The sequence below is a fragment of the Ensifer sp. LBL genome, assembly GCF_050435225.1.
GTDB lineage: Bacteria > Pseudomonadota > Alphaproteobacteria > Rhizobiales > Rhizobiaceae > Ensifer.
On record NZ_JBNDJY010000003.1, the window covers coordinates 615076 to 672746 of the forward strand.

49 protein-coding genes and 5 tRNA genes (2 of these 54 only partly in view) are annotated in these 57671 nt (G+C 62.1%); 20 read left to right on the top strand and 34 right to left on the bottom strand.

Translation table 11 applies throughout. The features are described 5' to 3' along the window. From OKW20_RS14615 to OKW20_RS14645, 7 genes are all read left to right on the top strand, one after another. On the top strand, nucleotides 1-411 hold the 3' portion of the coding sequence (locus OKW20_RS14615) for a VOC family protein (RefSeq protein ID WP_043623639.1). 30 nt of this gene lie to the left of the window's left edge; 411 of the gene's 441 nt are visible here — the last part of the coding sequence; its start codon lies beyond the left edge, outside the window; its stop codon occupies nucleotides 409-411. A 398-nt stretch (nucleotides 412-809) separates the two neighbouring features. Then, nucleotides 810-2150, top strand: a complete 1341-nt coding sequence (locus OKW20_RS14620) for a D-Ala-D-Ala carboxypeptidase family metallohydrolase (protein WP_429173163.1) — start codon at nucleotides 810-812, stop codon at nucleotides 2148-2150. Between the two features lie 135 nt (nucleotides 2151-2285). Next, nucleotides 2286-2360 (top strand) — tRNA-Glu (locus OKW20_RS14625). 199 nt (nucleotides 2361-2559) lie between these two features. Further along, nucleotides 2560-2634 (top strand) — tRNA-Glu (locus tag OKW20_RS14630). A gap of 200 nt (nucleotides 2635-2834) precedes the next feature. Beyond that, nucleotides 2835-2909: transfer RNA gene (locus OKW20_RS14635), tRNA-Glu, on the top strand. 180 nt (nucleotides 2910-3089) lie between these two features. Next, nucleotides 3090-3164 (top strand) — tRNA-Glu (locus OKW20_RS14640). 230 nt (nucleotides 3165-3394) lie between these two features. After that, entirely contained in the window at nucleotides 3395-4174 is a 780-nt protein-coding gene (locus OKW20_RS14645; RefSeq protein WP_429173165.1) for a hypothetical protein, read from the top strand. Between the two features lie 43 nt (nucleotides 4175-4217). Here the strand turns inward: OKW20_RS14645 and recJ are convergent, their stop codons facing one another. The 4 genes from recJ to OKW20_RS14665 all read right to left on the bottom strand — a co-directional run bounded on the left by recJ (nucleotide 4218) and on the right by OKW20_RS14665 (nucleotide 9377). After that, entirely contained in the window at nucleotides 4218-6020 is a 1803-nt protein-coding gene (recJ, locus tag OKW20_RS14650) for a single-stranded-DNA-specific exonuclease RecJ (RefSeq protein WP_429173168.1), read from the bottom strand. Between the two features lie 235 nt (nucleotides 6021-6255). Beyond that, nucleotides 6256-7578: a homoserine dehydrogenase gene (locus OKW20_RS14655; protein ID WP_043611645.1), complete on the bottom strand. Its 1323-nt coding sequence runs from the start codon at nucleotides 7576-7578 to the stop codon at nucleotides 6256-6258. A gap of 146 nt (nucleotides 7579-7724) precedes the next feature. Continuing rightward, entirely contained in the window at nucleotides 7725-8942 is a 1218-nt protein-coding gene (locus tag OKW20_RS14660; RefSeq protein ID WP_034796568.1) for an LL-diaminopimelate aminotransferase, read from the bottom strand. Between the two features lie 126 nt (nucleotides 8943-9068). Further along, nucleotides 9069-9377, bottom strand: a complete 309-nt coding sequence (locus tag OKW20_RS14665; RefSeq protein ID WP_043611643.1) for a hypothetical protein — start codon at nucleotides 9375-9377, stop codon at nucleotides 9069-9071. Nucleotides 9378-9486: 109 nt separating this feature from the next. Between OKW20_RS14665 and phaC the strand changes: the two genes are divergently transcribed. The 4 genes from phaC to radC are packed head-to-tail and all read left to right on the top strand — an operon-like array spanning nucleotide 9487 to nucleotide 13720. Continuing rightward, nucleotides 9487-11325, top strand: coding sequence for a poly(3-hydroxyalkanoate) polymerase subunit PhaC (gene phaC / locus OKW20_RS14670; RefSeq protein WP_429173171.1), 1839 nt, complete (start codon nucleotides 9487-9489; stop codon nucleotides 11323-11325). A gap of 20 nt (nucleotides 11326-11345) precedes the next feature. Then, a complete protein-coding gene (gene sfsA / locus OKW20_RS14675; protein WP_429173173.1) occupies nucleotides 11346-12065 on the top strand; it encodes a DNA/RNA nuclease SfsA in 720 nt (239 codons plus the stop codon). A 30-nt stretch (nucleotides 12066-12095) separates the two neighbouring features. After that, a complete protein-coding gene (gene map / locus OKW20_RS14680) occupies nucleotides 12096-12935 on the top strand; it encodes a type I methionyl aminopeptidase (protein ID WP_192446079.1) in 840 nt (279 codons plus the stop codon). Further along, nucleotides 12932-13720: a RadC family protein gene (radC, locus tag OKW20_RS14685; protein ID WP_429173176.1), complete on the top strand. Its 789-nt coding sequence runs from the start codon at nucleotides 12932-12934 to the stop codon at nucleotides 13718-13720. Before map ends, radC begins: the two co-directional genes overlap by 4 nt. 84 nt (nucleotides 13721-13804) lie before the next feature. On the opposite strand, the gene OKW20_RS14690 is transcribed toward radC, so the two are convergent. Continuing rightward, nucleotides 13805-14983, bottom strand: a complete 1179-nt coding sequence (locus tag OKW20_RS14690; protein WP_429173178.1) for a zinc-binding metallopeptidase family protein — start codon at nucleotides 14981-14983, stop codon at nucleotides 13805-13807. Between the two features lie 51 nt (nucleotides 14984-15034). Then, nucleotides 15035-16024, bottom strand: a complete 990-nt coding sequence (locus OKW20_RS14695; protein WP_052201550.1) for a magnesium and cobalt transport protein CorA — start codon at nucleotides 16022-16024, stop codon at nucleotides 15035-15037. 257 nt (nucleotides 16025-16281) lie between these two features. On the opposite strand from OKW20_RS14695, the gene sthA reads away from it, so the two are divergent. Then, entirely contained in the window at nucleotides 16282-17697 is a 1416-nt protein-coding gene (gene sthA, locus OKW20_RS14700; RefSeq protein ID WP_043611633.1) for a Si-specific NAD(P)(+) transhydrogenase, read from the top strand. Between the two features lie 185 nt (nucleotides 17698-17882). Beyond that, entirely contained in the window at nucleotides 17883-18686 is an 804-nt protein-coding gene (locus OKW20_RS14705; protein ID WP_429173181.1) for an endonuclease/exonuclease/phosphatase family protein, read from the top strand. 178 nt (nucleotides 18687-18864) lie between these two features. On the opposite strand, the gene tig is transcribed toward OKW20_RS14705, so the two are convergent. The 4 genes from tig to OKW20_RS14725 all read right to left on the bottom strand — a co-directional run bounded on the left by tig (nucleotide 18865) and on the right by OKW20_RS14725 (nucleotide 22477). Continuing rightward, entirely contained in the window at nucleotides 18865-20343 is a 1479-nt protein-coding gene (gene tig / locus OKW20_RS14710) for a trigger factor (protein ID WP_429173184.1), read from the bottom strand. Nucleotides 20344-20521: 178 nt separating this feature from the next. Further along, nucleotides 20522-20606: transfer RNA gene (locus OKW20_RS14715), tRNA-Leu, on the bottom strand. Between the two features lie 183 nt (nucleotides 20607-20789). Next, nucleotides 20790-21371 carry a GDYXXLXY domain-containing protein gene (locus tag OKW20_RS14720; protein ID WP_429173186.1) on the bottom strand — a complete coding sequence of 194 codons (582 nt, stop codon included), beginning with the start codon at nucleotides 21369-21371 and terminating at the stop codon, nucleotides 20790-20792. After that, entirely contained in the window at nucleotides 21368-22477 is a 1110-nt protein-coding gene (locus tag OKW20_RS14725) for a DUF2157 domain-containing protein (protein WP_429173188.1), read from the bottom strand. The genes OKW20_RS14720 and OKW20_RS14725 overlap by 4 nt, the downstream gene beginning before the upstream one ends. 935 nt (nucleotides 22478-23412) lie before the next feature. Here OKW20_RS14725 and OKW20_RS14730 point away from each other — a divergent pair. The 3 genes from OKW20_RS14730 (at nucleotide 23413) to trmFO (ending at nucleotide 25650) form a co-directional block, all read left to right on the top strand. Further along, nucleotides 23413-23556 carry a DUF1127 domain-containing protein gene (locus OKW20_RS14730; protein ID WP_064816990.1) on the top strand — a complete coding sequence of 48 codons (144 nt, stop codon included), beginning with the start codon at nucleotides 23413-23415 and terminating at the stop codon, nucleotides 23554-23556. Between the two features lie 431 nt (nucleotides 23557-23987). Then, nucleotides 23988-24131: a DUF1127 domain-containing protein gene (locus tag OKW20_RS14735; RefSeq protein ID WP_064816989.1), complete on the top strand. Its 144-nt coding sequence runs from the start codon at nucleotides 23988-23990 to the stop codon at nucleotides 24129-24131. Between the two features lie 100 nt (nucleotides 24132-24231). Next, the gene (gene trmFO / locus OKW20_RS14740; RefSeq protein ID WP_429173190.1) at nucleotides 24232-25650 is read left to right on the top strand and encodes a methylenetetrahydrofolate--tRNA-(uracil(54)-C(5))-methyltransferase (FADH(2)-oxidizing) TrmFO; all 1419 of its coding nucleotides are present in this window, start codon (nucleotides 24232-24234) and stop codon (nucleotides 25648-25650) included. 88 nt (nucleotides 25651-25738) lie between these two features. Here trmFO and OKW20_RS14745 read toward each other — a convergent pair whose 3' ends face one another. From OKW20_RS14745 to yajC, 5 genes are all read right to left on the bottom strand, one after another. Then, a complete protein-coding gene (locus tag OKW20_RS14745; protein WP_429173192.1) occupies nucleotides 25739-26206 on the bottom strand; it encodes a hypothetical protein in 468 nt (155 codons plus the stop codon). Between the two features lie 140 nt (nucleotides 26207-26346). Continuing rightward, nucleotides 26347-27189 carry a phytoene/squalene synthase family protein gene (locus tag OKW20_RS14750; RefSeq protein ID WP_429173195.1) on the bottom strand — a complete coding sequence of 281 codons (843 nt, stop codon included), beginning with the start codon at nucleotides 27187-27189 and terminating at the stop codon, nucleotides 26347-26349. A 20-nt stretch (nucleotides 27190-27209) separates the two neighbouring features. Further along, a complete protein-coding gene (locus OKW20_RS14755) occupies nucleotides 27210-27596 on the bottom strand; it encodes an Mth938-like domain-containing protein (RefSeq protein ID WP_429118367.1) in 387 nt (128 codons plus the stop codon). A 1-nt stretch (nucleotide 27597) separates the two neighbouring features. After that, nucleotides 27598-30168 carry a protein translocase subunit SecDF gene (secDF, locus tag OKW20_RS14760; protein WP_429173198.1) on the bottom strand — a complete coding sequence of 857 codons (2571 nt, stop codon included), beginning with the start codon at nucleotides 30166-30168 and terminating at the stop codon, nucleotides 27598-27600. 45 nt (nucleotides 30169-30213) lie between these two features. Next, a complete protein-coding gene (gene yajC, locus OKW20_RS14765) occupies nucleotides 30214-30549 on the bottom strand; it encodes a preprotein translocase subunit YajC (protein ID WP_034796611.1) in 336 nt (111 codons plus the stop codon). Between the two features lie 302 nt (nucleotides 30550-30851). On the opposite strand from yajC, the gene OKW20_RS14770 reads away from it, so the two are divergent. Next, nucleotides 30852-31721, top strand: a complete 870-nt coding sequence (locus OKW20_RS14770) for an ATP-binding protein (RefSeq protein WP_192446066.1) — start codon at nucleotides 30852-30854, stop codon at nucleotides 31719-31721. 118 nt (nucleotides 31722-31839) lie between these two features. Here the strand turns inward: OKW20_RS14770 and OKW20_RS14775 are convergent, their stop codons facing one another. From OKW20_RS14775 to OKW20_RS14835, 13 genes are all read right to left on the bottom strand, one after another. Next, entirely contained in the window at nucleotides 31840-33393 is a 1554-nt protein-coding gene (locus tag OKW20_RS14775) for a peptidoglycan DD-metalloendopeptidase family protein (RefSeq protein ID WP_429173200.1), read from the bottom strand. A gap of 187 nt (nucleotides 33394-33580) precedes the next feature. Then, nucleotides 33581-34225: a biotin biosynthesis protein BioC gene (locus OKW20_RS14780; RefSeq protein WP_429173203.1), complete on the bottom strand. Its 645-nt coding sequence runs from the start codon at nucleotides 34223-34225 to the stop codon at nucleotides 33581-33583. A gap of 196 nt (nucleotides 34226-34421) precedes the next feature. Continuing rightward, nucleotides 34422-35075: a protein-L-isoaspartate(D-aspartate) O-methyltransferase gene (locus OKW20_RS14785; protein WP_043611598.1), complete on the bottom strand. Its 654-nt coding sequence runs from the start codon at nucleotides 35073-35075 to the stop codon at nucleotides 34422-34424. Further along, complete coding sequence (surE, locus tag OKW20_RS14790; RefSeq protein ID WP_192446062.1) at nucleotides 35072-35842, bottom strand: 5'/3'-nucleotidase SurE; 771 nt, start codon at nucleotides 35840-35842, stop codon at nucleotides 35072-35074. Before surE ends, OKW20_RS14785 begins: the two co-directional genes overlap by 4 nt. A 26-nt stretch (nucleotides 35843-35868) precedes the next feature. Then, nucleotides 35869-37152, bottom strand: coding sequence for a serine--tRNA ligase (gene serS / locus OKW20_RS14795; protein WP_429173206.1), 1284 nt, complete (start codon nucleotides 37150-37152; stop codon nucleotides 35869-35871). A gap of 46 nt (nucleotides 37153-37198) precedes the next feature. Then, nucleotides 37199-38041 (bottom strand): twin-arginine translocase subunit TatC, encoded by an 843-nt coding sequence (gene tatC, locus OKW20_RS14800; protein ID WP_429118382.1) that lies wholly within the window; start codon nucleotides 38039-38041, stop codon nucleotides 37199-37201. After that, nucleotides 38038-38733 (bottom strand): Sec-independent protein translocase protein TatB, encoded by a 696-nt coding sequence (gene tatB, locus OKW20_RS14805; protein WP_429173209.1) that lies wholly within the window; start codon nucleotides 38731-38733, stop codon nucleotides 38038-38040. The genes tatC and tatB overlap by 4 nt, the downstream gene beginning before the upstream one ends. A 74-nt stretch (nucleotides 38734-38807) precedes the next feature. Beyond that, complete coding sequence (locus OKW20_RS14810; protein WP_043611585.1) at nucleotides 38808-39014, bottom strand: twin-arginine translocase TatA/TatE family subunit; 207 nt, start codon at nucleotides 39012-39014, stop codon at nucleotides 38808-38810. A 91-nt stretch (nucleotides 39015-39105) separates the two neighbouring features. After that, the gene (locus OKW20_RS14815) at nucleotides 39106-40218 is read right to left on the bottom strand and encodes an ABC transporter ATP-binding protein (protein WP_043611584.1); all 1113 of its coding nucleotides are present in this window, start codon (nucleotides 40216-40218) and stop codon (nucleotides 39106-39108) included. A gap of 82 nt (nucleotides 40219-40300) precedes the next feature. Next, nucleotides 40301-41029 carry an SMC-Scp complex subunit ScpB gene (scpB, locus tag OKW20_RS14820; RefSeq protein ID WP_043611581.1) on the bottom strand — a complete coding sequence of 243 codons (729 nt, stop codon included), beginning with the start codon at nucleotides 41027-41029 and terminating at the stop codon, nucleotides 40301-40303. Continuing rightward, nucleotides 41022-41840 carry a segregation and condensation protein A gene (locus OKW20_RS14825; protein WP_429173212.1) on the bottom strand — a complete coding sequence of 273 codons (819 nt, stop codon included), beginning with the start codon at nucleotides 41838-41840 and terminating at the stop codon, nucleotides 41022-41024. The genes scpB and OKW20_RS14825 overlap by 8 nt, the downstream gene beginning before the upstream one ends. A gap of 99 nt (nucleotides 41841-41939) precedes the next feature. Continuing rightward, nucleotides 41940-42956 (bottom strand): beta-N-acetylhexosaminidase, encoded by a 1017-nt coding sequence (gene nagZ / locus OKW20_RS14830; protein WP_043611577.1) that lies wholly within the window; start codon nucleotides 42954-42956, stop codon nucleotides 41940-41942. 154 nt (nucleotides 42957-43110) lie between these two features. After that, nucleotides 43111-45102 carry an SPOR domain-containing protein gene (locus OKW20_RS14835; RefSeq protein ID WP_245281559.1) on the bottom strand — a complete coding sequence of 664 codons (1992 nt, stop codon included), beginning with the start codon at nucleotides 45100-45102 and terminating at the stop codon, nucleotides 43111-43113. 30 nt (nucleotides 45103-45132) lie between these two features. On the opposite strand from OKW20_RS14835, the gene OKW20_RS14840 reads away from it, so the two are divergent. Then, nucleotides 45133-46110, top strand: a complete 978-nt coding sequence (locus OKW20_RS14840; RefSeq protein WP_245281558.1) for a hypothetical protein — start codon at nucleotides 45133-45135, stop codon at nucleotides 46108-46110. 6 nt (nucleotides 46111-46116) lie between these two features. On the opposite strand, the gene argS is transcribed toward OKW20_RS14840, so the two are convergent. Both argS and OKW20_RS14850 read right to left on the bottom strand, forming a co-directional pair. After that, a complete protein-coding gene (argS, locus tag OKW20_RS14845; RefSeq protein WP_043611573.1) occupies nucleotides 46117-47877 on the bottom strand; it encodes an arginine--tRNA ligase in 1761 nt (586 codons plus the stop codon). Between the two features lie 96 nt (nucleotides 47878-47973). After that, a complete protein-coding gene (locus OKW20_RS14850; RefSeq protein ID WP_043611571.1) occupies nucleotides 47974-49191 on the bottom strand; it encodes a deoxyguanosinetriphosphate triphosphohydrolase in 1218 nt (405 codons plus the stop codon). Nucleotides 49192-49403: 212 nt separating this feature from the next. Between OKW20_RS14850 and erpA the strand changes: the two genes are divergently transcribed. Beyond that, nucleotides 49404-49736, top strand: a complete 333-nt coding sequence (gene erpA / locus OKW20_RS14855) for an iron-sulfur cluster insertion protein ErpA (protein ID WP_043611569.1) — start codon at nucleotides 49404-49406, stop codon at nucleotides 49734-49736. Between the two features lie 60 nt (nucleotides 49737-49796). Here erpA and OKW20_RS14860 read toward each other — a convergent pair whose 3' ends face one another. Next, nucleotides 49797-51260, bottom strand: coding sequence for a phospholipase D-like domain-containing protein (locus tag OKW20_RS14860; RefSeq protein ID WP_043611566.1), 1464 nt, complete (start codon nucleotides 51258-51260; stop codon nucleotides 49797-49799). A 207-nt stretch (nucleotides 51261-51467) separates the two neighbouring features. On the opposite strand from OKW20_RS14860, the gene xth reads away from it, so the two are divergent. Continuing rightward, complete coding sequence (gene xth, locus OKW20_RS14865; protein WP_429173217.1) at nucleotides 51468-52265, top strand: exodeoxyribonuclease III; 798 nt, start codon at nucleotides 51468-51470, stop codon at nucleotides 52263-52265. A gap of 77 nt (nucleotides 52266-52342) precedes the next feature. On the opposite strand, the gene exoR is transcribed toward xth, so the two are convergent. The 3 genes from exoR to OKW20_RS14880 form a co-directional block, all read right to left on the bottom strand. After that, a complete protein-coding gene (exoR, locus tag OKW20_RS14870; RefSeq protein WP_429173219.1) occupies nucleotides 52343-53149 on the bottom strand; it encodes an exopolysaccharide production regulator ExoR in 807 nt (268 codons plus the stop codon). A 469-nt stretch (nucleotides 53150-53618) separates the two neighbouring features. Continuing rightward, nucleotides 53619-54893: an OmpP1/FadL family transporter gene (locus OKW20_RS14875; protein ID WP_429173221.1), complete on the bottom strand. Its 1275-nt coding sequence runs from the start codon at nucleotides 54891-54893 to the stop codon at nucleotides 53619-53621. A gap of 496 nt (nucleotides 54894-55389) precedes the next feature. After that, nucleotides 55390-57671 carry the 3' portion of a valine--tRNA ligase gene (locus OKW20_RS14880; RefSeq protein ID WP_192446049.1) on the bottom strand. Its footprint extends 559 nt past the window's final position, so 2282 of the gene's 2841 nt are visible here — the last part of the coding sequence; its start codon lies beyond the right edge, outside the window; it ends in the stop codon at nucleotides 55390-55392.

The following is a 57671-nucleotide window of genomic DNA, read 5'->3' on the forward strand; positions in this document are numbered from 1 at the left end:
AAGAATCTGGACGAGGCCTTGAACTTCTACGGCAAGATTTTCGGCCTGACGGAAATCCGCCGCTACGAAAATGAAAAGGGCCGGTTCACGCTGGTGTTTCTGGCCGCTCCCGGCGACATCGATCGAGCCCGCGCCGAACTCTCGCCCTGCCTCGAACTCACCTACAACTGGGATACGGAAGACTATACCGGCGGACGGAATTTTGGCCACCTCGCCTACGAAGTCGACGACATCTACGGCTTCTGCCAGCACCTGATGGAAAACGGCGTGACCATCAACCGGCCACCGCGCGATGGCCATATGGCGTTCGTTCGCTCTCCAGACGGCATTTCGATCGAGATCCTGCAGAAAGGCGAAAACCGTCCGCCGCAGGAACCTTGGGCATCGATGGCCAATACGGGCGTCTGGTAAGCTCCGCACAATTCTCGCGAACGAAGATGGCCCCGTGCTGTCGGTGAAATCCGGCAAGCATGGCCGAGCCGTCGATCAGCAGCAGCTATGAATGATCCAGGGCCCGGTCTATCCGGGCCTTTGCATGTTGGAAACATGCGGGCTCAAGGTTAGCGCCGGTTTACAAATCGCGTATCGTTGAGTACTTTTTCGCGCGAAACGTTGATGCCGGGTCCTATCCGCGATGTCTCGTGGCGGCGACCCCCTTTTGTACTTGGCCTGATCTTTTCCCGTGGCGCTCATTCCGGTCGCCGCGAGAAGCATGAGTTTGTTTGTTCTGAGCGATGTTTCGGAGCTGAGACTTAATGCATGACAAGGCGAGGCTTCGCCGGTCATGCACGGAGAGCGGGGATAGGACGTTGCAACATCCGGAAACGAAGAGCGCGGTGCTCGTCACCATTGCGCGGGCTGCAGCTTTATCCGTTTCGCTGCTGGCCTTGAGCGGCTGCATGTCGGCGGTCGGGGAAAACGATGCCGCGACCGCGCTGAAGGCCGAGGGGCAGGCAGCCCCGGCGCAAACCGCCGAATCGGAGGCCACGGTCCAGGACGGACAGGTGGTCGCGCTCGGCAGCGATCCGCAGGCGCAACAGGCAGCGGGCAATGCCATGGTTCCCCAGGATGCCGGACAGCCGCAATCGCTGACGATGCAGGGAACCGGCCTGCGCGCCGCCTCATCCAGCATCTATGGCCAGGCGCCTGCCGCACAGGAAACGACGACCGGCCAGCCGCAGACGACGGGAACTGTTCCGCTCCCCGCCGGGCAACCCGGCATGAACGCAACCAACAACAGTCTTTTCAGCGGCACCCAGCGACAGCCGCTGCCTGTTATCGCGCCGCAACAGGGGGCCGCCAACATGGCCACCGACGTCGTGTCGGACACCGCCGTCGCCGCCTATGCTCCGTCCGCGGCGCAGGACGCAACCCTCCCCGTTGCCGTTCCGGTGCCGCTGAGCGCCGAGGCTGCAGCCAGCGGCCAGACCTCGTCGACGCCACAGGCCGTGGCCAATGCAGAAGCCGCACCGGCAGCGACCGAGGTCGCGGCCGCGCAACAGGCAGCAGAAGCCACGCCAGCCGACGATAACAACGACACGTCGAAAACCTGGACGCTCGCGGCCCTTTTTGCCGGCAAGCGCAAGGAGAAGCCGCAGCAGGTGGCACTCCGCTCGGCCCCGCCGGCGGAAAAGAAGACGATTACCACCAGCAATGCGAGCCAGCCGAAAACGGCCTCCCTCGCCTACACGCTTCCGGGCGTCAAACTGAACTCGCTCTACAACTACGAGCACGAAGAGCATCTCGGCGATGACGACGACGGCGCGCCGGTTCAGGTCGCTTCGCTCTCGGGTCTCGCCCGACTGGCGCCGAGCGGGTTGATTCTGCAGACCGAGAAAGTCGATGCCGGCTGCTTCAAGCCAGAGCTCATGCAGATGCTGAAGAAGGTGGAAACGCATTACGGCAAGCAGGTCATGGTGACGTCGGGCTTGAGGCCGATCAAGGTCAACCGCGCCAAGCAGTCACTGCACACCCGTTGCGAGGCGGCCGACATTCAGGTTCAAGGCGTCAGCAAGTGGGATCTCGCCGAATTCCTGCGCAGCGTCCCGGGCCGTGGCGGCGTCGGCACCTATTGCCACACAGAGTCGGTCCATATCGATATCGGTGCACAGCGGGATTGGAACTGGCGCTGCCGACGCGCCAAGGGTTGAAGGCAACCATTTGTTTCCATGGAGGTTTCGACGAGAAGCCTCCAATCTTCCAGGCCTGTGGAATTTTACAGAAATATGAAAATTGCCGCTTGCGGTTCTGAAATCCTCTGGCTATAAGGCGCCCACACAGCGAGTGCGCCCTTCGTCTATCGGTTAGGACACCAGATTTTCATTCTGGGAAGAGGGGTTCGACTCCCCTAGGGCGTGCCACTGTGTTGAACTCCTCCCCCCAAAAAAATCAGCGCTTTCAGCAATTGAACAGCCGTTCGCTGCGTCAAACGCATCTCCAGTTCCGGCCGTTCAATCGCCGAATTTTTCTCGGCGATTTTAACAGGAAAAGCACAAAAATCGTGCGATTGGCGCTTGCGGTATCCAGAGTCGCTGGCTATAAGGCGCCCACACAGCGAGTGCGCCCTTCGTCTATCGGTTAGGACACCAGATTTTCATTCTGGGAAGAGGGGTTCGACTCCCCTAGGGCGTGCCACTGTGTTGAACTTCTCCCCCAATTCGAAATCGATTTTCTGTCGTTGGAACAGCTATTTAACGCGCGTTTCGACACCCGCATTTCCGCCTTGTGCCGGCATGAATCTTTCCTGGTATTTTGAACAGGAAAATCACAAAAATCCTGAGATTGGCGCTTGCGGTATCCAGAGTCGCTGGTTATAAGGCGCCCACACAGCGAGTGCGCCCTTCGTCTATCGGTTAGGACACCAGATTTTCATTCTGGGAAGAGGGGTTCGACTCCCCTAGGGCGTGCCACTGTGTTGAATTTCTCCCCTGATATTACAAGCATTATCAACGCTGCCAGCTTGGGCGCGTGACCGAACGATCCCGTTTCAAGCGCCCTGCCCGGTGTCCGAGAAAGCCTATCGTCGATTTCGCGGAAAAGGCTTAGTATGCAGCGTGCGCAGCAATTCTCAGCGCAAAACGAGCTTAATGGCGCCCATCGTCTAGCGGTCAGGACGCCGCCCTCTCACGGCGGCAACACGGGTTCGATTCCCGTTGGGCGTACCAGGCTTCGGCAAATTTCGCCGCATGGCGGCGAACGCGTGGACGGCTAGGCTTGCGCCTCCAAACACTTCACTCCCCGACAGCGATACTGGTGTGCCGCCGGGCGGCCGGCCCCCTCGTATCATTTGACCGGAAGCAACGGATTTGTAAGGTCCTGCAGCGTCCTGACTACCCCGAATCCGTCACAATTCGGCGACCCGCACCAACAAACGTTCGAAACAGGGGAATCTATTTTGTTACGCGTCATTGCTGCGGGGCTCGCCGCAATCACTATTTCGTCCTATCCCAGATCGCCTGCGGCCGCTCCTTCCAACGCCGCTTCTGTCGAGCGACCGCTGATGCCTGCAGACCTGGTACCGAGTTCGGTATTCAAGCTGGGGATGTCAATCGACGAGCTGGAAGCTTTGCTTGCGCGGGATTTCAAAGGCTGGGAACGTTCCGATACGACGCGAAGCTTGAACAATCGCAAAGATCCGAAGCTCCCCGCTTATGCCAAAGCCCCCTATCTGCAGCGAATACACATTACCCAATTCGACCAGCAACAAGGTCTTCGTCGAACCTACTCGCTCACACTGAATTCGCCACTCAGCGGCAGCCATCTCTACTCCGTGGTTTACAATGTCGAAGCCTTGCAGCCGTTCGATAATCTCGGATCTTTGAGCGCTGTGGCTCAATATCTGAGCGTCACTTGGGGCAGCGCTCATCGTGCATCACACAAGGGAGAGTTCGCACTCCTCAGCTATCTCTTCGATCGACAAGGGGAACTTGTTCGTGATGGCGGTGCAAGTTGCGTTCCCTTGTATCCGGCTCTTGTCAGGCTGGACGAAAAGACGCCCGACGAGGTCGAAAAAGTTATCGCAATGATCGACGCAACGAACTGTGGCGGCAACAAGAGCGTACATTTTCGCCTGCAAGCCGATGGCGACACGATCGTCGAAACGACGTTCTTCAACACCATCCTCTCTGTGAATCCTCGAGATGTTTTGAAGCGTGTGCGATACGGTCAGCCGTAAGACGGCCCAGAGAAATATCTGTCAGCACTCTTCGCGACAGGTGCTACAGCGCCTTCGCCGCGTCCGTGACGCGCAGCTGTACCCGTCGCTGGCCCTGCCACAGATCGGCTGACACCGATCCCGCGACGTGAATAGACGTCCCCCGGCTCGACAGTAGGAAATCGCCGAGCGGCGTCTCGGTCGCCCGGAAGGCTATCCCGTCGAGACGGCTGCCGTCCTGGCCCTCCAGCGTCACCTTGACGTGGTTGGCGCCGACCTGGCGGCTGTCGCGCAGGCGATGCTGCGGAAAGGCAAAGACGGGCTGCGGGTGGGCTGAGCCATAGGGGCCTGCCTGCTCCAGGAGGTCGATCAGCTCCAGCGTGGCACCGGATGCTGCAAGCGCGCCGTCGACCTTCAGCGTCTGGACGGCGACAAGCTCACGCACGGCGGCTTCCGCGCGTTCCTCGAAGAACTGCCGGAGCTTTCCGAGTTTCGCGCGCTCGACGGTGAGGCCGGCCGCCATGGCATGGCCGCCGCCTTTGACCAGCAGGCCGCCGTCGACGGCAGCGCGGACCATCTTGCCCATGTCGAAGCCGTTGATCGAGCGACCCGAGCCGGTTCCTCTGCCATTGGGATCGAAGGCGATGGCAAAGGTCGGCCGGCGGAATTTTTCCTTGATGCGGGCTGCGAGCAGCCCGACGATGCCCGGGTGCCAGTTTTCGCGCGCAGTGACGATCACCGAAGCGCCCTCGCCCGTGCCGTATTCGGCCAGAACCTCAGCCTCCGCCTCGGCCAGCATGACAGCTTCCATCGCCTGCCGCTCGCGGTTGAGTTCATCGAGCTGGGCTGCAATCTTCTCCGCCTCGGCAGCGTCTTCCATCGCCAGCAGCCGGCTGCCGAGTGCCGCATCGCCAATGCGTCCGCCGGCATTGATTCTCGGGCCGACGAGAAAGCCGAGGTGATAGGGCGTGACCGGGCCGCCGATTGCCGCCTTGCGCAAGAGTGCCGAAAGCCCGACATTGCCCATATGGCGCGCTGCGATCAGTCCCTTGACCACATAGGCGCGGTTCAATCCCTTGAGCGGCACGACGTCACAGACGGTCGCCAGTGCCACAAGATCGAGCTGGGCCAGCAGGTCGAAAGAAGCGACGCGGCTGTCGCCGGCGGTGCGCAAGACACGTAAGGTATTGACGAGAACCAGATAGACGACGCCGGCGGCACAAAGGTGCCCCTGCCCCGAGAGATCGTCTTCGCGGTTAGGATTGACCAGCGCATGGCAGGGCGGCAGCGATGCGCCGACCTGATGGTGGTCGATGACCACGACATCGACGCCGCGTTTCTCGGCAACGGCAAGCGACTCATGGCTTGTCGAGCCGCAGTCGACGGTGACGATGAGATCGGCGCCGTTGTCGATCAGTTGCTCGATCGCCGTCGGGTTCGGGCCGTAGCCCTCGAAGATCCGGTCCGGAATATAGATCTCCGCGTCGACGCCGAAATGGCGCAGGAAACGCGCCATCAGCGCCGAGGACGCAGCGCCATCGACGTCGTAGTCACCGAAGACCACCGTCTTTTCCCGGCGCTTGATGGCCGTTGCCAGACGCTCTGCAGCCTTGCGGCAATCGGTCAGTTTGTCCGGGTCCGGCATCAGCGCGCGAAGCGTCGGATCAAGAAAACTTGCGGCATCGTCGAGCACGACGCCACGGCCGGCAAGCACGCGACCGAGAAGATCGGAATAGCCGTGAACCTGACTGATGGCGAGCGCCCGGTTCTGACCCGCCTGGTCGAGGCGCGACACCCATCGCTGTCCGCTGACCGACCGCTCGACGTTCAGAAAGGCCCGCTGTACCGGATCCACCAATTCTTCCATGCTCGTCCACCCGCTTGGCGCTTGATTCCTCTTAGCGCATAACCCTGGAAATCGTGACCGTTTTCAGAACGGCATACACAGAGATCCACGTTTCGCGGGGATCTGCGTTGCTATCGGCGCCCAAGGCATAAAGAAAGAAGCCTCGCCGGCTTGCTTGCGCGGCGAGGCTTCCAATCTATCGGTGGCAAGCTGCACTGTGTGCCGACATGCCGAATGGTCTCGGGCCCTGTCGCCCTCAGTTTGCCTTCGGACGTTCGATGCGGATGACCTGCGGTTCGCCGACGAGGTAGCCCTCGCCCTTGATCGCCTTGATCGCATCGCGAACGGAGTGCTCCGATGTTGCATGTGTGACCAGGATGATCGTCTGCGGCTCGCCCGTGTCCATCAGCTGCTTGGAATGCTGCATGATCGATTCCAGCGAGATGCCGTTGTCGGCCATGCGGGTCGCGATGCTGGCGAAGACGCCGGTGCGATCGACGACCTTCAGGCGGATGAAGTAGCCGCCCTCGTGGCTCTGGATCTGCGCACGCTTGTAGGGAAGCAGCGCATTGGTCGGACGACCGAAGGCCGGAACGTGCTGGGCGCCCGGGCGGCTCTTGGCGATGTCGGCGATATCGCCGAGCACGGCCGAAGCCGTCGCGTTGCCGCCGGCACCGGGGCCGACCATCAGGAGTTCGCCGAGAATATCGGATTCGATCGCAACCGCATTGGTCACGCCATCGACCTGAGCGATGACGGAATCGTAGGGCACCATCGTCGGGTGGACGCGCTGCTCGATGCCGCTTTCGGTGCGCTGAGCGACACCCAGGAGCTTGATGCGGTAACCGAGATCGGCGGCCGCATGGATATCGTCGATCGAGATGTTGGTGATGCCTTCGAGGTAGATGTCGTCGGCCGCGATCGCCGTTCCGAAGGCAAGGCTCGTCAGGATCGAAAGCTTGTGGGCCGTGTCGTTGCCCTCGATGTCGAAGGCCGGGTCGGCTTCGGCGTAACCGAGGCGCTGGGCTTCCTTGAGGCAGGCTTCGAAGGACAGCTGTTCCTTCTCCATCTTCGTCAGGATGTAGTTGCAGGTGCCGTTCATGATCCCGTACACGCGCGAGATCGTGTTGCCGGTCATGGATTCGCGCAGCGCCTTGATGACGGGGATACCACCGGCAACAGCCGCTTCGTAGTTGAGCAGCGCGCCCTTCTCCTCGGCGATCTTGGCAAGTTCGATGCCATGGGCAGCCAGCAGCGCCTTGTTGGCGGTGACCACGTGAATGCCGCGCTGCAGCGCCGCCTTGACGGCCGAATAGGCGGGATCGCCGGAGCCGCCCATCAGTTCGACGAAAACGTCGATATCGGCGTCACGCGCAAGCGAGATGGCATCGTCGAACCAGGCGGTCTTCGAAAGGTCGACGCCACGGTCCCTGTTGCGGTCGCGCGCGGTTACGGCCGTGGTCTCGATTGCCCGTCCGCACGTTGTCGCAAGCATCTCGTGACGATCCTGGAGGATTCGCACGAGCGAGGCACCGACGGTACCCAAGCCCGCAATGCCGATTTTGAGGGCATCTGCCATAGCCATTTCCTAACATGTAGAGGGCGCACCGCGAGAACAGCGGGGCCAGTGTGGAAGGAGGCGCGCGTCAAACACGCCTCCCGACTTATTTAGTTACGCGGGATGCGGGCGGAAAACCGACTACACTTTTCCTCATCCCGCTCCAATTACCTGTGCGCGTTGAGCGAGATGACGTTGTGCATCGTCTCGTCGGCGGTCGACAGGAACTTCTTGATGTTGCGCGCCGCTTGACGGATGCGGTGCTCGTTTTCTACGAGAGCGAGACGAACGTAGTCGTCGCCCTGCTCGCCGAAGCCGATACCGGGAGCGACCGCGACATCAGCCTTCTCGACGAGGAGCTTCGAGAATTCGAGCGAACCGAGATGACGGAACTTCTCCGGGATCTTCGCCCAGGCAAACATCGTCGCTGCCGGCGGCGGCACTTCGAAGCCGGCCTTGCCGAAGCTGTCGACCATCACGTCGCGGCGGCGCTTGTAGATGTTGCGCACTTCAGCGATGTCGCTGCCGTCGCCGTTCAGCGCCTGGGTGGCGGCCACCTGGATCGGCGTGAAGGCGCCGTAGTCGAGGTAGGACTTCACGCGCGTCAGCGCTGCGATCAGACGCTCGTTGCCGACGGCAAAGCCCATGCGCCAGCCCGGCATCGAGAATGTCTTCGACATCGAAGTGAACTCGACCGTGCAGTCGATCGCGCCCGGAACTTCCAGCACCGACGGCGGCGGCGCGTCGTTGAAGTAGATTTCCGAGTAGGCGAGATCGGACAGCACGATGATGTCGTGCTTCTTCGCAAACGCGATCACATCCTTGTAGAAATCAAGCGTCGCAACCTGCGCCGTCGGGTTCGACGGATAATTGAGGATCAGCGCCAGCGGCTTCGGGATGGAATGGCGAACGGCGCGTTCCAGCGGCCCGAAGAAGGTTTCGTCCGGCTCGACCGAGATCGAGCGGATGACGCCGCCGGCCATCAGGAAGCCGAAAGCGTGGATCGGATAGGTGGGGTTCGGGCACAGAATGACGTCGCCAGGTGCGGTGATCGCCTGCGCCATGTTGGCGAAGCCTTCCTTCGAGCCAAGGGTGGCGACGACCTGGGTATCCGGGTTGAGCTTGACGCCGAAGCGGCGGGCGTAATAGGCGGCCTGGGCACGACGCAGCCCGGGAATGCCCTTCGACGACGAATAACGATGCGTGCGCGGGTCCTGAACGGCCTCGCAGAGCTTGTCGACAATCGACTGTGGTGTGGGTAGATCCGGATTGCCCATGCCGAGGTCGATGATGTCAGCACCGGCCGCTCGCGCGCTTGCTTTCAAACGGTTGACCTGTTCGAAAACATAGGGCGGCAAACGCCGGACTTTGTGAAACTCTTCCATCTCCAAACCTCGTTTGGCGCACGCTCCCGCCAGCGGCTCAAGCCTTTGCGAAACCGTGCGCTGTGGTGAACGGCCGTCCATGCGGCCATTGAACGCTTTGCGTCCAAATCACCGGAAAGGCAAGCGCTAATTCTGGATCTCTTTCAGCGTGTCCGTGCCGTGCTGTTCGGCGAGCGCGCGCATCTCCTTCAGGCGCCGCTGGTACTCCGCTTCGGAGATCGCGCCGGACTTGCGCGCAGCACCGAGCGAGCTCAGGCGCGCCTGCATATTGGTCGCTTCTTCGTTGGTCATCTGCGCCGTTGCGGCCGGCTTCTGGCCGTAGACCGACGGATAATTCTCGAAGTTGGTCCCCTGGCTGTTGCAGCCAGCAAGCGTGCCTAGCAGAACGATCCCGGCAACCCAGGTGATGGAACGCTGTTTTCCGACGGCAAGCATACTGGAGACGACCTCTATTTTGATGGCGCGACGATGCGCTAGCCCTTGTAATCATTTTCGGGCAGAATGTAAAAATACAAAACAAACAAGATGCTGTGGAGGACGCCGGGTGACAGCAGAGAGGAATGCGGAAGGCAAGGACGGCTACGCAGGCTTCGATCCCAAATCCGTCGAACCTTATATCGTCAAGGATCCGGAAAGCCTCGCCGTCAACCTCGCCCGCGCCATGGAACAGCTTGGCAAGGCGGCCTCCGCCTGGCTGGCGCCGCGGGAATCGGGCCAGAAGTCCGATACCTTCGCCGAGCCCGTCACCGACATGGTCAAGACGCTCTCCAAGGTCTCGGAGTACTGGCTTTCCGACCCTCGCCGCACGCTCGAAGCGCAGACTCACCTGATGGGCAGCTTCTTCGAGATCTGGTCGCGCACGCTACACCGAATGTCCGGCGAAGAGACGGCGGCGCCTGCCGCCCTCCAGCGCAACGACAAGAGATTTGCCGACGAGGATTGGGTGAAGAACCCGTTCTTCGACTTCATTCGCCAGGCCTATTTCGTAACGTCGGACTGGGCTGAGCGCATGGTCGAGGACGCCGAGGGGCTTGACGACCACACGAAACACAAGGCTGCCTTCTACGTAAGGCAGGTTTCGAGCGCGCTGTCTCCGACGAACTTCGTCACCACCAACCCGCAGCTCTACCGCGAGACCGTTGCCTCGAGCGGCGCCAACCTGGTCAAGGGCATGCAGATGTTTGCCGAGGACATCGCCGCCGGTCGCGGCGACCTCAAGCTTCGGCAGACGGACACCAGCAAGTTTGCGATCGGCGAGAATATCGCGATGACACCGGGCAAAGTCATTGCCCAGAGCGACGTTTGCCAGGTGCTGCAATACGAGGCGACGACGGAGACCGTGCTGAAGCGGCCGTTGCTGATCTGCCCGCCCTGGATCAACAAGTTCTACGTGCTCGATCTCAACCCGCAGAAATCCTTCATCAAATGGGCGGTCGACCAGGGGCACACGGTCTTCGTCATCTCCTGGGTGAACCCGGACGAACGGCACGCGACCAAGGACTGGGAAGCTTATGCCCGCGAAGGCATCGGCTTTGCGCTCGATATCGTCGAGCAGGCAACCGGTGAACGCGAAGTCAACGCCATCGGCTATTGCGTCGGCGGCACCCTGCTTGCCGCAACGCTGGCATTGCACGCTGCCGAGGGCGACGACCGCATCCGCTCGGCGACACTGTTCACGACGCAGGTCGATTTCACCCATGCAGGCGATCTCAAGGTGTTCGTCGACGAGGACCAGATCAGCCAGATCGAACAGAACATGAGCGTAACCGGCTATCTCGACGGCTCGAAGATGGCGACCGCCTTCAACATGCTGCGCGCTTCGGAGCTGATCTGGCCATACTTCGTCAACAACTACCTCAAGGGCCAGGAGCCTCTGCCCTTCGACCTGCTTTACTGGAACTCCGATTCGACGCGGATGCCGGCCGCCAACCATTCCTTCTACCTGCGCAACTGCTACCTCGATAACAAGCTTTCGAAGGGCGAGATGGTGCTTGCCGGAAGGCAGGTGTCGCTCGGCGACGTGAAGATCCCGATCTACAATCTCGCGACCAAGGAAGACCACATCGCCCCGCCACGTTCCGTGTTTCTCGGCAGCGCTTCATTTGGCGGCAAGGTCACCTATGTTCTCTCGGGCTCGGGCCACATAGCCGGCGTCGTCAACCCGCCGGACAAGGGCAAGTATCAGTTCTGGACCGGCGGCGCGCCGAAGGGCGACTTCGACGATTGGTTCAAGGCGGCCAAGGAAACACCGGGATCCTGGTGGCCGCACTGGCACCAATGGATCGAGAAACTCGACAAGCGACGCGTTGCGCCCCGCAAGCCGGGCGGCCCGCTGAACTCGCTCGAGGAAGCCCCGGGCTCCTACGTGCGCGCCCGCGCCTGAACCATTTTGCAGGACACGCCTTGATCTTCGATCCTCCGCTGACGACCGCGACCCTGGTGCAGCGCTACAAGCGCTTTCTCTTCGACGCCCTGCTGCCCGATGGCACAGCCATGACCGGATCCTGCCCCAATACCGGTTCGATGCGCGGGCTGACGACACCCGGTTCACGCATCTGGATGTCGGAACACGACAGCCCGACGCGGAAATACCGCCATATGCTGGAAATCGTCGAAGCCGACGGAACGATGGTCGGCATCAACACCGGCCTGCCCAACCGGCTTGCGGAAGAAGCGATCCGGCTGGCGCTCGTTTCAGACCTGCATACCTATGAACACAGTGCGCGCGAGCAGAAATACGGGCGCAACTCGCGCATCGACATTCTCCTCAGCGATCCCGAGCGCGGCCGTGCCTATGTCGAAGTCAAGAACGTGCATTTCAGCCGCACGCCCGGTCTTTCCGAATTTCCTGACAGTCCGACAACGCGCGGTGCGAAACATCTCGACGAGCTCGGTGATATGGTCGAGGCAGGTCACCGTGCGGTGATGATCTATCTCGTGCAGCGTGATGACTGTGACCGGTTGAGGATCTGCCGCGAGTTCGATCCCGCCTATGCACGCGCGTTCGACCGCGCGATGTCACGTGGTGTCGAGGCCTACGCCGTCAAATGTCAGATTTCGCCGACGCAAATCCGCCCGACCGGATTGATGGCAGTGGACGAAGCGGCCCTCGCTGCTCTATGAAATCCGACTGGAACAACTGAAAGCTTTGGAATGGTGACTTACATCGAGGCAGGGTCTGCGCCCTACAAGAATACCGGCGTTATCCGGCTCTACGGACCGGAAGGTTTCGAGGGCATGCGAAAAGCCTGCCAGGTGACCGCGCGTTGTCTGGACGAGCTCGTCTCGCGGGTGCAGCCGGGCGTCACCACCGACGAGATCGACCGGTTCGTCTTCGAGTTCGGCATGGACAATGGCGCGCTGCCGGCGACGCTCAACTATCGCGGCTACACGAAATCGTCGTGCACCTCGATCAACCACGTCGTCTGCCACGGCATCCCGAACGACAAGCCGCTGCGCGAGGGCGATATCGTCAACATCGACGTCACCTATGTCGTCGATGGCTGGCACGGCGATTCGAGCCGGATGTATCCGGTCGGCGAGATCAAGCGTGCGGCCGAGCGACTGCTCGACGTCACCCACGAGAGCCTGATGCGCGGCATCGCCGCCGTGCGCCCCGGCGCCCGTACCGGCGCCATCGGCGAAGCGATCCAGGTCTATGCCGAAGCGGAGCGCTGCTCGGTCGTGCGCGATTTCTGCGGCCACGGCGTCGGCAAGCTTTTTCATGATGCGCCGAATATCCTGCACTATGGCCGCGCCAATGAAGGCCCGGAACTGCGTGAAGGCATGATCTTCACCATCGAGCCGATGATCAATCTCGGCCGCCCGCATGTGAAGGTGCTCTCGGACGGCTGGACCGCCGTCACCCGTGACCGGTCGCTGTCGGCACAATACGAGCACACGGTCGGCGTCACCGCCGATGGCTGCGAGATCTTCACGCTTTCGCCGGCGGGCCTGTTCAAGCCGGGCGTCAGCACGATCGGCGCCGCATGACGAAACGTCCGATCTCCCCTGACGGCGACTTGGCGCCATCGGCGGACGAGAGGACGTTTTTTCCGCAGTTGCAGCTGGATGGGAAACCGGCGACGAAGAAGGCGCCGGAACCTGAGGCCCATTACCACGGTCATCGCGACCGGCTGCGGACGCGCTACCGGGAACAGGGCGACTCGGCGCTTGCCGATTACGAAATTCTGGAAATGCTGCTCTTTCGGCTGATCCCGCGCAAGGATACCAAGCCGATCGCCAAGGCCCTGCTCGCCCGTTTCGGCACGCTCGCCGGTGTCTTCGGCGCCCCGATCGCGCTGTTGCAGGAAGTCAGCGGTATCGGCGAGGCCGTAGCCCTCGACCTCAAGCTGATCTCCACCATCGGTCACCGCACGCTCAAGAGCGAACTTCGCGAGAAGCAGCTTCTCTCGTCCTGGAGCGCCGTCATCGACTATTGCCACGCGGCGATGGCCTACGAGACGAAGGAACAGTTCCGCATCCTCTTTCTCGACAAGCGCAACACGCTGATCGCCGACGAGGTGCAGCAGAAAGGCACGATCGACCACACGCCGGTCTACCCGCGCGAAGTCGTCAAACGGGCACTCGAACTCTCGGCAACGGCGATCATCCTCGTGCACAACCATCCATCCGGCGACCCGACCCCGTCGCGCGCCGATATCGACATGACCAAGCTGATCGTCGAGACGGCCAAGCCTCTCGGCATCGCCGTGCACGATCACATCATCATCGGCAAGGATGGACACGTTAGCCTGAAAGGCTTGCGCCTGTTCTGATCACGCCGGCACCCAGCCGTTTCGCACGGCGGAGGCACCAACCCGGTAGTGGCGCCACTCTGCCGCAAACAGTGGCGAAAGCGGTCACCCCGAAAGGCCGGATTCGACAGACTCCGTCCCCGCCGAGCGAGAAGCCTCGACGACGATATGCACGAACTGCAGTTTCGCCATTGACGGTTTCGACATCACAAAGGGGTAGAAGTCCGGCTGGCCCATGCTGCGCGCCAGTTCGTTGAGCACCATCGTCATTTCAATCCAGGAGTTCAACAGCGACAGAAACCCGTCGGCGCCGGTGTCGTCGGGCGCATACAAGGCGTCGCGCTCAAACGGCTCGATAATCGCTTCAAGATCCTCTGCGTCGAGCCCAAACCCGAGCGCTGTGCCAAGGCTATCGATCATATGCAAATAGTGCGCCCAGGTTTCCGCCCAGTCTTCCCAGGGATGCGTGGACGCATAGGAACTGATGTACCGATCAGCCCAGTCTGCGGGCGGGCCGTTTTCATAGTTCGCCTTCAATGCCGCCACATAGTCGGCGCGCTCATCTCCGAAAAGCGAACGAAAGGGCTCCAGCCAAGGACCGTTGAGAATAAGCCTGTTCCAATAGTAGTGGCCGACCTCGTGTCGCAAGTGACCGAGCAGCGTGCGGTAGGGTTCATGCAGTTCGAGCCGCATCTTCTCCCGTTGAACAGAATCCGCTTCCTCGATGTTGACCGTAATCAAACCGTCGGCGTGCCCGGTCAGAACGCGCGGCCCGTTCTCCGGCGAACGCAGGAAATCGAACATCAGACCGTGCTTCTCGTCCTCGTCGACCTTTGACTTCACCGGCAAGCCGAGCGACAGCAACTGCGAAACGAGCCTTCGCTTCGCCGCTTCGATCAGCCCCCAGTGACGGGCATTGTCCTCACAATCGAGATTCGGAATGGTCCTATTCAGCCGGCAGGCGATGCAAAGGCACCTCGGCTCGCTCGCCGACAGCATCCAGTTGCACAACGCGGCAGTGTCACGATTGCTGCAATATTTCAGCAACGGCCGCCCGCCACCCGCCTCCCACGTGTCCGGCTGTGGGCCCGGTTCAAGCGGTATCAGGACGTCTTCAGCCGGCAGATATCCGAGCGGTGCCTGGCAGCTGTTGCAAAGGGTATTGCCGAAGAAGATGTGGCTGCCGCAGCGGCAGACATAGGTGCGCGAATACCGCTTGGCCACGTCGCGGCGCTTCCAGTTCGTACCGATGAGGTCACCAAGCGTTTCCAGAAGGCTTGCCACGACATCCTCCAAGTTTGGAACTGGCAAAGTCGGCCCGATTGGCGCTCCGGCCTAAAGCCATTTCGCGCGGCGGAAGAAGCGGTAGAGCGTGCCGCACAGCCCGATAATGACAGCCAGCACGACGAAGTAGCCGTAGCGGAACTTGAGCTCCGGCATATCGTCGAAGTTCATGCCGTAAATACCGGCGATCGCCGTCGGCACCGCGAGGATCGCGGCCCAGGACGCGAGCTTGCGCGAAATCTCCGTCTGCTCGGATTGCCCCACCATCAGGCTCGCCTCGAAGGTGAAGGCGAGCACTTCACGCAAGGCGTCGATGTCCTCCTGAACGCGCCGCACGTGGTCGGTCACGTCACGAAAGAGTGGCTGCAGTGCTGCATCCATGCCCGGCAGATCGATGTGCTCATGCCGCCGGCAGACGTCGACCAGCGGCACGACCGCGTTTCGCAGGCGCAACAGATTACGCCGCAGCAGATAGAGGCGTTCGATGTCGCCCTTGACCAGCCGCTCGCGCAGCAGCCGGTCCTCCAGTTCCTCGACTTCCTCGTGGATCGCCTCGATCACCGGCATATAGTTGTCGACGATGAAATCGAGGATCGAATAGAGGATGTAGTTCTCGCCATGGGCAAGGGCTGCCGGCGACGATTCGCAGCGCTGACGCACGGCCATGTAAGAGGTCGACGCGCCGTGTCGGACCGAGATGACATAACCGCGCCCGACGAACAGATGCGTCTCGCCGAAGGCGATCTCGTCGCCGACCATGTGCGCGGTGCGGGCGACGACAAAGATCGAATCGCCATAGATCTCCAGTTTCGGCCGCTGATGCGCCTTGCAGGCGTCCTCGATCGCAAGGTCATGCAGATCGAATTCCTGCTGAATCTGCCGCAACAGTTCGGCATCGGGCTCATGCAGGCCGATCCAGACCACCGCGCCCGGACGGTCGCGCCACTTGCCTGCGTCTTCGATGCGGATATCGCGGACGCGCACGCCGTTCTCATAGACCGCGGCCGCAACGACGCCGGCGCGCGGCTGCGAATTCGGCATGACGGCTTCACCGTCAGACTGTGGCAAAACCCTGTTCGTCAGCTCCAATCCCATCGTCAGCCTCCCAGGCAAATACGACACCGACGGGCTCCGGATGTCGTAACGGAACCAAGCATACGCGCACTCCCTTATATATTCTCATCCGGCTGTTTCGGCTATGAAAACCACTTCATCAAACCGTGCCATTGACGGTATAGAGGCTTGCGAGCGAGAGTTTTCGCAACGCACAACGATTCCACCTTCTAACGGAAACGCCTATGAACCAGTTCGATCTCATCGTTGTCGGAAGCGGACCTGCCGGCCGCCGCGGCGCCATCCAGGCAGCCAAGCTCGGCAAGAAGGTCCTCGTCATCGAACAGGGAAAACGCGTTGGCGGCGTTTCGGTTCACACCGGCACGATTCCCTCCAAGACGCTGCGCGAAACGGCGCTCAATCTTTCGGGCTGGCGCGAGCGCGGCTTTTACGGGCGCTCCTATCGCGTCAAGCAGGAGATCAGCGCCGATGACCTCCGGCAGCGCCTGATCATCACCCTCAATCATGAGGTCGAGGTTCTCGAACACCAGTTTGCGCGCAACCGCGTGCAGCAGATGCGCGGCAAGGCGAGCTTCGTCAATCCGACCACGCTGGAGGTCGTCAAGGACGACGGCGAGACCATGCTCGTATCCGGCACCAGCATCATGCTTGCCGTCGGTACCAAGCCCTTCCGCCCGGATTACATGCCGTTCGACGGCAAGACCGTGCTCGACAGCGACGAACTGCTCGACATCGAGACCCTGCCGCGTTCACTGGTGGTGATCGGCGCCGGCGTCGTCGGCATCGAATACGCGACGATCTTCAGCGCGCTCGACACCCAGGTAACGGTGATCGACCCGAAGACGACGATGCTCGATTTCATCGACAAGGAAATCGTCGAAGACTTCATCTACCAGCTGCGCGACCGCAACATGAAACTGCATCTCGGGCAGAAGGCCGAAACGGTCGAAAGGCTCGAGGATGGTAAGGTGCTGCTGACGCTTGACAACGGCCGCAAGATCACGACCGACATGGTGCTCTTTGCCGCGGGCCGCATGGGCGCGACCGATACGCTCAACCTTCCGGCCGCCGGGCTTGAAGCCGACAGCCGAGGGCGCCTCAAGGTCAATCCCGAGACCTTCCAGACCTCCGTGCCCAACATCTATGCCGCCGGCGACGTCGTCGGCTTCCCGAGCCTCGCCTCGACCTCGATGGAACAGGGCCGCATCGCTGCGCGCGTCGCCATCGGCGCGATCGCGATGGAGCCGCAGAAGTACTTTCCCTACGGTATCTATGCCGTGCCTGAGATCTCCACCTGCGGTCTCTCGGAAGAAGAGGTCAAGGAACGCGGCATCCCCTACGAATGCGGCATCGCCCGCTTCCGCGAGACTTCGCGCGGCCACATCATGGGGCTTGATTCCGGCCTGTTGAAAATGATCTTCTCGCTGAAGACCCGCCGCCTGCTCGGCGTGCATATCATCGGCGAAGGCGCGACGGAGCTGGTGCATATCGGCCAGGCGGTGCTGAACCTCAAGGGCACGGTCGAGTACTTCGTCGAAAACACCTTCAACTACCCGACGCTGGCCGAAGCCTACAAGATTGCCGGCCTCGACGCCTGGAACCGCATGGGCGAGATTAAGCAGGAAGTACCAAAAGCGTAAGCTTCCAGCGACAGAGCCGACCGCCGTCAACGATGACGGCGGCGGCCAAACGCCCAAAGGGTACAGATGGTGGCTCCGCGCTACGGCCGGCTTCCCCGCCTGTCCCTCAATACCGGCATCTGAAATGCGCGGGACGCTGGCGAATCGGCTAGCTTCACCTCTCCCGATCAAGAGAGCCGAACACCATGCGCATCCTTTCGCTCAATGCCTGGGGCGGCAAGCTCCATTCGCCTTTGATGAAGTATCTCGCCGATGTCGATGCCGACGTCCTGTGCCTGCAGGAGGTCGCGCGATCACCGACGACCGAGGCCGAATGGCTGAGCTATCGCGATGCGGACGTGGAACTGCCGCAACGCGCCAACCTCTTCGACGAGATCGCCGCCGTACTTCCGGGGCATGATGGATTCTTCTGCCCGACGGCGCGAGGGATTCTCTTTGCCGGTGACGCGCCCGTGGCATCGGAATTCGGCCTGGCGACCTTCGTTCGGCGGGGCTACTCCGTCATTGGCCAGGCGCTCGGCTTCGTGCATGGCGGCTTTTCGCGCGACGGCTGGGGGCCGCATCCGCGTGCGCGCAACGCCCATTGCATCCGACTGTTCGATCACGACGCCGGCACACCCATCACTATCGCGCAGATGCACGGGCTGCGGGAGGTCGGCGGCAAGAACGACAGTCCGGAACGCCGCGCGCAGGCCGACGCGCTGGTAGGTCTCATCCACCAGGTCTGGCCCGGCGACGAGCGGCTGGTCGTCTGCGGTGACTTCAACGTGCTCCCGGACAGCCAAACGTTTCAGACGCTCGGGCAGCTCGGCCTCGTCGACCTCGTCGTATCCCGCAGCCACACGGACACGCGCACCTCGCACTATCGAAAGAGCGGCCGCTTTGCCGATTACATGCTGGCGAATGGCACAGTCAGCATCGCTCGCTTCGATGTCGTCGCAGCACCCGAAGTCTCCGACCACCGCGCCCTCCTCCTCGACATCGCCTAGCGCGCCGTGGATATCACTGAGCCACGAAGTCGGCTCTGGCTGAATCCGCTGTACGCTTCCGTGCACCGCTGAAAGCAGGATGCTCTCGGCCAGCGCCGGACGAAGAGCTCGCCTCCCGCAACGAAAAAGGCCCTGCCGCAAGCGGCAGGGCCTTTCGATTCCTAAGGCTTCGATCCGATTACTCGGCGCTGTCGTCAGCGGCCTTCTTCTTGGCCGGAGCCTTCTTCTTCGGAGCGGCAGCTTCTTCGCCTTCGGCGGCTTCAGCCTTGGCAGCGGCCTTCTTCTTGGCCGGAGCCTTCTTGGCAGCCTTGCCTTCGGTCTCTTCGTCGTCAGCCGTCAGTTCTTCCTTGGAAACCGTCTTGTCGGTTACCGAGATTTCGCCGAGCAGGTGGTCGACAACCTTTTCTTCGAACAGCGGAGCGCGCAGCGAAGCAGCGGCGCCGGGGGTGTTCTTGAAGTAGTCGAGGATCTGCTTTTCCTGGCCCGGGAACTGGCGCAGCTGTTCGAACAGCGAACGCTGCAGTTCGTCGTCGCTGACCTGAACGCCGGCCTTTTCGCCGATTTCCGAGAGAACGAGGCCGAGGCGAACGCGACGCTCAGCGAGCTTGCGGTATTCGGCGCGGGCTTCTTCTTCGGTGGTTTCTTCGTCAGCGAAGGTCTTGCCGCCCTGCTGGAGGTCGGTGTTGATCTGGCGCCAGATGTTTTCGAATTCGGCTTCGACGAGACGCTCCGGCGTTTCGAACTGGTAGAGTTCGTCGAGCTGGTCGAGGATCTGACGCTTGACCTTCTGACGGGTCAGGTTGCCGTACTGGCTTTCGATCTGGCCGCGGACGATTTCCTTCAGCTTGTCAGCCGATTCGAGGCCGAGCTTGGTGGCCAGTTCGTCGTTGATTTCGATGTCCTGGGCGCCAGCCACGTCCTTGACGGTGATGTCGAAGGTGGCTTCCTTGCCAGCAAGGTTTGCAGCCGGGTATTCAGCCGGGAAAGTCACGGTGATGACCTTCTCGTCGCCAGCCTTCAGGCCAACGAGCTGTTCTTCGAAGCCCGGGATGAAGCGGTTGGAGCCGAGAACCAGCTCAGCGTCTTCGTCCTTGCCGCCGTCGAAGGCAACGCCGTCGACCTTGCCGAGGTAATCGATGGTGACGCGGTCGCCGTTGGCAGCCTTGCCCTTCTTCGATTCGTAGCTACGAGCGCTTTCGGCGATCTTGAGGATCTGCTCGTTGACTTCGTCTTCAGCGATCTCGACGACTTCGCGGGTCACCTTGATGCCGCTGACGTCCTTGAGTTCGATCGCCGGGATGATTTCGTAGGCAACGGTGAACTCGAGGTCGGCTTCGGCGTTGAGGATCTTGTCGGCTTCGGCCTCGTCCTCGGTCATCGCGATTTCCGGCTGGGTGGCCGACTTTTCGCCACGGCCCGACAGGATCTCGGTCGGCTTGTCGCGAACGATCTCGTTGACGAGGTCAGCCATGATCGACTTGCCGTAGATCTTCTTCAGATGCGCGGCCGGTACCTTGCCTGGGCGGAAGCCGTTGATCTTCACACGGTCCTTCACTTCGGCCAGACGCTCGTTCATCCGAGCTTCCATGTCCTTGGCCGGGATAACGACCTTGAGTTCGCGCTTCAGCCCTTGAGCGAGCGTTTCGATAACCTGCATGTTCAAACCTTCATTTCACGTTGACTGTGCTCTTCCCCTTCGAAAGGTCTGGCGAGCACGTGAGCCGATCCATTTGCCGGGAGTGGCTTTACGCAGTTCTGCAACCGTTTTGCAAGCAAAATGGCACTCCAGCCCCCTTCATCCTCGCAGAATCCGGACTTTAGGCGCGATCGCTGTCTGGTGCGGGTAGAGAGACTTGAACTCCCACGCCTTGCGGCACCAGAACCTAAATCTGGCGTGTCTACCAATTTCACCATACCCGCGTTCAGACAATCGCACCGCCTGATCGTATTCCCGCAAGACCAACCAGCGGAATACCGCGGATACAAAGGCATGCTGAAAGTTCAGGGCTTTCCCGAGCGCGGCGTCTCTATATCACTCGTTCTCGCGGGATCAAAGGGAAAATGCGGGAATTCCACCACCGATCCGGCAGGGGACGGCGCAGCTTAATAGAGAGGCTCCTCATAGACCGGGCTGCCATTGACTGCGATCTCACGGATCTGGGCCTTTCCCTTGGCGTCCACGCGGATATCGACGGAGAGCGCCTCGGCGTTGCGCGCCTCCTCCAGCGTCCGCCCCTCGCCTTCCGGCACATAGAAGCGCTCGATCCCGTATTCGACACTGACGGACGAGACCGCGGACGAGGGATAGTAGATAAAGGGCAGCGAGCGAAGGACGACGCTGTCGCCGGCGGGGCCAAGCGGTTGGAAGGACGCTTCGGTCGCCGCCCAGAAACCGTCGATCTGCTTTTCCAGCCGAACGTAGATCTGCGCCTCTTCCGACTGCTTCGGCGTATCGCCCTTGAACAGTTCCGGCTGGAGCCTGGAAATGTCGTAGCTCAGGATCACGTAGTCGCCCCGAAGCAGATCGCGGGGATCGACGGGCACGGTCTTCAACAGCACGTCACGGCCGTTTCTGAGGATCGATGCCCTGCTCTCGATCATATAGCCAAGGGCCGCCGTCTGCACGCCCGCAACCAGCAGGGCCGCCAGCAATGGGTTCAGCCAACGGGTCTTTGCAGCGGTCATTGTGGCGCCTCCGTCCCGCGCGCATTTGCCAAGTGCCCCTCGATGCGGATGACGAGCCAGGCGATGCCGGCAACCACCAGCCCCGAAATCAGGAAGAAGCCCGAGGTACCAAGCATCGAGCCAAGGGTCTCGAAGGCGAGATAGAGAAGCTCGCCGGCGAAGGCGACGTAGCCGAGATAGCGCACGGCGCCGTTCTGCGCCCCGGCAAGCGCAATGCCGAGGAGCGCCACCAGCAGCGTCCCTGCCCCGGTCGCGACCTCCGTCGTCACTCCGACGGCTTCATATTGGAGAGCGGTAAAACCGAGCAAGGCGAGCGCGAAGGAATAGAAGGCGGGTGCCGAACCGGCATCGACCGCAAGCGCGCGAAGCGGCGAGCCGGGCAGCGTCGCCGCGAGAAAGGCCACGAGCCCGAACGCAGCGAGGCCACCGGCAAAGGCGAGCGATGCATTATCGAGATAAAGCCAGGCGAGCCACGATAGGACGAGCAGATAGGCGAGATGACGAACCCTGTCGGCGGCCGTGAAGCGCACCAGCAGCACGACGATCACGGCAAGCGCCGGAACGGACCACATGCGCCAGTCCGGCGTGGCACTGAACCCGTCGTCTTTCAGCACCGTTGCGAAATAGAACCAGGCGAGCCCGCCTGTAACCGCGGCCATGGCTGCGGAGCGAAATGCCACGGCAGAGAGCACGGCGCCGGCAAACCACAGCAGCGCGGCGTCGGCCGCATCGCCGGATAGGTGATACATCTGCCCGATCAGGGCGATGCCACCGCCAAAGGTAGCCACCCCCAGAACGAGCGCGGCCGCGGCGAGCGTCGGGCGCCCGGTGCGGATCAGCCAGGCGGCGGCAAAGTGAAAGCCCCAGACCAAGGCGACGATGCCGGCCACGCGGGCAAGGCGCGGCAGCGCCTCCCAGTTGGCGGCAACGAGCAGCAGGATTGACGCGGACAACAGAAGCGCGGCGAGAATGAGCAGGACGCGCCCGGCCCGGAACGTCGACTCGCGACCGTCATATTCGGCGAGCATTGCACGCGCCGCATTCTCCTGCAGTAGCCCCTTGTCGACCCAGTGCTTGAAGTCTCGTTCGAGACGCGCGCGGTACATCCTGCCCCCAGCCTAGAATCCGATGCTTGAATTGGTTCGGTTCAGTCCCCAACTAACCACGTATCAGCGCGGAAACACAATCGCCCTGCGGCAGTTGCGCACCAAACCGATAGGGACGAATAAACGGCTTGCGTAACGCGCATATCTTCCATGCGGATATTGCACTGCACAAATCGATTTAAAGGTCCTATATTCAAATCATCAAAGGCGAACGAAGGCATGAAGCCAGACGGTCGCCAGCGGAAATGGCCAACCGCCTCAGTTTACTGAGAAAGGCCCGGGTAAAACCGACGGAATTCGGACGAGCGCACTCCTCCTCCCAGCGCTCTTCCGATCAGATTGGCAACACTCCTCCTCCCAGTTGCCAATCACCCCTAATGACGCTCGCTGGACCTCCTCCCCCAGCGGGCGTTATTCTTTTTCAGCCCTCCTCTCCATAAAGAAGCCTGCGTCTGCGCACCTGCACAATATTCGTGCATAATTTCGCTGCGCTCGCCCCTTGCTATGCGTTGCATGCATAGGTGCCATTCTGGAACAGCGCTACCCTTCCACCCGCCTGCATACTATCTTCAACTCATCGATCGGGGCGGCGCACTCCTCCTCCCAGCGCCCCTCGATTTGGATCGGCGACACTCCTCCTCCCGGTTGCCGATCAGAACAAAGCAACGCTCGCTGGATCTCCTCCCCCAGCGGGCGTTGTTTGTTTCTGGCCCCTCACATTTCGGGCAGCTTCCAGCCACGACAAGTCGATTGCGCCGCGCGTTTTAGACGCCAGCCGCGAACGCGCCATCGCGCAGAGGCTTGCACGGCCTGCATGGGTGCGATGCAGCATTGTCTCTGTAACTTCTGCTCAAAACGATTATATTCCAGAGCATCAGATGACGGCCAGCAAGAGAGATTAAGCGCTGGCACACGACCCTAGAAAGGATAGGATCATGAACCTCGCACGCTCTTTCAACAATTGGCGCAAGTATCGTCAGACCTGCAACGAACTCGGCCGCATGACCGACCGCGAACTGTCTGACCTCGGCATCGGCCGTGGCGACATCCCGTACGTTGCCCGCCAGGCGATCAAGTAATTCAGGCTGCGCCTTACGCGCAACCGACCTCCAGTAGACGCCCTCCGGTTCATTCCGGGGGGCGTTTTCTTTTGGCGCGGCCAGTACGATCCAGGTGACGCCTTCGCACGTGCGAGAGACACCGGACGCTCCGCCAACTGCGACTGCCCAAGCAACGGAACCGGGCTCACCGAGAGACGCTTCGTCGCTCCGTGCCATCAGCTCTCAAATACGTTTGAAAACAGTCTCTTACCGGCGGACAATTAAGATTTTAATCAATCCTTAATCGATGCCGCCTTTTGAAGCGGTGCCCATCTATACGGCGATGCACTGCACAAATGCATAGCAGCTGCATTTTCTTTGCACTCCACCTTCTAATTAGACAAGCGTATAAGAACCTCAACGACGCAGACAGATGGCTGTCGCGACAACCTGATTTTGAGGAAAAGACCATGAACCCGATTCGTATCGCAAAAAGCTGGATCAACTACCGCCGCACCGTCAGCGAGCTCGGCAACCTGTCGAACCACGCTCTCAATGACATCGGCATCACCCGCTACGACATCCGCAACATTGCGGCCCGTTCCTTCCGTTAATCGGAACGAACGACCAGGACTTCCAAGACGGCGCCTTCAGGGCGCCGTTTTCGTTTATAGGCGTTGGAACGGAAGGCCGAGCCGTGATAGGAAGCCGGCCATGAGCAAAGACACTTCTTCCCACTCCCCCATCCACGTCATCGGCGGCGGCCTTGCCGGATCGGAAGCCGCCTGGCAGATCGCCGAAGCCGGCGTACCGGTCGTCCTGCACGAGATGCGCGGCGTGCGCGGTACCGATGCGCACAAGACCGACGGCCTTGCCGAACTCGTCTGTTCCAATTCCTTCCGCTCGGATGACGCGACCAGCAACGCGGTCGGCGTTCTGCACGCGGAAATGCGCCTTGCCGGCTCGCTGATCATGAAATCGGCCGATGCCAACCAGGTGCCGGCCGGCGGTGCGCTCGCCGTCGATCGCGACGGCTTTTCCGATGCGGTCAGCGCGGCGATCGCCGCCCATCCGCTGATCACGGTGGTGCGCGAGGAAGTCACCGGCCTGCCGCCGAAAGATTGGGACCTCGCCGTCATCGCGACCGGCCCGCTGACAGCCCCTGGCCTTGCCGAGGCGATCCGCGCAGAAACGGGCGCCGATGCGCTCGCCTTCTTCGACGCCATCGCACCGATCGTCTATACCGAGACCATCGACATGGACGTTTGCTGGTTTCAGTCCCGCTACGACAAGGTCGGCCCCGGCGGTACAGGCAAGGACTACATCAACTGCCCGATGACCGAGGAGCAGTACAACGCTTTCGTCGATGCCCTGGTTTCGGGCGACAAGACCGGCTTCAAGGAATGGGAAGGCACGCCCTACTTCGATGGCTGCCTGCCGATCGAAGTGATGGCCGAGCGTGGCCGCGAGACGCTGCGCCACGGGCCGATGAAGCCGATGGGCCTCACCAATGCCCATAACCCCACCGTCAAGCCCTACGCCGTCGTACAGCTGCGCCAGGACAATGCGCTCGGCACGCTCTACAACATGGTCGGCTTCCAGACGAAGCTGAAATACGGCGCACAGGCCGAAGTCTTCCGCATGATCCCGGGCCTGGAGAATGCCGAATTCGCCCGTCTCGGCGGCCTGCACCGCAACACCTACATCAACTCGCCGACACTGCTCGATGGAACGCTGACGCTGAAGTCGCGGCCGGGCCTGCGCTTTGCCGGACAGATCACCGGCTGCGAAGGCTATGTCGAAAGCGCGAGCATTGGCCTGCTCGCCGGCCGCTTCGCCGCCGCCGAGCGCAAGGGCGAGACTTTGGCCCCACCGCCGACGACCACCGCCTTCGGCGCGCTGCTCAATCACATCACCGGCGGGCATATCGTCTCCGACGATGAACCGGGCAAGCGCTCGTTCCAGCCGATGAACGTCAACTTCGGCCTGTTCCCGCCGCTCGATCCGGGCGCGATCGTCAAGCCGGAAGGCGTCAAGCGTTTCCGCGGCAAGGAGAAGGCGGTCGCCAAGAAGCAGGCGACGGCGTCGCGCGCACTCGCCGATTGCGCCGCCTGGCTCGGCAAGTCCGCCTGACGGCTCGCAGACGCATCAAGGAAACGACAAAAGGCCCGCTTGCAGCGATGCAAGCGGGCCTTTTCCTATTGCAGTGCGCGGAGAGAGCTTACTCGGTCGCCTGCGCCGTGTGCGGCGGCTCGACCGCCGGCTGTTCGAACTCCGATTTCGGGCTGAAGCTGCCGAGCAGCCAGAGCGAAACCTCGGCCGCCTCGCCGGCACTCTGAAATTCGAAGTCATTGTCGAGATAAGCAAAATCGGGGAAATGGACGATGAGGCCACGGCCGGTCTCGGAGCTGTTGACCCTGACCTTTCCGGGGTGGATCACGTGGCACACATAATGGGTGCCGTGCGACTGGATGAAGCCCGCCTTGCCGTCATGCAACCGCAGGAAGATCGCCGTGCGATCCGCCGTCGAGTGCAGCGCCCGGATCGCCTCGTCCGGAAAGGCGCGACCGAATTCCACCATCGCAGAACCGGCATCGGGATTGTCCCAATCCCGCTCGGCGCGGGCGTTCATCCACATGTAGAATGCGCCGACCAAGACGATGACGGCGATGAGCAATAACCAAAGCATCCGCGGGCGCTCCCCTTCGCTCGGCATGACGCCGATAAAGCGCTTCTATACGCTGCGAGGCTTGTGCCAATTTGTCGTCTCGGCAAACGCGCCCGCGAATGCCTGAGCAAACCGAACCTCTGGTCGATCGTCCGGATGGATCAGAAGCGACGGCGGCGCGCGGCACGCCACATCCACCATTGCCGCTGCCATTGGGCCGGGCGGACGGGCTTCTGCAGAAGCCCGTCACCCGCAGCCTCGGCGCGGTTGAGTATAGGCTCGACGAGCGCAAGCGGTATGAAGGCCGGGAAATTCGACGGCGCGATCGCTGCCATCTGCGCACGCGCCTTGGCGAGATGATCCCGCCCGAAGCCCGCGAAAGCCCGGATCGCCTGGCCGATCGCGGCGCTGTCTTCACCGGCGATCAGCGTTTCGCGATCGAGACCGGTGGCGCGCAGCAACTCGGCCGGCAGGTAGACCTGGCCGCGGCGCAAATGCAGCGGCAGCAGCATGAGGAGGCCTGCGACCGTCTGCGCCACACCGCCGTGACCGGCGACTTCGGCCGATTTCGCGGCATTCTCTGGATCAAGCACCAGGGACGAGAGCTGGATCAGCGCCGAGGCGGTCTCGCCGGCATAGCCCTCAAGCGCCGAGCGGTCCTCCATCGGATCGTCGTAGAGATCGAAGATCCGTGCATCGATCATGTTCTCGAACACGGAGACCGGCAGGCGGTGCGTGCGAATGCAGCCAAGAAGCGCTTCAGCAAGCGGATGCCCTTCCCCGGTCGACGCGTCGTTGCCAATGAGGTCCCGCCACCATTGCATGCGGATCTCGCCCGGGATCGGCTCGTGCACGAGATCGCGGATACGCGCAATCTCCGCGTTGAAGGCATAGAGCGCGGCAAGGGCTGGCTGCTTGTCGGCAGGGGCAAGCAGGCAGGCGAGATAGCGGTCGCGGTCCGTGTCCCTGAGGTCAGCCAGGATCTGGGCGGAGTTATCGTGCACGTCGTCTTCCCCAGGTCCGATCAGACGGCGATCAGTGCGACGGCGACGGCGCGCGATTCGGCCAGCATCACATTGTAGGTGCGGACGGCGGCCCCGGTGCTCATGGGATCCGACGATATGTTGGCGGCGCGCAAAGCTGTCTTCACATCGGCCGGCAGCGGGCGAATGTCCTTGCCGGTGCCGACCAGCAGCACCTCGATGTCCTTCGCCTCATCGATGACCTTGTAGAACTTCTCGACCGTCAGCGCATCGCCCTCGGCGACCTCCCATGCATAGACGCCCGAGGGCAGCATCAGGATCGAGCCACGATGCGACATGTCTGCGAAGCGAAAGCCACCATTGCCATAGGCATCGATGGGCGCACGTCCCGGAAAGTGGGCTTCGCGAATTTCAATTCCCTTAGGCATTTCAAACAGCACCCTTCGCCGCGCCGGCGGCACCCGTATCCGCGCCGGAGGCGTTCTCGTCCCCCGGAATGTGGTCTGTCCGCTTCCTGAACAGGATGAGGATCGGCCCGGCGATATAAATGGACGAGATCGTTCCGACGATAACGCCAAACAGCATTGTAACACTGAAGGCGCGGATGAGGCCGCCACCGAAGAGATAAAGCGCTGTCAGGGCCAGAACCGTCGTCAGCGCCGTCAGGATCGTGCGTGACAGCGTCTGGTTGATCGAGGTGTCGATCAGCACCGACAATGGCATGCGCTTGTAGCGTGCGAGATTTTCGCGGATGCGATCGTAGATGACGACCGTGTCGTTCAACGAGTAGCCGACGATCGTCAAAACCGCGGCAATGCTGCCGAGATTGAACTCGATGCCGGTCAGCACCAGGAAACCGATCGTCAGCAGCACGTCGTGCGTCGTGGCGATGATCGCGCCGACGGCGAAGCGCCATTCGAAACGCAGCCACACATAGAGCAGGATCGCCAGGAACGAAACGGCAAGCCCGATGGTGCCGGCACGTGTCAGTTCGCCGGATACGACGGGACCGACCACCTCGACGCGGCGGAAATCATACTCGTCCGAAAGTTCCGAGCGGATGACGCCGGCAGCCGTCTGCTCGGCGTTGTCGCCCGCTTCCTGCGACGGCACCCGAACGAGAACGTCTTCGCCCGAGCCGAGCTGCTGCACCTGGACCTCGCCGAAATTCAGCTCGTCGAGGCGCGCGCGAAGATCGGCGACATCGACTGGTCCGCCCTTGGAATGCAGCTCGATGATCGAGCCGCCCTTGAAGTCGACGCCGAGATTGAGCCCGATGCCGGCAAGCAGCAGGACAGAGGCGAGCGACAAGGCCGCCATCAGGATGAAGACCGGGTTGCGGATCCGCATGAAGCGGATGTCCAGGTCGCTGAAGCGGCCAGTGCGAATACCCTTCGGCAGGCGCTCCGACTTCCAGTGGCGCAGCCAGCGCTTCACGATCAGGCGGGTCACCGTGTAGGCGGTGAAGAGCGTCGTCACGCTACCGATTGCGAGCGTCACGGCAAAGCCGCGCACGGATCCGGAGCCGAGATAGAACAGAATTGCGCTCGCAATCAGCATCGTCAGGTTGGCGTCGAAGATGCTGCTGAACACGCGCGAAAAAGCGTCGTTGATCGTGCGCCGAAGAGGCTCGGCGCCGCGAACCTCTTCCCGCAGGCGCTCGTAGATCAGCACGTTCGAATCGACCGCGACGCCGATCGTCAGAATGATGCCGGCAATGCCCGGAAGTGTCAGTGTCGCGCCCGAGAGGGAGAGCGCCGCGATGATCAGGACAATGTTCAGAGCAAGCGCAATGACGGCAAAGACGCCGAAGACGCCGTAGAAGAAAATCATGGAAGCGGCGACCGCGACCGCAGCAACAAGGCCGGCCTTCAGGCCATCGGCAATGGCGTCGCCACCGACGCCGGGGCCGACCGTCCGCTCTTCGACAAAGGTCAGGGGCGTGGGAAGCGGTCCCGTGCGGACGAGAGCGGCAAGGTCGGTCGCACCTTCGGTCGGCAGATCCGCGGAGATGCGCAAGGTATCGCCGTTGACCGCCTCCGACAGCTTGAGCGTCGCGATGACCTGTCCGTCAAGAACGATCGCTGCGTCCCTTGGCGGCTGCTGCGCCGCAAGGGCGGCAACGCGCTGCTGAGACGCGGCATCGATCTTGATGGCGACCGCCGCGCTTTCGCCGGAAGCATCAGGTTCCGGCTGCGCCGCAACATAATTCGCCGCGGCAAGCAGCGGCGCCTTTTCGACGAGATAGGGCACCGGCGGGTCGTCGAAGGAATAGAGGACTTCCGTTCCGGACGGCGGCTGCCCCTCGACGGCCCGTTGCACGGGCACGGAGGTGTCAAGCATCCGCAGAGCCAGATTGGCCCTTTGGCTGAGCAGGTCCTTCAAGCGCTGCGGATCGCCGAGGCCGGGCACCTGCACGATCAGCCGGTCGTCGCCTCGGCGCTGGATCAGCGGCTCGGTGGCGCCGACTTCGGCAACGCGCCGGCGCACGACATCGATGGACTGCGCCACGGCGAGCGAGAGCCGGTAGTCGATGCCTTCGTCCGTCAGCCGCAGGCGAACCAGTTCATCCGGTTCCGCACTGTCGAACACGACTTCGGAAATCGGCTCGGAGCCGAAGCCACCGATCTCGACAGGCGCCGTCAGCGGCTTCAGCCGCTCGCGAGCGGCTGAAAGTTGCGACCGGTCGCGAACGCGGAAGGTGATCGACTGGCCTTCGCCGGAAAGGCCGATATAGGCGATGTCGGCATCGCGCAGTGATTTGCCGACCTCGTTGGCGATCGTCTCGAGCCGTTCGGCGACAATGTCGCTACGCGCGGCCCGCAGCATGAAATGGGAGCCGCCCTGGAGATCGAGCCCAAGCGCCACCTGGCGGTGCGGCAGCCAAGCCGGAAGCTCGGCTGCCTCTTCCCGGGTCAGTACATTCGGCAGCGCAAAAGCGATGCCGGCAAGCGCCACCAACCAGACGAGGATACGTTTCAACGGCGGTAATCTGCGCATGCCTCAAACGCTCCAGTTGCTTGGCTGGTGATGGCTGTTCCTGCCTTATTCCTTGACAGGCTCGCCCTTGACGCGAACTTCCGACACGCCGCTGCGGACGACACGGATCTTCACGCCATCGGCGATTTCGACTTCGAGTTCGCTGTCGTCGACGACCTTGGTAACCTTGCCGACGATGCCGCCACCGGTCACGACCTGGTCACCGCGACGGATGTTCTTCAGGAGCTCCTCGCGGCGCTTCATCTGAGCGCGCTGCGGACGGATGATCAGGAAATACATAACGACGAAAATCAGCAGGAACGGCAGGATGGACATGAGAATGTCCGCGCCGCCGGCGGAAGGGGCGCCGGCAGTCTGCGCAAAAGCTTCGGTAATGAACATCGATCACTCCTTGAGTTCAAATATCGGCGGTTCCTCCGCGCCAAATCGGCCGGAATATAGGGACGCCCGGCCGCTCTGCAAAGCCGCGGGCACCCGTACCCGTTCCTGTGCCTCTGACACAATTTACACAAGAGGAGAACCCCTCGCGCGGGCCTCGGTGACCTTTTCCAGCGTAAACCTGCGTGCTACCGGGTTTCTGGTGGGACCAGGCCGCGACGCGGTTACGGTAAACACCAGGGCCACGCCGCCTCGAATCAGGACGGTACGGCCAAACACCTGATTCAGCGAGTGGAGAGAGACATATGCCGGAAGCAAAGATCGACGTACTCATCAGGGAAATGCAGAAGCTTTCCGCGGCGATCGAGCGCATGGCAGGACCTGCCGCCGCAGCCAACGACTGGACCGCTGCCGAGTGCTTCGTCTGGGCACCGGCGACGCACCATCTGCAGCCGGTCGCCAAGCCGAACCGCATCGAACTGTCCCTGATCACCGGGGTCGACCACGTCCGCGACATCCTGCTCGACAACACGCTTCGCTTTGCCGAGGGCTTCACGGCCAACAACGTGCTCCTCTGGGGCGCGCGCGGCATGGGCAAATCCTCGCTGGTGAAATCGGTCCATGCGCAGGTTGCGCGCGACACCGGCGTTGCGGTGAAGCTGGTCGAGGTCCATCGCGAAGATATCGCCACCCTGCCGGCGCTGATGGACATTCTGAAGACCGCGCCGGTCCCGGTGATCGTCTTCTGCGACGACCTGTCCTTCGATCACGACGATACGTCCTACAAGTCGCTGAAGGCCGTGCTTGACGGCGGCGTCGAAGGGCGGCCTTCCAACGTGCTGCTCTATGCCACGTCGAACCGGCGGCACCTGCTGCCGCGGCACATGATGGAGAACGAGCAGTCGACGGCCATCAATCCGTCGGAAGCGGTCGAAGAGAAGGTATCGCTGTCCGACCGTTTCGGCCTGTGGCTCGGCTTCCACAAATGCAGCCAGGACGACTATTTGGCGATGATCGACGGCTATGCCGAGCACTATGGCTTCAAGCGCGATCGCGAAACCCTGCATGCCGAGGCGCTGGAATGGGCAACGACCCGTGGCGCGAGATCCGGCCGCGTCGCCTGGCAGTTCATCCAGGATCTCGCAGGGCGCCTGCGCCACAGGATCGACGGGTAGCCAGGCGCGTCGCGAGCGACGCACTCCACCGATATCGTGAAACAGAAAGCACCGCCTGCCCAAAAGGACAGGCGGCGCCATAACATCGGATCGGGGTCTGTTCTGCGACCGATCGAAACTATTCGAGGAAGGTCGCCGGGTTTACCGCGGTGGCATTCTTGCGCACCTCGAAGTGAACCTGCGGCTGGCTTGCCCGGCCGGTCATGCCGGAGGCTGCGAGCGTCTGGCCGCGCTGAACCTTCTGGCCGCGCTGAACCTTGAGTTCCGACGCATTGCCGTAGACCGTGACCGTACCGTCGTCGTGACGGACCAGGACGGCGTTGCCGAGTTCCTTCAGGCTGCTGCCCGAATAGATGACGACACCGTTTTCGGCGGCCTTGATCGGCGTGCCCTCCGGCACCGAGATGTTGATGCCGTCGTTGCGGTTGCCGTCGACATTGGCGCCGTAGCCTGCGACGATCGCGCCGCGCACCGGCCAGCGGTACTTGCTGATGCCGGTCGACTTCGGAGAATCTTCGCCCATGTCGGTCGACTTGCTGGCGACTTCGCTGACGCTCTGCTTGGCAACCGGCGCCTGGTATTCAGCCGGCTTGTTCTTGTCGAGCGAAGCGACCTGCGGCTGCTCTGCCTTCTTCGGAACCGAGGCCGTCTTGACCTGGTCCGGAGCGGCACCATTTGCGCCCGGCAACTGCAGCGTCTGGCCGACGCGGATCGATTCGGCCGTCAGGCCGTTTGCCTGCTTGAGGGCGGCAACGGAGACGCCCGTCGTCTTGGCGATACGGTTGAGCGAGTCGCCCGGCTTGACGGTGTAGGATCCGGTGCCGGCACCCTCGCCGTTCGTTGCCGGCTTGCCTGCAACGACGTCGGACTTGCCTTCGCCCTTTTCGCGGGACTGGGCCGAACCCGGCAGGATCGCGACGTCGCGCTGGTTGACCGGCAGCGGCGACGGCTGGCGGTTGCTGCCATCGAGATCGGCGATCGAGTTGGTGGCGGCGGCCTTGGCCGCGCTGCCTGCGACGCCGAAGGTCGGGATGACGAGACGCTGGCCAGTTTCGACCTGCGCTGCGGACTGCAGGCCGTTGGCCTTCAGGATTTCCTTTTCCGGAACGCCGAAACGCTTGGAGAGAACGGCGACGTTGTCACCCGGGCGAACCATGATCGTCGGGGCGTTCTGTGTCGTCCAGCCGCTCTTGCTTGCGGTTTCCTTGACCGTCGCGGGAAGCGTCTGCTGCGTGGCGAGTGCTGCCTGCTGGCGTGCTGCCGGGAACGGCTGGGCTTCGGGACGCTGATGGGCAGCCTGGCTCGGGTCAGCCAGGGTGTTGCGCTGAACGGAGATCGGGGTCGAGGCGACGCGGGCGTTGGATACAGGCGTGGATGCGGTGTTTACCGGATCGTAGGCACCCTGCCCGGCTGCCGCCGGATAGGGCTGACCGAGAGCCGAGCCGCGGTTATCAACCGGCGCCGCAGCCATCTGACCGACGGACACATCCCCGCGCGGAACCGGCGTTGCGTCTCGGGGAATGGAATTTGTGGTGATGTTGTCGGACCGCGAAAACAGGCCGTCAAACCGGCTTGCATCCGAACTGCAGCCTGTTGCGACGCCTGCCAGCAGGACCGCCACGCAAAGGCGGATCGTCGACTTTCCAACCCCGGGAGATACAAACTTACGCATGACGCTTACCCACTCCGAACGCAACTCGATGTGGATTGATTAAAGCGTATTAGAGTTACCGCGTGGTTAAGGTAGACCCCATCAAAGGACTAATTTGACCAAATGCTAACCATAGGCCGAGCGCCGCCCGTCAAGCGCATGTTAGCAGCAGCCGCCGCAGCGGCCGCCCGGGCAGGAAAGCGTAACGCTAGATCAGTTCGGAATAGAGGCGCTCGATCTCGGACACGGACCGGCGCTCCGTCTGGTCTTCCTCGTAGCTGATGCTCGTCAGATCCCAGGCAAAAATCTGCCTACCGGCCGGCTGCGCCAGGGTTTCGGACTGGGCCGTCTTGTCTTCCTCGAGCAGCACGCTCACCAGCGTCTGGAAGGCGGTATCTCCGTCCGCGCCGCTTGCTTCTTCATATTCGAGCGACCGCAGGCCGGCCACGGCCGCTTCGCGTGTCCCGAAATAGCGCAGACTGTTCTGGTCCTCCGGCCGAAGACCGTCGTAGTAGTCTATGAAGCTCTTGTAATAGGCTTGGTGATCGCCGGAATCGAGAAACCTGCCGAAGGCCTGGTACTCGCGCGAGGCCAGTTGCGGCGACAGGCGGTTGTTCCATTCCTCGCGGGTGAGCGCCGGCTGGCCGTCGGACGCCTTCTTCGTCTGACCGAGATAAAGCAGGGCATCGGCCGAAAGCGAGATGCGTGGCGTCGGATCAAAGAAGGTCGCGGCAAGCGCCTGTGCCGTCTGCTCATCCTTGCCCGCGGAATTCGTCTGGCCGGCATTGCGCCCGGCAAGATTGTTCAGCCCGTCGCCCGATGCTGCCGCCGTCAACCTGTTCGCGATCTGCATGTGCCGTCTCCGTACCTCGCGACCGGTGTCCGCCGACGTCGCAAGGCAAGCGACGACTCACAGGCGGGAACCCTGTCCGTGCACGGCAGGCGTATGGCGCGAAGCTTGCGCGAGGCTGGAGGAAGTTAAGGACTCGTTAATAGTCGATATCGGCGCGAGCCGCGGCTTCTTACCCGAGCGGACGGGATTTAGACGATTAGAGGAACGATGCCAGTTGCGGCACGATCGGAAGGTAAGGCGCGTCGAACAGATCCTCGCGATCGAAGCGGCTGCCCGTGCGGCTGACGCGCACGACCCGACAATGGGTCTCGCTCATCATGATCGGCACCAAAAGGGTGCCGCCGGAAACCAGGTGATCCGAGAACATGCGCGGCAGGCTGTTGAACGCAGCGGTGATGAGGATCCGGTCGAAGGTGCCCTCACCCGGCACGCCGGCACTGCCGTCCGCGTGTCGGACGATGACGTTGCGAATGCCCGTTTTTTCGAGGTTCTTCTGGGCGATGCCGACCAGCGTCTGATAGCGGTCGATCGTCAGCACGCGCTCGGCGACGCGTCCCATGACCGCGGCGGTGAAGCCGCTGCCGGTGCCGACTTCGAGAACACGCTGGCCGGATTTCAGATTGAGGCTGTGCAACAGACGGACCGCAAAGTCGTACCCCTCCATGAACGAACCGCAATCGAGCGGGATCGTTCGCTGCGAATGGGCCTCGGCCTGGTACTGCGGCGGCGCGAAGTAGCTGCGCGGCGTCTGTTCGACGGCCTTCAGCAGGTCATGGTTGGTGATGCCTTCGGCGCGCAGCCGCAGCACCATCTTGGCAAAGCCTTCCTGTTCCGTCACCCGCGCGCTCAATCAACGGCTCCCTCGTTGAGCGCCCGCGCCAGGCGATCCTGGACACTGTAGTCGGTGAGGTCGAGTTTAAGCGGCGTGACCGAGATCATGTTCTCACGCAGGGCGTGAATGTCGGTGCCGGCGCGGAAATCGCCGAAGCGTTCGCCGAAACGCAGCCAGAAATAGGGAAAGCCGCGACCGTCGGTTCGCTCGTCGATAGACAGGCCGAAATCGAGCTTGCCTTGCGACGTCACTTCCGTGCCGGCGACGGTATCCGCCGAGCAGTTCGGGAAGTTGACGTTGAGCAGCGTGCCGTCAGGCAGGTCCACCTTCATCAGCTTGCGGATCAAGGCCGGTGCATGGGTTTCGACAACATCCCAAGGCACCGTCTTTCCGACCGTGTGATTGTAGGCCTGGCTCAGCGCGATCGAGCGGATGCCCTGCAGTGTTCCCTCGATGGCGCCGGCGACGGTGCCGGAATAGGTCACGTCGTCGGCCATGTTGGCGCCGATGTTGACACCGGACAGCACGAGATCGGGCTTGCGATCGAGCACCTTGCGGACAGCCATGATGACGCAATCGGTCGGCGTGCCGCGAAGCGCAAAGCGCTTTTCCGCGATCTGCCGCAGCCGCAACGGCTCCGACAACGTCAGCGAATGGGCAAGGCCGCTCTGGTCCGCCTCCGGCGCGACGACCCAGACGTCGTCAGAAATCGTCCGGGCGACCCGTTCGAGCACCGACAGGCCCTCGGCGTGAATGCCGTCATCGTTTGTCAGCAGGATCCGCATGATGCCGTACTCCCCTCGACGTTCGCTCAGGCAACCTTTTCGATGCGCGTCTGGCCGCCCATGTAGGGAACCAGCACCTCCGGCACCGATATCGAACCATCGTCATTCAGATAGTTCTCGATGACGGCGATGAGCGCGCGGCCGACGGCAACGCCCGAGCCGTTCAGCGTGTGAACGAAGCGCGTTCCCTTGTCTTCCTTGGTGCGATAGCGGGCATTCATGCGGCGTGCCTGGAAATCGCCGCAGACCGAGCACGACGAAATCTCGCGGAACGTATCCTGTCCCGGCAGCCAGACCTCGAGGTCATAGGTCTTGCGGGCGCCGAAGCCCATGTCGCCGGTGCAAAGGGTCATGACGCGGTAATGCAGGCCGAGGCGCTTCAGCACCTCTTCGGCGCAGGCGGTCATGCGCTCGTGTTCGTCGATCGACGATTCCGCATCGGTGATCGACACCAGTTCGACCTTGTTGAACTGGTGCTGGCGCAGCATGCCGCGGGTGTCGCGACCGGCAGAGCCTGCTTCCGAGCGGAAGGACGGCGTCAGCGCAGTGAAGCGCAGCGGCAGCTTTTCGCCTTCGAGGATCTGTTCGCGAACGATGTTGGTCAGCGGCACTTCCGCGGTCGGGATCAGCCAGCGGCCGTCGGTGGTGCGGAAAAGATCCTCGGCGAACTTCGGCAGCTGGCCGGTGCCGTACATCGCATCGTCGCGCACGAGAAGCGGCGGCTGCACTTCGGTGTAACCGTGTTCCTGGGTGTGCAGGTCGAGCATGAACTGGCCGAGCGCGCGCTCGAGCCGCGCCAATTGCCCCTTCAGGATCGTGAAACGCGAGCCGGAAATGCGGGCCGCGCCCTCGAAATCCATCAGGCCGAGTGCTTCGCCGACCTCGAAATGCTCACGCGGCTGGTGGTTCCAGCTGGGCTTCTTGCCGACGACGCTCTTGACGACGTTGCCGCTCTCGTCGGAGCCGACGGGAACATCGTCCAACGGGATATTCGGAATGCGCGACAGGGCATCGCTAAGCTCGGCCTCGATCTTGCGGCTGTCCTCTTCGAGCGCCGGCATGGCGTTCTTGAGGTCAGCCACCTCGGCCTTCAGCCTATAGGCGAGCTCGGCATTCTTCTGCGCCATGGCAGCGCCGATATCTTTCGAGGCCGCGTTGCGGCGCGACTGCATGTCCTGCAGCGCCTGAAGGTTCGTGCGGCGGCGTTCGTCGAGCGCGATCAGAGATGCCGACAAAGGCTCCGCGCCCCGCTTCGCCAGGGCGGCGTCCAGCATCTCGGCATTCTCACGGATCCATTTGATATCAAGCATTTTCGTTCCACGCGTTGGTCAGATCACGGCGCGAAATCTCGAATGCTCAGCCCTTGGCGGGGCCGACCTCTCCGGAAGATCCTTCCTGCGACTCAGCAGCCTCGCTCTTGAGCGCGTCCGCTGCCCGCTGCCTTTCGACGAGTCGCGCCGTATAGATCGAAATTTCGTAGAGAAGGATGGCTGGCAGCGCAAGGCCGATCTGGGAAATCGGATCGGGCGGCGTGAGCACGGCCGCGACAACGAAGGCGATCACGATCGCGTATTTGCGCTTCTCGGCAAGGCCCTGAGACGTCACGAAACCGACACGGGCAAGAAGCGTGGTGATGACTGGCAGCTGGAAGACGAGCCCGAAAGCGAAGACCAGCGACATGATCAGGCTCAGATATTCCGAGACCTTCGGCAGAAGCTGAATGGCCACCTGCCCTTCGCCACCACCCTGCTCCATGGCCAGGAAGAACCACATGACCATCGGCGTGAAGAAGAAATAGACCAGTGCGCCGCCGAGCAGAAACAGGAGTGGTGACGCAATCAGGAACGGCAGGAACGCTGCGCGCTCGTTCTTATAGAGCCCAGGCGCCACAAACTTGTAGATCTGTGCCGCAATTACGGGAAAGGCAATGACCAGCGCACCGAACATCGCGACCTTGATCTGGGTGAAGAAGAACTCCTGCGGCGCCGTGTAGATGAGCTCGACGTTGCGATGGTTGAGGCCCGCCCAGCTCACGGCCCATTTGAACGGCAGCACCAGCAGGTTGAACAGGCCCTTGGCGAAGTAGAAGCAGACGAGGAACGCAATGAAGAACGCGCCGATGGCCCACATCAGGCGCCTGCGCAATTCGATCAGATGCTCGATCAGCGGCTGCGGCCGGTCCTCGATTTCGCCGCTCATGCTTCACCTTTCTTGCGCGCGCTGGTGCGCGGCTTTGACGTCTTGGCAGCAGGCTCAGCCCCTGTCGGCGTCACTTTTTTCTTTTCAGCGGCCGGATTCGCGGGCGCCTTGGCAGCAGACTTTGCCGTGGCCGCCTTGGGCGCTGCCGTTGCCGACTTGGGCGCGGCCTTCTTTACGGCCGGGGCCGGATCGGTTTTCGCCCGGGTCGCACGTTTCGGCTTTTCTGCCGGCACGGCGGCGACCTCTGCGCGCTCGATCTGGCGATTGGCCGAACCGATTGCCGCGGCGGCAACCGCATCTGCAGGCTTGGTTTCGACCGCCGCCGGCGCGACAGCCGGCTCCACGGCGGTCACCGGATCAACGCTGCTCGGTGTCGCGGGCTGGTCGGGCGTTGCCGCCTTCTGCAGGTCCGCCTTGATATCGTTGCCCATCTGGCGAAGCGGATTGATCGCATCGCGCAACGCATTGGCCGGATTGAGGCTTTGCGCGTCGCTGATGGTCTTTCGAACCTCGTCGAGGTCCGCTTCGCGCAGCGCTTCATCGAACTGCTGACGGAAATCCGATGCCATGCCGCGCATCTTCGCAGTCATGCGGCCGAAAGCCCGCAACATTGGCGGAAGGTCTTTCGGCCCGACAACCACGATCAGAACGATTGCGATGACGACGAGCTCGGTCCAGCCGATATCAAGCATGCGATATGTCCTGCAAACCCTTGATGCCGCCGGCCCGGTACGGACACCGGACAGGCTTCACCGACACCAGACTGTTAGCGAACTTCGTCAGACTTGTGGTCAACGGTCTTGCCGTCGAGCGTCTTGTCGGTAGCAGCCGCATCGTCGTCGGACATGCCCTTCTTGAAGCTCTTGATGCCCTTGGCAACGTCACCCATCAGTTCGGGGATCTTGCCGCGACCGAACAAGAGCAGCACCACGACCAGAACGATCAGCCAGTGCCAAATGCTTAACGAACCCATGCTCTTACTCCTCTGAGCCTTCCCCGATTCAGGCTCTATCACATGTCAATTTTCAGGCGTGCCTCAAGCACGCGTCTCGTTGTGACAGACCCTAAGATGCCGAACTGCTTTTTTCAAACAGTAATATATCCCGCTCGTTAACTGAAAGCATTACATCACGCAATCCATGCGGCAATCGGTCCGCCCTGATGCGCGCCCGGACCACCTCCTCACAACGCGGCACGGCAAGCTCCAGAAGCTCGACCACTCCGATGAAGCGACGGGAGAGAATGCGGGCGGGAATGTCGCCACCTTCTTCGCCGACGCGCACCCCGGACAGCCTGACGGCCACCGAGAGGCGCTTGCCTTCCGGGTGGGGGCCGGCTGCAACGCTTCCGACCGGCGTCTCGACGCGGCCGCCACGAACCTGGGCATCGAAGACGTTGATTTCCGAGAAGAAACCGGCGGCAAAAAGATCCCGCGGCTCGCGGTAGAGTTCATCGGCCGTTCCCACCTGAACGAGGCGCCCGTCCTTCAGGAGCGCGATGCGATCCGCCATGCGCATCGCCTCTTCAGCGTCATGCGTGACGACGATCGCAGTTGCCCGCGTTTCCCTGAGGATCGCGAGGGTGTCGGCACGGATGGAATCCTTGAGGCGCGAGTCGAGGCCGGAAAAGGGTTCGTCCATCAACAGCACCGCCGGACGCGGCGCGAGCGCGCGGGCAAGCGCCACGCGCTGCTGCTCGCCGCCCGACAGCACATGCGGATACTGATCGGCATAGTGCGACAGGCCAACACGCTCGAGTGCCGCATCCGCCTGGATCAGGCCTTCCTTCTTAGGGATCGCCGTCAGACCGAAGCGGACGTTGTCACGGATCGTCATGTGCGGGAAAAGCGCGAAGTCCTGGAACATCAGCCCGACGCCACGCTTTTCCGGGGGCAGGAAAACAGAGGGACCGGAGATTTCCTGGCCGTTGAGCATCAGACGCCCGGCGCTCTGCCGCTCGATGCCCGCGGCGATGCGCAGCAGGGTCGTCTTGCCGGATCCCGAAGGCCCGAGCAGGCACAGGACCTCGCCGGCCTTAGCCGCCAGGCTGACGCCCTTGATCGTTTCCTTGGCGTGATAGCTGTGATGGATATCTTCGAAGGTCAGGCTCGCCGCGAAAGAGACGCCCGCTGTCCGTCGCGTGGTCATGACGGGAGCGTCCTGCGGATCTGAAACCATGCTCTTGCATTCCTTGACACCAGTGGCGCAGGGCCAGCAGGGCCCGACGCCATGGAAAGCCGATATCTATAATCAGGTTTTTCTAATCGGCTTCTTCGCCCTTCGGTGTCAAGAGCCCCAGTTCCTCCAGATCGAGCTGGGTGATCGGATCCTCGTTCTCGGCGAGTTCGTCGTCGCCGGTCGGAACAGGGATGTTGAGGTTCGAAGGCACGCGGCCGGAAAGCAGCCCGGCGCCCTTCAATTCCTCGATGCCCGGCAGGTCGCGCAGTTCCTCAAGGCCGAAGTGATCGAGGAAGTCGCGCGTCGTGCCGAAGGTCACCGGACGTCCCGGTGTGCGCCGGCGCCCGCGAAAGCGGACCCAGCCCGCCTCCATCAACACGTCGAGCGTGCCCTTCGAGGTCTGCACGCCGCGGATATCCTCGATCTCGGCGCGCGTGACCGGCTGATGGTAGGCAATGATCGACAGAACCTCGAGGGCGGCTCGTGAAAGCTTGCGGACCTCCTGTTCGTCGGTCTGAACGACGAAGGAGAGGTCGGCGGCCGTGCGGAAGGCCCAATGGTCTGCCACCTGGACAAGGTTGACGCCGCGCGTCGCATAAAGGGCCTTCAGCCGGAGCATGATCGCGCGCACATCGGCACCCAGCGGAAGCCGGCTCTCGATGTAAGCCTCGGACACCGGCTGCGCCGAAGCGAACACCAGGGCTTCGGCGATACGCTCGGCTTCCTGCTCAAGCCGTGGATCGAAAGATGCCGCTTCGATCTCGTCCTCCTCGTCGGGAACGCCAGGCAGGTACTTCTGGGCTTCAGCCACGGGCTGCCTCCATCTCGGCAAGGGTCTCCGCATCGATCGGATTTGGTCCGCGTCGAAGATAGATCGGCGCGAAGGCTTCTTCCTGGCGAATTTCGAGGCGGCCCTCGCGAACCATTTCGAGCGACGCGGCAAAGGAGCTGGCGATTGCCGTTGCCCTCTCCTTCGGCGTCGTCATGTAGCGAACGAGAAAGTGATCGAGCGCCGTCCAGTCGTCGAGGCCGCCGATCATACGGGCCAGGATCAGCCGCGCATCGGACAGCGACCAGACGTGGCGCTTCTCGATCGTCACCTGGGTGATCGCCTGTCGCTGGCGCAGGCTCGCATAGGCGCTCAGCAGATCGTAGAGCGAAGCGTCGAAACCGGATTTCCTCTCGATGACGATATGCTCCGGTGCACCGCGGACGAACACGTCCCGGCCAAGCCGGTTTCGGTTGATGAGCCGCGTCGCCGCCTCGCGCATCGCTTCCAGCCGCTTCAGCCGGAAGGCGAGCGCCGAGGCCATCTCTTCGCCAGAAGGACCGTCATCCTTCGCCTGCTGCGGAATCAGCAGCCGCGACTTCAGATAAGCGAGCCACGCCGCCATGACGAGGTAATCGGCCGCAAGCTCGATGCGGATGCTGCGCGCCCGCTCGATAAAGGCGATGTATTGCTCGGCGAGCGCCAGGACGGAAATGCGCGAAAGATCGACGCGTTGGCTTCGGGCGAGATGCAGCAGCAGGTCGAGCGGGCCTTCGAAGCCGGCGATATCGACCACCAGCGCTTCCTCATGCAGTCCGCGCTCGGCAGTCTCGTCCTGCCACAGCGGGTCCATCGGCGCCTTCGACGCAGGCTTGCCTTGTCTTTCGCCCGCATTGCTCACTGGCAGCCCGACCCTTTCTTTCAGTCTCTGTTGCCTTCAGTCTTCGTTGCCTCAGACCGTTGCAAACAGGGCGTTGAACTCCGCCCGCAAATCGACTTCGCTCGCATCGTCGGGCGCACGGAACGCGGCTTCTGCGGCCCTCGCCCGGCGCAAGCTCTCACCTGCCAGAACCGGCACGACATCCGCGACGGCCTTCATTTCCTCCATTATGCCATGACAATGCAAGACGAGATCAAGTCCCGCGGCAATGATGTTGCGCGCGCGGGTGGTCATGTCGCCGGCAAGCGCGTTCATCGACACGTCATCCGACATCAGCAGGCCGTCGAAGCCGATATGGCCACGAATGATCTCGCGCACGACCTTCGCAGAGGTGGTGGCCGGATTGTCCGGATCGATCGTTGTGAACACCATGTGCGCCGACATCGCCATTACCTCGTCCTTCATCGCAACGAAGGGCAGGAAGTCGCTCGCGGCAAGCTCGTCGAAGGTGGCGCTGACGACGGGCAGATTGTGGTGCGAATCGACGAAGGTGCGGCCGTGGCCCGGCATGTGCTTCATCACCGGCAGCATGCCGCCGGCCTTCAGCCCCTCGCCCATCGCACGGCCGATGGCCGTGACGGTCTCCGGATCGTGGCCGTAGGCGCGGTTGCCGATGACGTCGTGGCTGCCGGGCACCGGCACGTCGAGCACCGGCAGGCAATCGACGGTGATGCCGAAGCGCATCAGGTCAAAGGCATGCAAGCGCCCCATCAGCCAGGCGGCGCGCAGACCGAGCTCCCCGTCGCGGCGGTAGATCTCGCCGATCGCCGCGCCATTCGGATACTGCTGAACGAGCGGCGGGCGGATGCGTTGAACGCGTCCGCCTTCCTGGTCGATGAGCACGGGCGCATTCGGATTGCCGATGCTGTCGCGAAGGGCTGCCACCAGATCCGAGATCTGCTGCGCCTCGCCAATGTTGCGCCCGAACAGGATGAAACCCCACGGGCGTTCTGCCGCGAAGAAATCGCGCTCGTCGCTCGTGAGGGAAAGGCCCTTGCAGCCGGAGATAAATGCTTTTGATTCGCTCATCCCAAAAGCATAGAGCGCGGGCTGCCCGGCGCGAAGTCACAAAGACAGGGCCCCCCACTCATTTCACAAGGTCATGGGGCAATTGGAAGCCCGAAAACGCGAAAGGCGCGGCCTCCTCGGCCGCGCCTTTCGTCAACTCGATCACTATGCCCGTTTACTTGGTAACCAGGCAGCTTCCGCCGGCGCCCTTGTACTTGGAGCAAAGGGCATTGGCCTCGTCCTTCGAACCGGCCGGGATACGGACGCGGTAGTAGGTGCCCTTGCCGGCGATTTCCGCCTTGCGGATGTCGACACCGCGGCCGCCAATGACGCTTCCGAACTTGTTCGACAGGCTGTTGTAGGACTTCTGCGCCTCGGCTTCGGACGGCAGAGAGGCGACCTGGATGAAGTAGCCACCGGCCGGAACCGATGCGGTGGCAACCTGCTGTGCCGGCTGCGTCTCAGCCGGGAGAGCGGCCTGCTCTTGCGCCGGGCGGGCGTTTTCCACCGGCTGTGCGGCCGGGCGGGTCTGCGGCGTCGGAGCCTTTTCGCCACCGGCGGAAGCCGTCGTCGTAACGCTGCGCACCGGAACCTGCTCGATGTTGGCGTTGCCCGTTGCTGCGAGCGCGACCTGGTCGGTGCTGGCGGAAGCCTGACCTGCAGCCGCGACGTCGTTCGAAGGCGTTGCGGGCAGCGGCTGGGTCGTGCCGGCGACATCGGTCGCCGGTGCTGCAACCGGCTCTTCGCGAGCGACCAGCGTTCCATCCGGCTTGACGATCATCGTGCGCACCTTCCTCGGTGCGACGGCCGGCGTCTTGTCTTCTTCTTGGGCCGCGGTCTCGCTATTGCCGCCATCCGGCAGCAGGCGATCGCCGTCCTCTTCGTTCGGCAGAGCCGTCTGCAGGGTTTCGGCCTCGTTGCTGCCTTCGAGCGGCAGGGTTTCCGGCGTCAGCGTCCTCTGGACGACATCCATCGGCTCCTCGGTCGAAGAGACCAAGGCTTCCTGCTGCGGCGCGCCAGCCTGAGCACCGGCAACGCGATCATAAACCGCCTTGTCCTGGTTCGGCACGGTCTTGCCGCCCTTCTCCTCGGGCACGACCTTGACCGGGGCCTTGTCCGCCAGAATGATCTTCGGGCCTTCGGCCGAGTTGACCGCGCCGCTACCGCCCATCCAGGCGTAGACGGCAGCGCCACCAAGGATGATGACGCCGGCAACGCTTGCCGCCAGCAACATCGTGCGCTGCGAGCGACGGCCGGTGCCATATTCGCGGTATTCGCCGGCATCCTGCTGGCCCTGCGCCGCGGAAAGCCGTTCGGCATCGCGGGCGACGGCCGGGCGTTCGACGATCGAGCGGCGGAAGTCTTCTTCCATCGCCTTCTCAAATTCGTCGAAATCGTCAAGCGAGCCCTGACCCAAGGCCGGAGCAGCGGCAACAGCCGGCGCCGGACGGGCCGGTTCTACCTTTTCGACGGCAGCCGGACGGGTTTCCTTCACCGGAGCCGGCGTTCCGAAGAGCTGGGCCATTTCCGCATCGATATCGAGATCGTAGTCGGCCGGATAGGCGACCGGCTTCTCCGTCTCGATGACCGGCAGCTGCGGCACGTCCATGTCCGCGATCGGCGCCACGCCGTTCTCGGCTTCGGAAATCATCGAAGGATCGAAGGGCAGCGTGCTCTCGGGTTGTGCTTCCTGGCGCTCGACCGGCGCGGGGGCGACGTAAGGTTCGACGAACCGCTCCGGCTCGCGCTGCGGAATGGCGGCCTGCACGGCCGGCTTCACCGGTGTTTGCGGTACGACGGCGGCAACGACCGGCTCATCGAAAACAACGTCAGCAAAGTCGAGCTTCAGCGCCTCGTCGGAGAGCTCCATTTCGAAGTTCTCGATGTCGAAGCTCGGCTCGTGCTCCGGCTGCGCAACTGGCTTGGCCGCCTCGGCCACGGGTTCCGCGACCTGGACTGGGGCAGCAGCGACGGCAGTAACCGGCGCAGCAACAGCTGCAACGGGCGTTGCGACCGACGATACCAGCGGGCCGGCAAAGGCACGCTGCTGGCTGGCACCCGAGGCGGATGCGACCGGCGTCGCCCGGCTGAAGGTGGGCGTAAAGGGATAAGGGCTCTTCTTTATCGGAGCGGCAGTGGCAGCCGCTGGCGCGACCACCGGTGCCACGACAGGCTGCGTTTCCGAATGAAGAGCGGGATGCGATTGGACCGCGGCGGCAACCATCGCGGCAACCGGCGGAACCGGGAACCGTTCGATGTCGGCCAAGAGATCGTCGCGAGCGACATCCTGCTCGACGACTGGCTGAGCTGCGATCAGGTCTTCCTGATAGGAAGGCTCAATCTGATAGGAAGGCACAATTTCGCGCTCTTCGGCCACCACATCGAAGCGCGGCTGTTCAAAGGCCGAAAACGCATCTGCAACCGGAGCCGGCTCGGCCCAGGCCGAAGCGGCTTCGACGGCCGGCGGCTGCCACGTATTGACGATCTGGTCACGTGGATCGCTTTCCTGCGGCTCGACGTGAGGAGCAACCTCGGCAACATCGTCCGACAACAGGTCGGCTTCGCCAAGCGACAACTCGAGTTCGCGTTCAAGGTCGAACGCCGGCTCATCGACGTAGGCCTCAGTGTTGCCGGCTTCGGCAACCTGCGGCGCGACGGAGAAGGCGTGAACCTCGGCATAGTCCTCGTCAGCGACGGGGGCTGGCGCCGACTCGACGCGTTCGGGCTGGAGGAACACCGGCTCTTCAAGCTCGGCAACGGGCTCCGCCACCGGCTCTTCGTGCACGACGACGCGTTCTGCTACCGGCTCGAACCGAGGCTCATCTTGTTCGGCTACAGCCTCGAACCGCGGTTCTTCGATCGGAGCCGGCTGGACTGCAGCCGGCTGCGGCACGGACCGCGGCGCGTCGTAGCTGTCGAACGCGCGAAGCAGTTCGTCTTCGAGATCGAAGGCGGGGTCTTGACGCACCGCCTCCTGGTGTCGCTGCAGTTCCTGCAACTGTTGGACGGCCGGCCGGGCATCGTAACCGACGATCCGGGCGAGTTCGGCCAACGGATCATCGTCTGCCAATACATCGAATTCAGCCGGCCCGCTTCGTGCGAATTGTTTGTCTGCCATGCTCTCCACTCACAATTGCCTGTATCGCTGTGCCAGTGCATTGTGGGAAAATGGTGACAATACTTATCGCATTTCCTCCGGTGCGGAGGTGCCTGTAATAGACAGGCCGGATTTCAATACCGAAGCGACAGCATGCACCAGCCCGAGTCTGGCAGTACTTAATTCTCTATTTTTATCGTTAACAAAACGTAATTCTGGATTCTCTTTACCTTTGTTCCAATGACCGTGGAAGGCGGCGGCAAGATCATACAGGTAAAACGCGATGCGATGCGGCTCCTGAGCCTGCGCCGCAGCCTCGATGACTCGCGGATATTCTGCGAGCTTGGCAACGAGCTGCAGCTCAGCCGGATCCGAGATCTGGCCCAGAACGGCACTGGCGAGATCGGCCGATTCGAGGTTCAGGTCCGGGAATGCTTCCGCAGCCTGGCGGAAGACCGAGCGGCAGCGCGCATGCGCATACTGCACGTAGAAGACCGGGTTATCCTTTGACTGTTCTGTTACTTTAGCAAAATCGAAGTCGAGCGGTTCCGAGTTCTTCCGGTAGATCATCATGAAGCGCACCGGATCGCGGCCGACTTCATCGACGACGTCGCGCAGCGTGACGAAGTCACCGGAGCGCTTCGACATCTTCACCGGCTCGCCGTCGCGGAAGAGCTTGACCAGCTGGCACAACAGAACCGTAAGCTTCGACGATCCGCCCGAGACGGCGCGCGCCAGCGCTTCCAGACGCTTGACGTAGCCGCCGTGGTCGGCGCCGAGCACATAGATCATCTCGTCGAAGCCGCGGTCGAACTTGTCCTTGAAATAGGCAACGTCGGCGGCGAAGTAGGTATAGCTGCCATCCGACTTGATCAGCGGCCGGTCGATATCGTCACCAACCTCGGTCGAGCGGAACAGCGTCTGCTCGCGATCTTCCCAGTCTTCCGGCAACTGCCCCTTCGGCGGCGGCAGCGTGCCCTTGTAGACGTGACCCTTGAAGGTCAGGTCGTTGATCGCGGTGCGGATGGCGGCAGCACCGTTCGCGTGCAGCGTGCGCTCGGAGAAGAAGACGTCGTGATTGACGTTCAGCGCCGCGAGATCCTCGCGGATCATCGCCATCATCGCGTCGATCGTCCGGTCCTTGACGAGCGGCATCCACTTGTCTTCGGGCATCAGTCGAAGGCTGGTGCCGTATTCGTCGGCGAGCGCCTCGCCGACCGGCACGAGATAATCGCCCGGATAAAGGCCCGGCGGGATCTCGCCGATCTCTTCACCGAGAGCCTGGCGATAACGCAGGAATGCCGACCGTGCGAGAACGTCGATCTGCGACCCCGCATCGTTGATGTAGTATTCCTTGGTGACCTCATAGCCGGAGAAGGCCAGAAGGTTGGCCAGCGCGTCGCCGACAACGGCGCCACGGCAATGGCCGACATGCATCGGGCCGGTCGGGTTGGCCGATACGTATTCGACGTTGACCTTGCGGCCGCCACCGAGTGCGCTGCGGCCGTAGTCGACGCCCGCACGCGCCATGTCCGACAGCAGCTTCTGCCAGTAGGAAACCGAAAGGCGGACGTTGATGAAGCCCGGACCGGCAACGGAAACGTCGGTGACTTCCGGGTCCTGCTTGAGCTTCTCGACGATGAGTTCGGCAAGCGCGCGGGGGTTCATGCCGAGCGGCTTTGCCAGCACCATCGCAGCATTGGTCGCAACATCACCATGGCTCGGATCGCGCGGCGGCTCGACATTGACACGGCCGAAGTCAAGCTCGGATCGCTTTTCTCGAACGCTTTCAAGCGTTTCGAGAATGTCCTTAATTCTTGATTCGAAGTCCGTGAAGAGATTCATCTGATCCGTCCGCTTTTCCCGGCCACGAGTGACCGGCGCAAAACTCAAAAAGGAGGCTCGGTTCGGCCGAACCGTAAGCCTCCGGGCGGGGCGTCCCTAGCGCAAATCGGGCGTATGGTCAAACAAGCGCTTGTGCACGCTGATCGCAAAAGTGTCAGTCATGCCGGCGAGGTAGTCGCCGACGTGCCGCGCCCGCGCCGGCTCCGCCATGCCGGCAATCTGGTCGATCCAATAGTGCTCCCGCATCAGCTGCGGGTCGTCCATGAAGGCATGGTAGAGCTCGCAGACGATCGAGGCGGCATTTTCGCGCACGCGCATGACTTCCGGGTGCCGGTAGATCCGGGTCATCAGCAGGCGCTTGATCTGCTTGTCCGTCTCGCCCATCTCCTCGGAGAAGGTCGCCATCACGGTGCCGGCCTGGCGCACATCAGCAGCGCTCTGCGGGCGTATCTCGCCGATGCGCTGTTGCGCGACGCCGATCACGTCCTCGACCATCGCCGTGATCTGCCGACGCATGATCTCATGCGTGAAGCGGCTGCTCTCAAGACCGGGATAACGGTCGTGAACCTCGCGCATCAGGCGCGCGAGAAACGGCACGTCCTCGAGCATTTCGAAGGTGAGATAGCCGGCCCGCAGGCCGTCGTCGATGTCATGGGTGTTGTAGGCGATATCGTCGGCGATGGCCGCGACCTGCGCCTCGAGGCTCGCAAAGCTCGCCAGTTCCAGATCATGCAGCGCGCAATAATCAAGGATCGGTTGCGGCACCGGCCCACGGGTGCCCTCACCGTCTGCAGTCAGCAACGGCCCGTTGTGCTTGACCAGGCCTTCCAGGCTCTCCCAGGTCAGGTTCAGCCCATCGAACTCGGCGTAGCGCCGCTCGAGCTTGGTGACGATGCGCAGCGACTGGGCATTGTGATCGAAGCCGCCATAGGGCTTCAGCATGTCGTGAAGGGCATCCTCGCCCGTATGGCCAAAGGGCGTGTGGCCGAAATCGTGCACGAGAGCGACGCCCTCGGCCAGATCTTCGTCGAGCTTGAGCGCGCGCGCCAGAGCCCGGGCGATCTGCGCCACCTCGATCGTGTGCGTCAGGCGGGTGCGGTAGTGATCGCCGTCGGCGGCAATGAAGACCTGCGTCTTGTGCTTCAGGCGGCGAAACGCCGTGGTGTGCACGATGCGGTCGCGGTCGCGCTGAAAATCGGAGCGCGTCGCGCTCGTCGCTTCGGGAAAGAGCCGGCCGCGTGTCATCCAGGGATTCGACGCGAACGGCGCATGTTCACCATAACCGAAGCCGAGCGCATTTTTGTCGAATGTCATCTTCCACCTAATTCGTCGTCCCATTGACGGGGCATTCAAGCCTTCATACCTATAGTGAAAGCTACGGAAACGCGTGATGCAAGATCGACCGATTCCGCAAGCGGAGGCAACGGCTTGGCCGCCGGTCTTGAATAAAGCCCCGAAACCGGCCAGATCGCGTGCTTGAATATAGGGCAATTCTCTCCGGTTCTTGACCCCGGCAGGAGGCAGATATGACGCATGAAACCGTGACCCTCTCGGATGCTGCAGCGAAGCGGATCGCCACGATCCTGCGTTCCGACAGCCACAACAACGCCATGAGGGTGTCCGTCGAGGGCGGCGGCTGCTCGGGCTTTTCCTACAAGTTCGACCTGGTCGACAGCAGCAATGATGACGACCTGGTCCTGGAAAAGCACGAGGCAAAGGTGCTGATCGACAGCCTGTCGCTTGTCTATATGGGCGGCTCGGAAATCGACTTCGTCGACAACCTGCTCGGCCAGTCGTTTCAGATCAAGAATCCGAATGCGGTTGCAAGCTGCGGATGCGGAACGAGTTTCTCCATCTGACGCCAGCGCCTCACGCCTTCTTCGCCGGCTCCGTTTCAACCACGAACGGAGCCGTTTGCGTCAGAGATAGGGCGATCCCAGCCAGAGAATGCGGTTCGCCAATCGATCGGCGAAGGACTTCTTGCGCAGCCTTTCGAGCGTGACCGGCTCCGCTGAGGCGAGAATGTCGGAGATCGTGCGATTGATCGCCTCGGCGAACCCTTGGTCGAGAACCTCGAGATCGAACTCGAAATTAAGCCGCAAGGAGCGTGGGTCGAGATTGGTGGACCCGACATAGGCCCAGCGGTCGTCCACGGTCAAAAGCTTGGAGTGGTTGAAAGCCCCCTTCGCCCGCCACACACGACAATGGCCCTTCAGCACCTGATCGAACTGCGCAGTCATCGCCCTGTCGACCAGTAGCAGATTGTTGACCGCGGGAACGATGACATCCACCTCGACGCCGCGGCGCGCGGCCGTGACGAGCGCGCTGATGAGTTCGCGGTCCGGCAGAAAATAGGGCGACATCACCCGGATGTTCTTCTGCGCGACCGAAAACGCCCCCATGAGCATCTTGTGATTGGTCTCGTTGGTGGCGTCCGGCCCGGATGGCACGGCGCGCATCAACACCGACGGCGCCTCGGCCGGCAGCGGCGCCTCTTCGATCGCCCAGGCGGAACCCGCCAAAACCTCGCCGCTTGAGAATTGCCAATCTTCGGCCGAGACCTGGAAGATATCGGCGACCACCGGCCCGAGCATGCGGAAATGCGTGTCCTGCGCCGGTGACTGACCGGCGATCTCACTGGTGAAGCCCACCCGGATGTTCATGCCGCCGGCAAAGGCAACTTGACCGTCGACCACGAGGATCTTGCGGTGCGTGCGCAGGTTGGCATAGGGCAGCCGTAGCCCCATGATGATGTTGCCGTTGAACACCGCCGTCGGAACGCCTGCCGCCTCCAGGTACCCGACAATGCTCGGCACAGAGTAACGCGCGCCAACGGCGTCGATCAGCACCCGCACCTCGACGCCGCGCGCCACGGCCGCGATCAGAGCGTCGGCAAAGCGCAGGCCGATGACGTCGCGATCGAAGATATAGCTTTCGAGCAGGATCGAGCGCCGCGCGCCAGCGATCGCTTCCAACATCGCGGCATAGGCGGCGTCGCCGCCGGCGAGCACCGATATGCGATTGCCCGTGCACATGCGATGGCGCGAAACGCGGTCGCCGAGTATCTTCATCGCCGCAAACCGGTCGCCGAACCGCACCGCTATGTCAGCGTCCGACACGTCGAAGCGGCCGAACTGATCCGGCCCCTGCCCGCGCAACAGCGCGCGCTGCGAGCCGATCGAGGAGCGCCTGATGCGGTTGATGCCGCCAACGGCGTATATCAGTGCGCCGACGATCGGCGAAAGCAGGACGACACCGACCCAGCCGGCCGCGGCGCGCACGTCGTCCTTCGTCATCGCGGCATGAATGGCCGCGGGGATGCCAAGCGCGAAGGACAGGAGCGCCAGGATATGCGGCCAATAATTCTGCACGAGATCGATCATGGGCGGGACTATAGCCGGCCATCGGGCGGAATCAATTCGGCGCCTGAAGCGTATACCGTATCGACCGCCGCTGCCCCGATAAGAAGCGCCGGCGCGCTTCGCGCGCGCTGTTGAAAACCCGCAGGTAGCGGATTTGTCAAAAGAATCCGGAGCGGCTAGAAATGAGCCCGCCAAGGACTTAACCGACATGGAAGGGCGTTTCGAGCCATGAAGATTGCCACCTGGAACATCAATGGCGTCAAGGCGCGAATCGACAGCCTGTTGGCCTGGCTGAAGGAAAGCGGGCCGGATATTGTCTGCCTGCAGGAAATCAAGTCGGTAGACGACGGCTTTCCGCGCCTCGAGATCGAAGCGCTCGGCTATCATGTCGAAACACACGGCCAGAAGGGCTTCAATGGCGTCGCGCTGCTTTCTAAGCTGCGGCCGGACGAGGTCAACCGGGGCCTGCCTGGGGACGATACGGACGAACAGTCACGGTTCATCGAAGGTGTCTTCTCGGTCGAAGGCGGCGTGATTCGCGTCTGCTCGCTCTACCTTCCGAACGGAAATCCCGTCGACAGCGAGAAGTACCCCTACAAGCTCGCCTGGATGCGCCGGCTTGAGGCCTATGCGAAGCAGCGCCTGTTGCTCGAAGAACCCTTCATCCTTGCCGGCGACTACAACGTCATCCCTGAGGAACACGACTGCTGGGACATCAGGGTCTGGCAGAACGACGCCCTCTTCCTGCCGGAAACGCGCGCGGCATTTCGTCGGCTACGCAATCTCGGCTTCACCGACGCGGTGCGCGCGACGTCGGACGCTGTGCCGCTCTATACGTTCTGGGATTATCAGGCCGGCTGCTGGCCGAAGAATTTCGGCATCCGCATCGACCATCTGATGCTGTCGCCGGAGGCAACCGACCGCCTGGTGTCGACATCCATCGACAAGCATGTCCGCGCCTGGGAGAAGCCCTCGGACCACGTGCCCGTGATCGGAACGTTTTCGTTCGCGCCCACTTCAGCCTAAGGCGCGTTATTCCAGATCTTACTATGTGGAGAATGATCCCTGGGCCGGGCCGGTTTGGGGATCGTCCGACGAAACAATCAGTCGTCGTCGCCCTGCATATGCAGGTTCTGCGACAGTGCGATGGCCGTGCGCCGATCGTCCTCGCTGGCAAGCGAGAAGGCCTGCTCCTGCATCGATTGCATCCAGGGCCGATCCTTCGGCGAACACTGATCGAGCGCCGCGGTCATGAACGCAAGACCACGAACGGTCTGGCCTTCCTGGAAAATCACGTTGCCAAAGACACCCATGGCGCCGGCGTGACCGCTCTTGCGCGCACGGTTGAGCCACTTCTTGGCCTGCTGAACGTTCACGCTACCGCCCTCGCCCGACAGGAGCATGCGCGCGAGCTGGAACTGCGCCTCGGCGACGCCGAAGGTCGATGCCGCTTGGAAATAGAGCTGGCGCGCCTGGGACAGGTCGGACTTGATCGGGCTGTCGGGAATACCACGGCGATAATAGCCGGCAAGGGAGATCAACGCGTTGACGAAGTAACCGGTGTCTTCCGAGCCCGGCTCTACGCCCTGCTGGGCGATTTCGCTGTAGATCTTGAAGGCTTCGAGGTCGTTCTCGGCGACACCGTCGCCATAGGCGTACATGTTGGCGAGAGCCCAGCGGGAGCCGGTGTGGCCCTTTTCGGCAGCGTATTTGTAAGCTTCTACGGCCTCGTCCTTGCGGCCATTCTTGTAGGCGGAAAACCCGAACTTGAAGAGGGCGAAAGGACCCGATTCCTTGGTGACGCCCGCACCGGGATCAAAAGCGTAGGCCGGCATGGCGAGGGTCCCACAGACCGCCAGCGACACGCCGAGTATCGCAACCTTTAGTGACTTTAGTTCACCCGCAAGCATCACAGTCTAATTCTTCCGTTCCAGCCGGCCACGCCGAACCCATCACCGCTGCAAACACACAAGCCCGGACGACCCGCCGCCGCGAACTTCACCCACTTCGCCGACCGAGCCGACGCAATCTTTCCACAATGAAACTTCGACATAGTTCCCGAAGCTGTCATTTTAATGGACCACTTGCACTGGCGTGCCGCAGGCCACATCTGTCATGACGGTCGTCGATCCAAGTTTCATTTCACCCCAAACGCTGCAGGTATCACACTCACATTGCAGGCTTGTTCCTATATCGCTGCTCCCTGTTTGTGGCGGGAAATGGACATAGCCGGAACGAGTCTGATCCTAGCAAACTCTAGCATTAAAAGTGTTGCTGAATCGTCACATTGCGGGACAGTGCGGACGCGTGGTTAAGGGGCTCCACACAAAAGAAAGGCCCGGTAAAAACCGGGCCTTGAGCAATGAGTAGGGCGAAGGGTCAGAACTTGACTTTGACAGATGTCGAAATGGCGCCGACAAAATCGCTGTCGAAATCATAGGAAACGCGCTTGCCGTACTCGCGACCATCCTTGGTGACGACGCCGGAATGCCCGCCGGTCATGAGACCGACCGCACCGGCCAAGCGCCATTCGATGTTCTCGCTCGCCGCATAGGAAACACCGGCACCCAGCGTCCAGGTGTCGGTCTGCGATCCAAGGCCAGTGCTCGTACCACGATCCCAGGTCAGGCTGGCCGCTCCGCTCCATTTTTCATCGAACTTGTGTCCTACGCCACCCGAAACCGTCCAGCCGTCGCGATAGAGGAGATCCAGAGATGTGGCTTCAACTACGCTTCCGGTCGTACAGGCAACGGCACCGCGTGTGGAGGTCGGGCAGAAGGGCAGGCTTTGAAGCTGGCTCCAGTCCGTCCACTTGACCGAGCCGAAGACGACCCAGCCTGGAGCCACACCGGTCTGGATCTTGAATTCGAGCGAGTCCGGCATGTCCGCCGTGCCATAGACGTCGGTAACCTTGCCAAACAGCGGGTTGCCGGGAACCTTGATCTCGCGCAGATCGAGCGTGCCGGTGACATCACCCAGATCGACGGCGCTGTTGTAGACTAGGCTCGCACGAACGGCATACTCCGGGATTTCGTAGGCAACGCCAGCACGCCAGCCGTAGCCGTCACCTTCCAGCTTCAGCCGACCGACACCCGTTCCGAAAGCGGCAGGAAGATTGCCCAGCGCCAGTCGATCCTTGAAACCGCTGACCTCCTGATAGAAGACACCACCAATGACCCGAAACTGGCCAGGCCCGACAGCCCACTTATACGAGCAGGTCGCCGCATAGTTGTCGCTCTTGATCTTGGTCTCGATGTTGTCGTTGGCGCCCGCCCAATTGATGCCTGGATTACTGTGCGCACCCCAGGGCTGCGAGTAATCAGCCATACAGTCCACACTGTCGCCAAAACCGGCCTTGATGCCGACACGCGGCACCCAGTAGCTTTCTGTGTCCCGAATGCCCTCGCTCGGACGATTGCTGAGATCGCCGTCACCGCCGAGCAAAGGGCTGGTTCGGTTGCCATCCTTCACATTGTTCAGTTCACGCTGCGGATTAACATAGGTCGCCGATGCTTCTGCAGCATAGTCCGACGGATCGAACAGCAGATCGATATTGTAACCACCGCGCTCAAGACCGCCCGCGTGCGCGGCGGAGGCAAACAGCAAACCCGCTGCTACCGACAGAACACCCCGCTTAAAATTCATGTGAGCCATCCAGCTCCTCCCCCTGCACTGCAAACTGCGACATTCCACCTCATGTCGTGTGGGCCGAAGTATTCTCACGATCCCGTGAAATCGCAAATGCGAGATCTAGCAGGTAGCACGCTCGATCGGTCACAGAATTTACGTAAGATTCTCATGATTTAGCCACAATGGCGCCAGATCGGAACCATTTTTCTAAAATCATGGATGAAATCCACTAAATTAGAATGGATTTCCAAACCATCGAAAACCTGTGTCACCGGAACAACATTATCGCTTTTTGCGGTAGAACGGCGAAAAACTCCGTTGAAGTTCCGTTCAAACACCACGCGCGCTTAATCGCTCGCCCAGCGGATTCAACTGATCGAATCAATGCCAAATCTCGATAGGCGGAAGTTTATCTTGTATTTCTAAAATAAAAATCCGCGGCATTTCTGCCGCGGATTTCGATTCTTGACCGTCGCGCATTCCCTTGAACGCCCGCGTCGTTCCCGGCGAATTTCTCGCCTCAGCCGGCCTCGGCGACGCGCGTCAGCGCAACGCTCAGCGATTCCTTCTGGAGATCGAGTTCGACGAGACGCTCACGTTCCGCTTCGACCAGCTCCGGCTTGGCGTTGGCGACAAACTTCTCGTTTGCCAGCTTGCCGAGGATGCGCTCGCGCTCGGCTTCCACCTTGGCGATCGCCTTCTCAAGCCGCGCTTTCTCGGCCGAGAGGTCAATCAGGTTTCCGAGCGGCAGGCAGGCCGTTGCCTCGCCAACGACGATCTGGGCGCTGCCGCGCGGGGCGACGGTGGCGTGATCGATGTGCTCGACACGCGCCAGGCGACCGATCGCCTGGGCATGCTGCTGCAGGCGCTCGCGCGTCAGGTTGTTGGCACCGACCACGATCAACGGTGCCGTTGCCGCCGGCGGAACGTTCATCTCCGAACGGACCGAACGAATGCCCGAGACCAGATCGATCAGCCAGTTGATCTCGTCGGCCGCCGTGTCATCGGCATAGGACGGCGCCGGCCATTCGGCGTGGCACAGCAACGTCGAGCGCTCCTGCCCCTCGCCCGCCGTCTGCGCCCAGAGTTCTTCCGTCATGAACGGCATGAATGGGTGCAGCAGCTTGTAGATCTCGTCGAGAACGTAAGCGACGCAAGCCTGCGACTCGCGCTTTGCCGCTTCGTCCTCGCCACCGAAGATCGGCTTCAGCAGTTCTAGGTACCAGTCGCAGAACTGGTTCCAGACGAACCGGTAGAGGCTGCCGGCCGCGTCGTTGAAGCGATAGGCATCGAGCGCCTCGGTAACGTCCCGGATGGTGCGCGACAGTTCCGTCAGGATCCAGCGGTTGACGGTGAGCGACGAGGCTTCGGGAATGAAGCCATCACTGCTGGTCACGCCGTTCATCTGGGCAAAGCGCGTCGCGTTCCACAGCTTGGTGCCGAAGTTGCGGTAGCCGGCAATGCGCGCCGGGTCGAGCTTCACGTCGCGCCCCTGGGCCGCCATGATCGCCAGCGTGAAGCGCAGGGCGTCGGCGCCGTATTCGTCGATCAGTTCGAGCGGATCGATGACGTTGCCCTTCGACTTCGACATCTTCTGGCCGTTCTTGTCGCGAACGAGCGCATGGACATAGACCGTATGGAACGGCTCGACCGGGGTACCGTCGGCATCCTTCATGAAATGCAGGCCCATCATCATCATCCGGGCGACCCAGAAGAAGATGATGTCGAAGCCGGTGACCAGAACATCGGTCTGGTAATACTTCTCCAGTTCCGGCGTCTCGTTCGGCCAGCCGAGCGTGGAGAACGGCCAGAGCGCCGAGGAGAACCAGGTGTCGAGCACGTCTTCGTCGCGCGTCAGGATTTCGCCCGGCTTGAAGTTCTCGAGCAAGTCCTCGACATAGGCCTTCATCGGGCCTTCATGCGCCAGATAGTGCTGGATCGCGGCGTGCAGCGCCTCTTCCTCGGTCTTTTCGACGAAGACCTGGCCGTCCGGACCATACCAGGCCGGAATCTGATGCCCCCACCAAAGCTGACGGGAAACGCACCAGGGCTGGATGTTTTCCATCCACTCGTAATAGGTCTTTTCCCAGTTCTTCGGAACGAAGTTGGTGCGGCCTTCCTTGACAGCGGCGATCGCCGGCTTCGCCAGCGTCTTCGCATCGACGTACCATTGTTCCGTCAGGCGCGGCTCGATCGGCACGCCACCGCGATCGCCATGGGGAACCATGTGCTTGTGCGGCTCGATCTTGTCGAGCAGGCCCGCCTCTTCGAAGATGCGGACGATGATCTTGCGCGCTTCGAAGCGGTCCTTGCCTTCGAGTTCGTCCCAGGCGCCATGCAGGGCAGCCGGATCGCTGAGCCCTTCGAGGAAATCCTCGTTGTCCTTGATGGTGATGCGCCCTTCGATCGTCATGATGCTGATCGCGCGCAGACCGGCGCGCTTGCCGACGTCAAAGTCGTTGAAATCATGCGCAGGTGTGATCTTCACCGCGCCGGTGCCGGCGGTCGGGTCCGCGTAGTCGTCGGCAACGACCGGAATACGGCGACCGACGATCGGCAGGATGACGTGCTTGCCGATCAGCGGCTTGTAGCGCTCATCCTCGGGATTGACGGCGATGCCGCTGTCTCCGAGCATGGTTTCGGGACGGGTGGTGGCAACGACGAGATAATCGCGCTTTTCCCACTCGGTCGCCTTGCCGTCTTCATCGAAGGCAACCGGATAGTCGAAGGTGACGCCGGGCTCGAGCGGATAACGCAGGTGCCAGAGGTTGCCGTTGATCTCGTGCTGCTCGACTTCCAGAT

What these genes read in the sequence shown, in the direction of transcription:
- tig (WP_429173184.1), bottom strand. Translation starts at nt 20,343, where the DNA reads ATGCAGGTTATCGAAACGCTCGCTCAAGGGCTGAAGCGCGAACTCAAG.
- OKW20_RS14860 (WP_043611566.1), bottom strand. Translation starts at nt 51,260, where the DNA reads ATGATCGATCTCGTGCAGAATTATTGGCCGCATATCCTGGCGCTCCTG.
- OKW20_RS14810 (WP_043611585.1), bottom strand. Translation starts at nt 39,014, where the DNA reads ATGGGTTCGTTAAGCATTTGGCACTGGCTGATCGTTCTGGTCGTGGTG.
- OKW20_RS14735 (WP_064816989.1), top strand. Translation starts at nt 23,988, where the DNA reads ATGAACCCGATTCGTATCGCAAAAAGCTGGATCAACTACCGCCGCACC.
- OKW20_RS14660 (WP_034796568.1), bottom strand. Translation starts at nt 8,942, where the DNA reads ATGGAAGAGTTTCACAAAGTCCGGCGTTTGCCGCCCTATGTTTTCGAA.
- secDF (WP_429173198.1), bottom strand. Translation starts at nt 30,168, where the DNA reads ATGCGCAGATTACCGCCGTTGAAACGTATCCTCGTCTGGTTGGTGGCG.
- OKW20_RS14655 (WP_043611645.1), bottom strand. Translation starts at nt 7,578, where the DNA reads ATGGCAGATGCCCTCAAAATCGGCATTGCGGGCTTGGGTACCGTCGGT.
- xth (WP_429173217.1), top strand. Translation starts at nt 51,468, where the DNA reads ATGAAGATTGCCACCTGGAACATCAATGGCGTCAAGGCGCGAATCGAC.
- map (WP_192446079.1), top strand. Translation starts at nt 12,096, where the DNA reads ATGGTGACTTACATCGAGGCAGGGTCTGCGCCCTACAAGAATACCGGC.
- OKW20_RS14850 (WP_043611571.1), bottom strand. Translation starts at nt 49,191, where the DNA reads ATGACATTCGACAAAAATGCGCTCGGCTTCGGTTATGGTGAACATGCG.
- OKW20_RS14775 (WP_429173200.1), bottom strand. Translation starts at nt 33,393, where the DNA reads ATGCGTAAGTTTGTATCTCCCGGGGTTGGAAAGTCGACGATCCGCCTT.
- OKW20_RS14745 (WP_429173192.1), bottom strand. Translation starts at nt 26,206, where the DNA reads ATGCTTTGGTTATTGCTCATCGCCGTCATCGTCTTGGTCGGCGCATTC.
- OKW20_RS14695 (WP_052201550.1), bottom strand. Translation starts at nt 16,024, where the DNA reads ATGCCGAATTCGCAGCCGCGCGCCGGCGTCGTTGCGGCCGCGGTCTAT.
- OKW20_RS14705 (WP_429173181.1), top strand. Translation starts at nt 17,883, where the DNA reads ATGCGCATCCTTTCGCTCAATGCCTGGGGCGGCAAGCTCCATTCGCCT.
- exoR (WP_429173219.1), bottom strand. Translation starts at nt 53,149, where the DNA reads ATGCTTGCGGGTGAACTAAAGTCACTAAAGGTTGCGATACTCGGCGTG.
- OKW20_RS14840 (WP_245281558.1), top strand. Translation starts at nt 45,133, where the DNA reads ATGCGATTGGACCGCGGCGGCAACCATCGCGGCAACCGGCGGAACCGG.
- OKW20_RS14780 (WP_429173203.1), bottom strand. Translation starts at nt 34,225, where the DNA reads ATGCAGATCGCGAACAGGTTGACGGCGGCAGCATCGGGCGACGGGCTG.
- trmFO (WP_429173190.1), top strand. Translation starts at nt 24,232, where the DNA reads ATGAGCAAAGACACTTCTTCCCACTCCCCCATCCACGTCATCGGCGGC.
- OKW20_RS14875 (WP_429173221.1), bottom strand. Translation starts at nt 54,893, where the DNA reads ATGGCTCACATGAATTTTAAGCGGGGTGTTCTGTCGGTAGCAGCGGGT.
- OKW20_RS14665 (WP_043611643.1), bottom strand. Translation starts at nt 9,377, where the DNA reads ATGCTTGCCGTCGGAAAACAGCGTTCCATCACCTGGGTTGCCGGGATC.
- OKW20_RS14770 (WP_192446066.1), top strand. Translation starts at nt 30,852, where the DNA reads ATGCCGGAAGCAAAGATCGACGTACTCATCAGGGAAATGCAGAAGCTT.
- OKW20_RS14725 (WP_429173188.1), bottom strand. Translation starts at nt 22,477, where the DNA reads ATGTACCGCGCGCGTCTCGAACGAGACTTCAAGCACTGGGTCGACAAG.
- OKW20_RS14730 (WP_064816990.1), top strand. Translation starts at nt 23,413, where the DNA reads ATGAACCTCGCACGCTCTTTCAACAATTGGCGCAAGTATCGTCAGACC.
- yajC (WP_034796611.1), bottom strand. Translation starts at nt 30,549, where the DNA reads ATGTTCATTACCGAAGCTTTTGCGCAGACTGCCGGCGCCCCTTCCGCC.
- tatB (WP_429173209.1), bottom strand. Translation starts at nt 38,733, where the DNA reads ATGCTTGATATCGGCTGGACCGAGCTCGTCGTCATCGCAATCGTTCTG.
- radC (WP_429173176.1), top strand. Translation starts at nt 12,932, where the DNA reads ATGACGAAACGTCCGATCTCCCCTGACGGCGACTTGGCGCCATCGGCG.
- surE (WP_192446062.1), bottom strand. Translation starts at nt 35,842, where the DNA reads ATGCGGATCCTGCTGACAAACGATGACGGCATTCACGCCGAGGGCCTG.
- recJ (WP_429173168.1), bottom strand. Translation starts at nt 6,020, where the DNA reads ATGGAAGAATTGGTGGATCCGGTACAGCGGGCCTTTCTGAACGTCGAG.
- serS (WP_429173206.1), bottom strand. Translation starts at nt 37,152, where the DNA reads ATGCTTGATATCAAATGGATCCGTGAGAATGCCGAGATGCTGGACGCC.
- tatC (WP_429118382.1), bottom strand. Translation starts at nt 38,041, where the DNA reads ATGAGCGGCGAAATCGAGGACCGGCCGCAGCCGCTGATCGAGCATCTG.
- OKW20_RS14815 (WP_043611584.1), bottom strand. Translation starts at nt 40,218, where the DNA reads ATGGTTTCAGATCCGCAGGACGCTCCCGTCATGACCACGCGACGGACA.
- erpA (WP_043611569.1), top strand. Translation starts at nt 49,404, where the DNA reads ATGACGCATGAAACCGTGACCCTCTCGGATGCTGCAGCGAAGCGGATC.
- argS (WP_043611573.1), bottom strand. Translation starts at nt 47,877, where the DNA reads ATGAATCTCTTCACGGACTTCGAATCAAGAATTAAGGACATTCTCGAA.
- nagZ (WP_043611577.1), bottom strand. Translation starts at nt 42,956, where the DNA reads ATGAGCGAATCAAAAGCATTTATCTCCGGCTGCAAGGGCCTTTCCCTC.
- OKW20_RS14720 (WP_429173186.1), bottom strand. Translation starts at nt 21,371, where the DNA reads ATGACCGCTGCAAAGACCCGTTGGCTGAACCCATTGCTGGCGGCCCTG.
- sthA (WP_043611633.1), top strand. Translation starts at nt 16,282, where the DNA reads ATGAACCAGTTCGATCTCATCGTTGTCGGAAGCGGACCTGCCGGCCGC.
- OKW20_RS14755 (WP_429118367.1), bottom strand. Translation starts at nt 27,596, where the DNA reads ATGCCTAAGGGAATTGAAATTCGCGAAGCCCACTTTCCGGGACGTGCG.
- OKW20_RS14825 (WP_429173212.1), bottom strand. Translation starts at nt 41,840, where the DNA reads ATGGACCCGCTGTGGCAGGACGAGACTGCCGAGCGCGGACTGCATGAG.